50 protein-coding genes are annotated in these 57,441 nt (G+C 66.6%); 20 read left to right on the forward strand and 30 right to left on the reverse strand.

Going from position 1 to position 57,441, the window contains the following annotated elements; translation table 11 throughout:
• Positions 1 to 204, forward strand: a 204-nt coding sequence (locus CXY79_RS06295) for a transposase (RefSeq protein ID WP_146068096.1), incomplete at its 5' end; no start/stop codon positions are given.
• A gap of 105 nt (positions 205 to 309) precedes the next feature.
• On the opposite strand, the gene CXY79_RS06300 is transcribed toward CXY79_RS06295, so the two are convergent.
• The 8 genes from CXY79_RS06300 to manA form a co-directional block, all read right to left on the reverse strand.
• A complete protein-coding gene (locus CXY79_RS06300) occupies positions 310 to 1,374 on the reverse strand; it encodes an NAD(P)-dependent oxidoreductase (protein WP_104100296.1) in 1,065 nt (354 codons plus the stop codon).
• Positions 1,371 to 2,324: an MTAP family purine nucleoside phosphorylase gene (locus CXY79_RS06305; protein WP_233191311.1), complete on the reverse strand. Its 954-nt coding sequence runs from the start codon at positions 2,322 to 2,324 to the stop codon at positions 1,371 to 1,373. The genes CXY79_RS06300 and CXY79_RS06305 overlap by 4 nt, the downstream gene beginning before the upstream one ends.
• A 25-nt stretch (positions 2,325 to 2,349) precedes the next feature.
• Positions 2,350 to 3,807: a DUF5719 family protein gene (locus CXY79_RS06310; protein ID WP_104100297.1), complete on the reverse strand. Its 1,458-nt coding sequence runs from the start codon at positions 3,805 to 3,807 to the stop codon at positions 2,350 to 2,352.
• Entirely contained in the window at positions 3,797 to 6,910 is a 3,114-nt protein-coding gene (locus CXY79_RS06315; protein ID WP_104100298.1) for a glycosyltransferase, read from the reverse strand. Before CXY79_RS06315 ends, CXY79_RS06310 begins: the two co-directional genes overlap by 11 nt.
• Positions 6,911 to 7,054: 144 nt before the next feature.
• Positions 7,055 to 7,375 carry a WhiB family transcriptional regulator gene (locus CXY79_RS06320; protein ID WP_104100299.1) on the reverse strand — a complete coding sequence of 107 codons (321 nt, stop codon included), beginning with the start codon at positions 7,373 to 7,375 and terminating at the stop codon, positions 7,055 to 7,057.
• Positions 7,376 to 7,533: 158 nt separating this feature from the next.
• Positions 7,534 to 8,508, reverse strand: a complete 975-nt coding sequence (galE, locus tag CXY79_RS06325) for a UDP-glucose 4-epimerase GalE (RefSeq protein WP_104100300.1) — start codon at positions 8,506 to 8,508, stop codon at positions 7,534 to 7,536.
• Positions 8,509 to 8,821: 313 nt separating this feature from the next.
• A complete protein-coding gene (locus tag CXY79_RS06330; protein ID WP_134401200.1) occupies positions 8,822 to 9,778 on the reverse strand; it encodes a hypothetical protein in 957 nt (318 codons plus the stop codon).
• A 257-nt stretch (positions 9,779 to 10,035) separates the two neighbouring features.
• Positions 10,036 to 11,376 (reverse strand): mannose-6-phosphate isomerase, class I, encoded by a 1,341-nt coding sequence (gene manA / locus CXY79_RS06335; RefSeq protein ID WP_104100302.1) that lies wholly within the window; start codon positions 11,374 to 11,376, stop codon positions 10,036 to 10,038.
• 133 nt (positions 11,377 to 11,509) lie between these two features.
• Here manA and CXY79_RS06340 point away from each other — a divergent pair, with 133 nt between their 5' ends.
• Complete coding sequence (locus CXY79_RS06340) at positions 11,510 to 12,688, forward strand: acyl-CoA dehydrogenase family protein (protein WP_104100303.1); 1,179 nt, start codon at positions 11,510 to 11,512, stop codon at positions 12,686 to 12,688.
• Positions 12,689 to 12,938: 250 nt separating this feature from the next.
• Here the strand turns inward: CXY79_RS06340 and CXY79_RS06345 are convergent, their stop codons facing one another.
• Together CXY79_RS06345 and CXY79_RS06350 are read right to left on the reverse strand one after the other, a co-directional pair.
• Positions 12,939 to 13,244: a metal-sensitive transcriptional regulator gene (locus CXY79_RS06345; RefSeq protein WP_104100304.1), complete on the reverse strand. Its 306-nt coding sequence runs from the start codon at positions 13,242 to 13,244 to the stop codon at positions 12,939 to 12,941.
• Entirely contained in the window at positions 13,241 to 14,917 is a 1,677-nt protein-coding gene (locus CXY79_RS06350; protein WP_104100305.1) for an FAD-dependent oxidoreductase, read from the reverse strand. Before CXY79_RS06350 ends, CXY79_RS06345 begins: the two co-directional genes overlap by 4 nt.
• A gap of 80 nt (positions 14,918 to 14,997) precedes the next feature.
• Between CXY79_RS06350 and CXY79_RS06355 the strand changes: the two genes are divergently transcribed.
• Positions 14,998 to 16,302, forward strand: coding sequence for an O-antigen ligase (locus CXY79_RS06355; protein ID WP_104100306.1), 1,305 nt, complete (start codon positions 14,998 to 15,000; stop codon positions 16,300 to 16,302).
• Positions 16,303 to 16,321: 19 nt separating this feature from the next.
• Complete coding sequence (locus tag CXY79_RS06360) at positions 16,322 to 17,623, forward strand: O-antigen ligase (RefSeq protein ID WP_104100307.1); 1,302 nt, start codon at positions 16,322 to 16,324, stop codon at positions 17,621 to 17,623.
• 53 nt (positions 17,624 to 17,676) lie between these two features.
• Here the strand turns inward: CXY79_RS06360 and CXY79_RS06365 are convergent, their stop codons facing one another.
• Together CXY79_RS06365 and CXY79_RS06370 are read right to left on the reverse strand one after the other, a co-directional pair.
• Positions 17,677 to 18,879, reverse strand: coding sequence for a glycosyltransferase family 2 protein (locus tag CXY79_RS06365; RefSeq protein ID WP_199186730.1), 1,203 nt, complete (start codon positions 18,877 to 18,879; stop codon positions 17,677 to 17,679).
• A 60-nt stretch (positions 18,880 to 18,939) separates the two neighbouring features.
• Positions 18,940 to 20,202 (reverse strand): lipopolysaccharide biosynthesis protein, encoded by a 1,263-nt coding sequence (locus tag CXY79_RS06370; protein ID WP_146068097.1) that lies wholly within the window; start codon positions 20,200 to 20,202, stop codon positions 18,940 to 18,942.
• A 70-nt stretch (positions 20,203 to 20,272) separates the two neighbouring features.
• Between CXY79_RS06370 and CXY79_RS06375 the strand changes: the two genes are divergently transcribed.
• On the forward strand, positions 20,273 to 21,181 hold the full coding sequence (locus CXY79_RS06375) for a glycosyltransferase (RefSeq protein WP_104100368.1): 909 nt from the start codon (positions 20,273 to 20,275) through the stop codon (positions 21,179 to 21,181).
• Here CXY79_RS06375 and CXY79_RS06380 read toward each other — a convergent pair.
• Positions 21,178 to 23,211 carry a hypothetical protein gene (locus CXY79_RS06380; RefSeq protein ID WP_146068098.1) on the reverse strand — a complete coding sequence of 678 codons (2,034 nt, stop codon included), beginning with the start codon at positions 23,209 to 23,211 and terminating at the stop codon, positions 21,178 to 21,180. The two genes, CXY79_RS06375 and CXY79_RS06380, sit on opposite strands and share 4 nt — an antisense overlap.
• A gap of 98 nt (positions 23,212 to 23,309) precedes the next feature.
• Positions 23,310 to 24,344 (reverse strand): glycosyltransferase family 2 protein, encoded by a 1,035-nt coding sequence (locus CXY79_RS06385; protein WP_199186731.1) that lies wholly within the window; start codon positions 24,342 to 24,344, stop codon positions 23,310 to 23,312.
• A gap of 352 nt (positions 24,345 to 24,696) precedes the next feature.
• Between CXY79_RS06385 and CXY79_RS06390 the strand changes: the two genes are divergently transcribed.
• Genes CXY79_RS06390 through CXY79_RS06400 form a run of 3 tightly spaced genes read left to right on the forward strand, consistent with a single transcriptional unit; the run spans position 24,697 to position 26,288 of the window.
• The gene (locus tag CXY79_RS06390) at positions 24,697 to 25,416 is read left to right on the forward strand and encodes a glycosyltransferase family 2 protein (protein WP_104100311.1); all 720 of its coding nucleotides are present in this window, start codon (positions 24,697 to 24,699) and stop codon (positions 25,414 to 25,416) included.
• A gap of 9 nt (positions 25,417 to 25,425) precedes the next feature.
• Positions 25,426 to 25,812, forward strand: a complete 387-nt coding sequence (locus tag CXY79_RS06395; RefSeq protein ID WP_104100312.1) for a DUF2304 domain-containing protein — start codon at positions 25,426 to 25,428, stop codon at positions 25,810 to 25,812.
• 23 nt (positions 25,813 to 25,835) lie between these two features.
• Entirely contained in the window at positions 25,836 to 26,288 is a 453-nt protein-coding gene (locus tag CXY79_RS06400; RefSeq protein ID WP_104100313.1) for a GtrA family protein, read from the forward strand.
• Between the two features lie 10 nt (positions 26,289 to 26,298).
• Here the strand turns inward: CXY79_RS06400 and CXY79_RS06405 are convergent, their stop codons facing one another.
• Positions 26,299 to 27,246 (reverse strand): glycosyltransferase family 2 protein, encoded by a 948-nt coding sequence (locus tag CXY79_RS06405; RefSeq protein WP_104100314.1) that lies wholly within the window; start codon positions 27,244 to 27,246, stop codon positions 26,299 to 26,301.
• A 196-nt stretch (positions 27,247 to 27,442) separates the two neighbouring features.
• Here CXY79_RS06405 and CXY79_RS06410 point away from each other — a divergent pair, with 196 nt between their 5' ends.
• On the forward strand, positions 27,443 to 27,895 hold the full coding sequence (locus tag CXY79_RS06410; protein WP_233191313.1) for a GtrA family protein: 453 nt from the start codon (positions 27,443 to 27,445) through the stop codon (positions 27,893 to 27,895).
• Here the strand turns inward: CXY79_RS06410 and CXY79_RS06415 are convergent.
• The 3 genes from CXY79_RS06415 to CXY79_RS06425 form a co-directional block, all read right to left on the reverse strand.
• Positions 27,882 to 29,855 (reverse strand): hypothetical protein, encoded by a 1,974-nt coding sequence (locus CXY79_RS06415; protein WP_158250236.1) that lies wholly within the window; start codon positions 29,853 to 29,855, stop codon positions 27,882 to 27,884. The two genes, CXY79_RS06410 and CXY79_RS06415, sit on opposite strands and share 14 nt — an antisense overlap.
• A gap of 77 nt (positions 29,856 to 29,932) precedes the next feature.
• Entirely contained in the window at positions 29,933 to 31,957 is a 2,025-nt protein-coding gene (locus CXY79_RS06420; protein ID WP_146068100.1) for a hypothetical protein, read from the reverse strand.
• A 103-nt stretch (positions 31,958 to 32,060) separates the two neighbouring features.
• Positions 32,061 to 34,577, reverse strand: coding sequence for a glycosyltransferase (locus tag CXY79_RS06425; RefSeq protein WP_104100318.1), 2,517 nt, complete (start codon positions 34,575 to 34,577; stop codon positions 32,061 to 32,063).
• Between the two features lie 135 nt (positions 34,578 to 34,712).
• On the opposite strand from CXY79_RS06425, the gene CXY79_RS06430 reads away from it, so the two are divergent.
• The 4 genes from CXY79_RS06430 (at position 34,713) to CXY79_RS06445 (ending at position 39,080) form a co-directional block, all read left to right on the forward strand.
• A complete protein-coding gene (locus CXY79_RS06430) occupies positions 34,713 to 35,636 on the forward strand; it encodes an ABC transporter permease (protein WP_104100369.1) in 924 nt (307 codons plus the stop codon).
• A 23-nt stretch (positions 35,637 to 35,659) separates the two neighbouring features.
• Positions 35,660 to 36,919 carry an ABC transporter ATP-binding protein gene (locus CXY79_RS06435; RefSeq protein WP_104100319.1) on the forward strand — a complete coding sequence of 420 codons (1,260 nt, stop codon included), beginning with the start codon at positions 35,660 to 35,662 and terminating at the stop codon, positions 36,917 to 36,919.
• Between the two features lie 59 nt (positions 36,920 to 36,978).
• Positions 36,979 to 37,833, forward strand: a complete 855-nt coding sequence (locus tag CXY79_RS06440; RefSeq protein WP_104100320.1) for a glycosyltransferase family 2 protein — start codon at positions 36,979 to 36,981, stop codon at positions 37,831 to 37,833.
• Between the two features lie 68 nt (positions 37,834 to 37,901).
• Positions 37,902 to 39,080: a glycosyltransferase family 2 protein gene (locus CXY79_RS06445; RefSeq protein ID WP_255409025.1), complete on the forward strand. Its 1,179-nt coding sequence runs from the start codon at positions 37,902 to 37,904 to the stop codon at positions 39,078 to 39,080.
• Between the two features lie 85 nt (positions 39,081 to 39,165).
• Here the strand turns inward: CXY79_RS06445 and CXY79_RS06450 are convergent, their stop codons facing one another.
• Genes CXY79_RS06450 through CXY79_RS06460 form a run of 3 tightly spaced genes read right to left on the reverse strand, consistent with a single transcriptional unit; the run spans position 39,166 to position 41,609 of the window.
• Positions 39,166 to 40,095 (reverse strand): class I SAM-dependent methyltransferase, encoded by a 930-nt coding sequence (locus CXY79_RS06450; RefSeq protein ID WP_104100322.1) that lies wholly within the window; start codon positions 40,093 to 40,095, stop codon positions 39,166 to 39,168.
• Between the two features lie 39 nt (positions 40,096 to 40,134).
• On the reverse strand, positions 40,135 to 40,998 hold the full coding sequence (rfbA, locus tag CXY79_RS06455; protein ID WP_104100323.1) for a glucose-1-phosphate thymidylyltransferase RfbA: 864 nt from the start codon (positions 40,996 to 40,998) through the stop codon (positions 40,135 to 40,137).
• Between the two features lie 2 nt (positions 40,999 to 41,000).
• Positions 41,001 to 41,609, reverse strand: a complete 609-nt coding sequence (locus CXY79_RS06460) for a dTDP-4-dehydrorhamnose 3,5-epimerase family protein (RefSeq protein ID WP_104100324.1) — start codon at positions 41,607 to 41,609, stop codon at positions 41,001 to 41,003.
• Between the two features lie 72 nt (positions 41,610 to 41,681).
• Here CXY79_RS06460 and rfbB point away from each other — a divergent pair, with 72 nt between their 5' ends.
• From rfbB to CXY79_RS06475, 3 genes are read left to right on the forward strand one after another with little or no spacing between them, the layout of a single operon-like run.
• Positions 41,682 to 42,668: a dTDP-glucose 4,6-dehydratase gene (gene rfbB / locus CXY79_RS06465; protein ID WP_104100325.1), complete on the forward strand. Its 987-nt coding sequence runs from the start codon at positions 41,682 to 41,684 to the stop codon at positions 42,666 to 42,668.
• A complete protein-coding gene (gene rfbD / locus CXY79_RS06470) occupies positions 42,668 to 43,522 on the forward strand; it encodes a dTDP-4-dehydrorhamnose reductase (protein ID WP_104100326.1) in 855 nt (284 codons plus the stop codon). The genes rfbB and rfbD overlap by 1 nt, the downstream gene beginning before the upstream one ends.
• Positions 43,519 to 44,664 (forward strand): glycosyltransferase family 1 protein, encoded by a 1,146-nt coding sequence (locus CXY79_RS06475; protein WP_104100327.1) that lies wholly within the window; start codon positions 43,519 to 43,521, stop codon positions 44,662 to 44,664. The genes rfbD and CXY79_RS06475 overlap by 4 nt, the downstream gene beginning before the upstream one ends.
• 50 nt (positions 44,665 to 44,714) lie before the next feature.
• Here CXY79_RS06475 and CXY79_RS06480 read toward each other — a convergent pair whose 3' ends face one another.
• From CXY79_RS06480 to CXY79_RS06490, 3 genes are all read right to left on the reverse strand, one after another.
• Entirely contained in the window at positions 44,715 to 46,076 is a 1,362-nt protein-coding gene (locus CXY79_RS06480; RefSeq protein WP_369827946.1) for an LCP family protein, read from the reverse strand.
• Positions 46,073 to 46,540: a 5-(carboxyamino)imidazole ribonucleotide mutase gene (gene purE / locus CXY79_RS06485; protein ID WP_104100370.1), complete on the reverse strand. Its 468-nt coding sequence runs from the start codon at positions 46,538 to 46,540 to the stop codon at positions 46,073 to 46,075. Before purE ends, CXY79_RS06480 begins: the two co-directional genes overlap by 4 nt.
• An 87-nt stretch (positions 46,541 to 46,627) precedes the next feature.
• On the reverse strand, positions 46,628 to 47,764 hold the full coding sequence (locus CXY79_RS06490) for a 5-(carboxyamino)imidazole ribonucleotide synthase (protein WP_104100328.1): 1,137 nt from the start codon (positions 47,762 to 47,764) through the stop codon (positions 46,628 to 46,630).
• Positions 47,765 to 47,884: 120 nt separating this feature from the next.
• Here CXY79_RS06490 and CXY79_RS06495 point away from each other — a divergent pair, with 120 nt between their 5' ends.
• Entirely contained in the window at positions 47,885 to 48,376 is a 492-nt protein-coding gene (locus tag CXY79_RS06495; RefSeq protein ID WP_104100329.1) for a GtrA family protein, read from the forward strand.
• Here the strand turns inward: CXY79_RS06495 and CXY79_RS06500 are convergent.
• Both CXY79_RS06500 and CXY79_RS06505 read right to left on the reverse strand, forming a co-directional pair.
• A complete protein-coding gene (locus CXY79_RS06500; RefSeq protein WP_233191317.1) occupies positions 48,373 to 48,930 on the reverse strand; it encodes a PH domain-containing protein in 558 nt (185 codons plus the stop codon). The two genes, CXY79_RS06495 and CXY79_RS06500, sit on opposite strands and share 4 nt — an antisense overlap.
• 6 nt (positions 48,931 to 48,936) lie before the next feature.
• Positions 48,937 to 49,779, reverse strand: coding sequence for a biotin--[acetyl-CoA-carboxylase] ligase (locus tag CXY79_RS06505; protein ID WP_104100330.1), 843 nt, complete (start codon positions 49,777 to 49,779; stop codon positions 48,937 to 48,939).
• 185 nt (positions 49,780 to 49,964) lie between these two features.
• Here CXY79_RS06505 and CXY79_RS06510 point away from each other — a divergent pair, with 185 nt between their 5' ends.
• Positions 49,965 to 51,578 (forward strand): acyl-CoA carboxylase subunit beta, encoded by a 1,614-nt coding sequence (locus tag CXY79_RS06510; RefSeq protein ID WP_369827947.1) that lies wholly within the window; start codon positions 49,965 to 49,967, stop codon positions 51,576 to 51,578.
• Between the two features lie 9 nt (positions 51,579 to 51,587).
• Positions 51,588 to 51,881 (forward strand): acyl-CoA carboxylase epsilon subunit, encoded by a 294-nt coding sequence (locus tag CXY79_RS06515; protein ID WP_233191318.1) that lies wholly within the window; start codon positions 51,588 to 51,590, stop codon positions 51,879 to 51,881.
• Positions 51,882 to 52,287: 406 nt separating this feature from the next.
• Here CXY79_RS06515 and CXY79_RS06520 read toward each other — a convergent pair whose 3' ends face one another.
• The 4 genes from CXY79_RS06520 to CXY79_RS06535 all read right to left on the reverse strand — a co-directional run bounded on the left by CXY79_RS06520 (position 52,288) and on the right by CXY79_RS06535 (position 56,689).
• Positions 52,288 to 53,328 carry a hypothetical protein gene (locus tag CXY79_RS06520; RefSeq protein WP_104100331.1) on the reverse strand — a complete coding sequence of 347 codons (1,041 nt, stop codon included), beginning with the start codon at positions 53,326 to 53,328 and terminating at the stop codon, positions 52,288 to 52,290.
• A complete protein-coding gene (locus CXY79_RS06525; protein ID WP_146068101.1) occupies positions 53,325 to 54,623 on the reverse strand; it encodes a sensor histidine kinase in 1,299 nt (432 codons plus the stop codon). Before CXY79_RS06525 ends, CXY79_RS06520 begins: the two co-directional genes overlap by 4 nt.
• A complete protein-coding gene (locus CXY79_RS06530; protein ID WP_104100375.1) occupies positions 54,610 to 55,296 on the reverse strand; it encodes a response regulator transcription factor in 687 nt (228 codons plus the stop codon). The genes CXY79_RS06525 and CXY79_RS06530 overlap by 14 nt, the downstream gene beginning before the upstream one ends.
• Before the next feature lie 79 nt (positions 55,297 to 55,375).
• Complete coding sequence (locus tag CXY79_RS06535) at positions 55,376 to 56,689, reverse strand: class I SAM-dependent RNA methyltransferase (protein ID WP_104100333.1); 1,314 nt, start codon at positions 56,687 to 56,689, stop codon at positions 55,376 to 55,378.
• Positions 56,690 to 56,734: 45 nt separating this feature from the next.
• On the opposite strand from CXY79_RS06535, the gene CXY79_RS06540 reads away from it, so the two are divergent.
• Positions 56,735 to 57,388 carry a nucleoside triphosphate pyrophosphatase gene (locus tag CXY79_RS06540; protein WP_104100334.1) on the forward strand — a complete coding sequence of 218 codons (654 nt, stop codon included), beginning with the start codon at positions 56,735 to 56,737 and terminating at the stop codon, positions 57,386 to 57,388.
• The last annotated feature ends 53 nt before the right edge of the window (positions 57,389 to 57,441 follow it).

Raw genomic sequence — 57,441 nt, forward strand, 5'->3', positions numbered from 1 at the left:
CTCCAACGCTCCATCGTCAAGCACCGGGCCGCGATCCTTGCATCGATCGAGCACGGCCTCTCCAACGGCCGCATCGAATCCATGAACACCAAGATCCGACTACTCACCCGAATCGCCTTCGGCTTCAAATCACCCGACGCCCTCATCGCCCTCGCCATGCTCAGCCTCGGCGGCCACAAACCCGCACTCCCCGGCCGGGTTTAACCCACAGAAGCAGCAGGAGAGCCGAGATTTTGCCCATAAACCCTGTTTTCGGCCTCAAACCGACTCTTTTCGGCAAAATCTCCGTCGAATTGGTTCATACCGGGGCTACCGGGTGACTGCGGCGCGCAGGGGCGCGTTCGCGAAAGCGCGCATGCCCTCCTCGAATGAAATGCTGGGTGCCCAGTCCAGTTCGCGGCGGAGTCGCCCCGAGGAGGCAGTGATGTGGCGCACATCGCCGAGCCGGAATTGCCCGGTGACGACGGGGGTCGGTCCGTCGGTGGCCACGCTGAGGGCCGCGGCCATCTCGCCGATGGTGTGCACGACGCCGCTGCCCACGTTGAAGGGGCGGAAAGTGGACGGCTCGATGCCGGCGGTCCAGTCGAGCGCGGCGAGGTTGGCCGAGGCGACGTCGGCGACGTGCACGAAGTCGCGACGCTGGCCGCCGTCTTCGTAGACCCGTGGGGCCTCGCCGCGTTCCAGCGCCGAGCGGAACAACGAAGCGACACCCGCGTAGGGCGTGTTCTGCGGCATCCCCGGCCCGTAGACGTTGTGGTAACGGAGCGCCGCGGCCCGGCCTCCGGTGGCGCGCGCCCACGCCGACGCGAGGTATTCCTGTCCCAGCTTGGTGCTCGCGTAGACGTTGCGCGGGTCGAGCGGGTCGTCCTCGGAGATGAGCAGTGGCTCGAGGGCCTCACCGGTGGCCTCATCGACGGGGTCGAACACGCCTCGCAGCAGATCGGCCTCGCGGCGCGGTCCCGGACGCGTGAAACCCTCCGGGCCGCGGTAGCTTCCCTCCCCGTAGACCACCATCGAGGAGGCCAGCACGAACCGGTTGATCCCGGCCTCGGTCATCGCTGCGAGCAGAACGGCCGTGCCGACCTCGTTGCTGTGCACATAGTCGGGGGCGTCGGCGAAGTCCACGCCGAGGCCGACCTTCGCGGCCTGGTGACAGACGGCATCCGTGTCGCGGAGAGCGAGCGCGACGACGGATGCGTCGGTCACGTCGCCGACGATCACGTCAACACCGTTCGGCAGCACCGGGAGTCCACCGTGCACGTCACTGCGGAGGGAATCGAGCACCCGTACCTGCCAGCCGCGGGCGAGCGCGTCCCGGACGATCGCGCCGCCGATGAAACCGGCCCCACCCGTGACGAGCAGGCGCCGGGTCACGCGTCGGCTCCGGCCGGCGCGGCAGGGGCAGGTGCAGGACGACGATCGAGCACGACGCCGACCTGCTCGGGGGCGATCAGCTCGCGAGGGGAGAAATTCTCGGGCAGGGCACGCAGGATGCCGTCGATCGCGGCCAGGATCCGCGGCTGGGCGGCCCGGAGACGCGTGAAGACCAGGCTGGCGGAAACGGTATCCGGATCGGCCTCGACCTCGGCCTGAGGTGTGTCGGTCTGAGCGGTGTCGGTTTGAACGGTGGGCACCGGGGCCAGGCCTGCGTCGGCGTCGGTGACGAAGGAGAGATTGACCGTGCCCATGTTGAGTTCGGCGGCCAGGACGACCTCCGGGTACTGCGTCATGTTGACGGTGTGCGCGCCCGCGGCGCGGAACCAGAGCGATTCCGCCCGGGTGGAGAACCGCGGGCCCTGAATCACGACGCAGGTGCCGGTGGGTGCGAAGTTCTCCTCCAGCGTCGCGAGCGCGCCGATCGCGAGGCGGCGCAACTCCGGATCGAACGGGTCGGCCGCGGCCAGGTGCGCGACCGTGCCCTGGTCGTAGAAGGTGTCGGCACGGCCCGAGGTGCGGTCGATGAACTGGTCGGTCACCACCAGCATCCCCGGCGGGTATGCGGGGCTGACGCCGCCGACGGCCGACGAGGAGATGATGGCCTTCACGCCCAGCGACGCGAGCGCCCAGATGTTGGCCCGATAGTTGATCAGGTGCGGCGCCACCGAATGGTCGCCGCCGTGCCGGGCCAGGAAGGCGACCCGCCGGCCGGCCCGCAATCCGATGGAGATCGACGCCGAGGGAGGGCCATAGGGCGTGATGATGTCGACGGATGTCTCGGTGCCGGCGTCGAAGAGCCGGTACAGTCCGGACCCGCCGATGACGGCGACGCCCACGTCGGCGGTGCTGGTGGTGGTGCTAGTGGTGGTGCTGGTGGTCTCGATCACGGGATCTCCAGAGGTTGGAAGACGGTTAGCGGGGGTAGACCCGGATCGGGGCCGCCAGCGGCCCGGCCTGGCTCAGCGGGAATGCCGCGAGCAGCCCGTCGCCCGCGTAGGCCACCGAAGCCACGGTCGAGGTGCCGCCGGACACGAGGTAGCGCTGCGACTGCTCCAACGGCATCGTGGCCGAGCCGCCGGCCGGCACCGCCACTGTGCTGGATGTGCCATTGTCGGGGGTGGCCGTGTAGGTGGCGTCGACGGTGCCCATGTTGACCAGGTTGAGTTGCGGGGACGGGCCGTCGGCGGCGGCCACCAGGAACTCGTCGGCGAGGACGTCGGACGACGCGAACCAGGCGAAGTCGCGGCCTGCGGAACCCGCCGCGGAACTCTGCGCCGCGGCCACGATCGGCTCGCTGGCGGTCAGTTCCAGCGAGTAGGTACCGGGCACGAGCCCGGTCAGGGGCACCTCGGTGGCAACCCCCGGCTGGATGTCGACCTGGACCGAGGCCCCGGCCGCCTGGCCGGTCGCACCGGTCACACCGACCTGGACCGTCGCCGCCACCGTTCCGGGAACAAGCACCCGCACCGAGGTGACGTCGTCACTAAGGCCGCCGACCTCGTCGGGGGCATCCGATCCGGCCGCGTTGGAGACGATCACGCCGGCGATCGCCAGGGCTTCGGCGGGGCCGTTTGAGGGACCGAGGAGGTCGACGCCGCCGGGTTCCAGCCCGCGCACGATGCTCTGCTGCAGCGTGGCCGCCACCTGGCCGCCCTTGGATTGCACGTGCAGCACGGGTGAGCGGAGGTTGGGGGCTAGTCCGGCGAGGGAAACGACCCGCTGGGTGCCCGGCTGCACGAGGATTCCGGTGGAGCCGGGGGCATCCACCTGACCGGTCTCGCCGAACACGGCCAGGTCGACGGTGGCCACGACCGTGGTGGGGTTGCTGAGCAGCACGAGGCTGGTGCGGCCGATGTCGGTGGAACCGCCGACGAGCCAGCTATCACCGGCCGCCTCCCCGCAGCCCGCGACGGCCAGGCCACCGAGCGATTCGCCGCCCGCGATCTGGGACTGGCTGCCCGTGACCAGCGGTGCCGCCCCCGACCCGGGCGGGGTCGGAACGCGCAGCAACTGCGGTGCGCCGAACGATTCGGGGTTCGCGTTGTCCGGGGCCGCGATGGCTGTAACCTCCGGTTCGATCCACCCCGGCTCGCCCGACGCCGCATGGGCGCCGAAAACGGCTGCAGCGCTTCCGACGGAACTGGCTGCCTGTGCCTGGCTGGAATCCTCGGCCAGCACGAGGAGCGGCCCCGGGCAGACTCGTTGCTGCTCGCTCGGAGTCGGCGACACGATGATGGACGACGGCCCCTTCTCAAACATGGGCCAGGTGACGAGGGTTGCCGCGCCGACGGATGCGACGACGACGCCGAGACCGACCAATCCGGCCACCGCCCGCGCCCCGAGCAGGGCGATTCCGCGTTTACTGGGCATGGTCGTGCTCCTCCGAACGGGCGCCGATTTCCGTGTCAGGTCCGGAATCGGGTCCGGTACCGGAACCGACGTCCGGTGACGTTCCAGGGACGGCTTCAGTCGACGTGACCGGTGCGACTGTGTCGAAGGCTCCCGCCGCCGCGGGCGTGACGGCGCGCTCGGTGGAGGGCCGGAAGCCGGGCGCGGGCTTCCTACGGGCCGCCGCCTTGGCGATACGTTTGTTCTCCCTGGTGCGGGCCTTCGCCGTGTTGCGGATGGCGTCCCGGCTGGCCTGACGCACCGCCTCCGGCCCCGCACCAGTGGGGATCGACAGGAGCACGGTGGCCCCGACCACAAGCACTGCGATGACGAGGAACACCAGACCGAGGGTGCCGCCGGCGTTGGCCGGGATGGCGCCGTTGGCCGCGGTGGGGACCGGGGCATCCGTCACCTCGTACTGCCAGAGCCGGCCGAAGACCGTGTCTCCCACCGGCGCCAGGGCGGCGTTGCCGTCGAGGGCGGTCGTGGTGCGGCCGGCGGTCTCTTCTGCCGCGGGGGTGACCGGCGCCGTGTTTCCGGGACCGGCCGGTGCGACGGCGGCCGGTCGAAGCAGCACGAAACGGATGCCGAAGTCGGCCAGGCCGGCCGCGGCGTCGAGCCCGCTGCGCGAGGCGAGGTTTCCGGCCAAAGTGGCCAGCTCCTCCTCCCGCGGGCTGAGGGTCACGTCGGTGCTGCTGAGGGTGGACTGGGTGTTCAGGGTGGCGCCGGGACCGCGCACGATGGTCGCGAGGATGCCCCCGTCGGGTTGCGGCACGATCTGCAGGGTGCCGACCCGGGCATCCGTCTGCGCCTCGGCGCTGACGAACGCGGGCTGGGTGCGGTCGATGCCCTCGGCCACGACACTGGTGCCGAGGGGCAGGGCTGCGACCAGCGGCGCCACCACGATCACGAGCAGGGCGACCACGGTGACCGCCGGGGCGATGGCGAAGCGGCGCAGGCCGCGCAGGGCGAAGACGACCGCGCCGACCAGTCCGAGCCAGTACAGGCTGAGCCCGGCGCCGGCCCAGATGCCGACCGGCTGGCCGCCCACCGAGGAAAGGGAGAGCTGGCTGGCGGCGATGGCCGTGCCCGCACCGAGCAGGGCGGTCAGCAGCGCGAAGCTCGCGCCGCGGGCCCCAGGCAGGAAGAGGGCAAGGGCGCCGAGTACGGCCAGCGGGATCAGGAGCACCGGCACGAGCACGGACGCGTCGACACCGGGCAGCACGAGCGTCTCGAGCAGCGGGGTCCACCCGCCGAGCTCACCGGACGGGAAGCCGAGCAACAGCTGCCACACCGAGACGTCGGGGGCGGGCAGAGGCAGGCCCGGGTCCGCCAGCAGGGCCAGCCAGTTGCCGCGCAGTCCCTGATTCCAGATCAGAGGTGCCGCGAGGGCGAGCGCCGCCAGAGGGATGCCGATGAACCGCATACCGCTGCGCCCACTGAGCAGCATGGCGATCAGCCAGACCACCAGGAGCGCGGGCGCGAGCGACGGCGCCGCAGCCACGATGGCGGCGAACAGCAGGGCCGCGGAGCCGGACGCCGACCACGAGCGGGCGGCCATGAACCCGGCGAAGAACAGCCACGGCAGCAGCAGGTGCACGAGGATCGCAGCCGGACGCCCGGCAGCGAGGGCGCTGAGGAAGGTGGGCGACAGCATCCAGAGCACGGCGGCGATGGCGCGAATGGACGCGCGCTCGGAGAGGCGGGTCGCGGCAAGCCAGGCGCCGAGGGCGGCCAGCGGCAGGGCGAGGAAGTGGAGCAGGACGAGCGAGAAGGACGGCGCCCAGAAGGTGAGCGAGCCCAGCACCGCCAGCACCGTGGCGAATGGGTCGGCGCCGCCGACAAAGCCCAGGCCGATGTCGCGCCAGCCGTAGCCGATGCTCCCCCAGAGTTCGGCGGGGGTGTCCGACAGTGGCAGCAGCGCGCCGCCGGTGAGGGTGCGGGCGCCGATCAGAGGGCCCAGGACGATGAGGCCGGCCACCAGGGCGGCCAACACGGTCCACGCGCCGCCACCGGAGATGAAGCGGATTTCGGGCACCTCGCCGTTCACGCTGGTGAGGCTGGCCTCACGGCGGAGCGCCTGGCGGCGGCGCACCTCGACGGTGGGCACGCGCAGCGAGGCGATCGACGCCCAGCCCAGGGTGCGGGTGGCACCGAAGCGGCGCCGGGCAGCACTCACCCGCAGACCGCTGAAAGCCGCGGCGAACGCGGCGGAGTACTCACCCAGAATCGCCCCGGGTTCCTTCTGCAGCAACTGCCCGAACGAGCGCAGCACCGCGAGGGGAACCAGGGCCAGCCAGTGCAGAGGGATCATCCAGCGCGGGGAGTAGACAAGCCGGCGATGCAGCTGCGCGGCGCGCATGGCACGGAGGCGCTTGCGGCGCGCGCGGCCGCGGGAGGAGCCGCTGGTGCCGGCAACGCCGTCTCCGGCTGAGGCCACCTGAGCCGCGGCGACGCCGGAGACGCGGTAACCGGCCATCCGCACGCGCACACAGAAATCGAGGGAGTCGTCCGCGGACGGCAGGGCCGGGTCGAAGCCGCCGAGCTGCTGCCAGACGAGGTGGCGCACCAGCATGCCGCCGGCGCTCACAGCGAGCACGTCGCCCATTCCATCGTGCTGGCCCTGGTCGAGTTCGCTCTCCACCAGGGTGACGGTCGCACCGCCGGGCGTCAAGGACTGCCCGAATTCGTGGATGTAGTCGCCGGCGTCCCAGTCCATGACCTTGGGACCGGCCACGGCAACGGATGGCGCAATCTCCAGTTCGCCGAGCAGGGCCGTCAGGGCGTCGGGTTCCGGCGCACTGTCCTGGGCGAGGAGCCACAGCATTTCGCTATCGGACTCGGCGGGCGCGATGACCCTCTCGGCCGTGACGATGGCCTCGCCGAAGCTGAGTCCGGCATCCGCTGAGATGAAGTGAGTCGGTGCGTAGGCAGCCAGAAGCGCGGCCGTAGTGTCGGTCGATCCGCAGTCGACCGTGATCACGACGTCGGGTTGACGTGTCTGGCGACTCAGCGCCTCGAGAGTGCGGTCGAGGTGCTTGGCGCCGTTACGGGCAACGAGGATGGCGGTGACTCTGGCATGCATATGGAGAACAGCCTAGATTGGTTCGGGCCCGATGAGGAGCAATGGGAGGGGCGAGCCTGAAAAACACTGCTTCGCCTCCGGTGCCGCAGCCGGCGTCGGGTCCGGATTCGCATGCCGTGGGTCGTTTTAAGGCCCGTCTGAGGCCTAGCTGGCCCGCTTGCGCAGTTTGCGCCGTTCCCGCTCGGACAGGCCGCCCCAGATTCCGAACCGCTCGTCGTTGGCGAGCGCGTACTGCAGGCACTGGGTTTTCACCTCGCACGAGGAGCAGATCTTCTTGGCATCGCGGGTCGACCCTCCCTTTTCGGGGAAGAACGCCTCCGGATCGGTCTGCGCGCAGAGCGAGTCCGATTGCCACGACAGAAGATCGCCGTCGCCCGCTTCCTTGCGAACCCCGGGAACACCCAGACGAACCGGGTCAATGAACCAGTCCTCCGGTACCCCGGCACGAGACTCTGATAGCGCCATATCGTCATCCACCCCACTGCAAAATGTGCCCAAAATTACGCGTCAGCCCTAATTACAGCCGTGTAATTCCTTGCCGTCAAGTCGCTGATACTAAACCGTCAATATTTGTTGGAGGGTTTCGACTCGCCCAAGAGCGAAAATCGGTGAGATTTGATTGGTCACAACGCTGAGACGGATGCCGTCTGCCGCGATTCCCAGGCGCTTTGCACCATCTCCTCCAGGCTGTGGCGCATGGCCCAGTCCAGATCGCGGGCCGCGAGTTCGCCGGAGGCGACGATCCGGTCGGGGTCGCCCGCGCGGCGCGGACCGATCACGGGCGCGAAGTCGATGCCGGTGACGGCCGCCACAGTGGACATGATCTGCCCCACCGACACTCCGTCGCCGCTGCCGAGGTTGTAGACGGGCAGCACCGGCTCGCCGGCGTCCAGGTGCCGGGCCGCGGCCACGTGCGAGAGGGCCAGGTCTGCCACGTGGATGTAGTCCCGCACGCACGTTCCGTCGGCGGTGGCGTAGTCGTCGCCGTTGATGCTCGGGATGCGGCCCTCCATCAGCGCGTCGAAGACGAGGGGGAAGAGGTTGTGCGGGCTGGTGTCGCGCAGGTCGAGCGCTCCGGACCCGACCACGTTGAAGTAGCGCAGCGCCGTGTAGCGCAGTCCGGCGGCGACGGCCTGGTCGCGCAGCAACCATTCGCCGATCAGTTTGGACTCACCGTAGGGAGATTCGGGGTTCTTCGGGGTTTCCTCGGTGACCAGGTCGGTGTGCGGGGTGCCGTAGACGGCCGCGCTCGAGGAGAACACCATCCGTTTGACCTCGCACTCCTGCATGACCGCCAGCAGGGTGGCCATGGCCGTGACGTTCTGCTCGTAGGTGTGCAGCGGGCGCTGCACCGAGACCCCGGCGTACTTGTAACCCGCGACGTGCACGACGCCGGTCACGGTGTGCTCGGCGAAGGTGCGCATCAGCAGCTCGCGGTCGAGGAGGGTGCCGCGCACAAACGGCACGTCGGCAGGCACGAATTCAGCGTGCCCGCTGGAGAGGTCGTCGATGACGACCACCTCGATGCCCTCTTTCAGGAAAGCACGAACGATGTGGGAACCGATGTATCCGGCACCTCCGGTGACAAGCCACGCCATCTGAACCTCGCAAGATCTGACGGCAATCAAGCACTGCCGCTCTGCAAGCCTAGCCTCGGTGGCGGGGCTGTCGCTGGTCGATCAGCGCGGCAGGTCGTCGGGGCGGGTCGCCCGGACGCCCGGCGCAGCCTGCCGCTGCCCGGCGCGAGTTCCCGGAGGGTGGCGGACGCGGGGGCGGGCAGGGTCGGGCAACGGATGGGGCCGTGATCGCGACGCGCGCGGGTGCGCCAGGCGGCTCGACCGCGAGCTGATCGGGTGCTCGCCGCGGCGCAGGGGCGACACCTGATGCGGGGGCCGGGAACCGACCCGGGCCCTAGCCGAGACGGTGGCGCGCCCGCAGCATCCGCTCGTGGAACGGCGGAAACGCTGCCGACGGCTCGCGCTGGTAGTCGTACTCCAGCGCCGTGACCATCGCCCGCACACACAACCCCCACTGTTTGCGAAGGAGCGTGTAGCTGAACCTCAGGGTGCGCCCGTTCTGGCTTGCAACCAGCAGATCGCGTTCCCGGTCGACCTCGAAGGCGATCGGATCGTCATGCCAGTCCTTCCCCTCGATCTCGACGAAGGTCGACGGCCCGATCTGGCCATCGAGATGCCCGACCCCGCTGACGAACGGTTGCGGAACGAAGGGGATGCCCGCGGCCAGGGCCTTGAGTCGGAATTCCGTTTCCCCACCCGCGGCGGCGCGTCCGTCGACCTCGTCACGCCAGGACTGAACCCGCAGCGGCGCGCGGGCGAAGATCCAGCCCAGGTCGTCGCGGATAATCCCGACGCCGTTTTCCTGGGCGCTGTGCAACGCGGCATCCAGACACACGATTGCGGTGACCCGGTCGTGGTTGTGCAGAATGCGCACCAGGGCCTCGTGCACGCTGGTACGCCACACGCAGTCGCCCCGTCCGTCGATCGCGTCGTCGCTCCACGTCACGCGACACCGCACACCGTCGAGCACATCCAGCCGTGCGCGCATGTCCGTCGGGCGCCGCAACCCGCGCGCGGCGCTGGGGACGCTGACGTGGAGCCTGCCGGTGGTCGGGGTCCAGATCCCGTAGGACTTCAGGCAGCTCAATCCGGCCAGCCGGCCTCCGATCCGGAACGCCTCGACGGCCGACGGCGGCGCCGACGGAACCGAGTACCAGCCCTTGCGCACCCGCACGACCGTTCCCCGGTTGACCTCGCCGCGGAGGTGCCCATCGCTCCAGCCTCGGGCGCGGAGTGCGGCGCGTTTGACGAAGAGTCCGTGGTCGAGGATGTCCCTGGTGAGTGAGCGCATGGCCCGCAGCCTCGCAGCGGAGTCGAACCCGCGCCGCGGCATCCGTCACCTTGGGGATAACACGCCGCCCCCACCGGGTCGGGGGGCACCGTTTCCCGCCCGGACGCTACCGATCAGACCGCCCCAGCACCCCCGCGCTGCTGCGCGGAAGGGCGACCGCGAACGAATTCGACGGAGATTTTGCTCCGAACAGCGCACAAACCGGCAAATAGCGGGTTCGAGCGCAAAATCTCCGTCGAATTGGTGGGGAGCCAGGGCTAGGGGGTCGTGGCCAGGAAGACCTCGCCGACGCCGGCGAACGTGAGCGTGCCTTCGTCGGGCGTGATGTAGACGGACTCGCCGCGCTTGAGGGCGACGGATGCCCCCGCACCGGCCACCAGGAATCCCCCGGCCGTGCAGATGGCGATCGCGGGCCCCGTCAGCGTGAACTGCCGCATCGGCACTCCCGCGCGAGAAGCCGCAGCCGCACGAGCACCAGCACCCGCATCCCCGGGAGAAGCCGCAGCCGCAGGCGCGCCCGCACCCCCGGCTTCCGCCGCGATGTGCACGAGCACGAAGTCGTCCACGTCGGGTCGGTACTCCGAGACGCCCGGAGACGACAGCACGGGCGGAAGGTACGGCACGGGCAGCGGCGTGAATTCGAGCACCTCGAGCAGTTCGTCGACGTCGATGTGCTTGGGGCTCAGCCCGCCGCGCAGCACGTTGTCCGAGGCGGCCATCAGCTCCACACCGAGGCCGGACAGGTAGGCGTGGATGTTCCCGGCAGGCAGGTAGAGCACCTCGCCTCGGCGCAGCGACACCCGGTTCGTCAGCAGCGAGATCACGATGCCGGGATCCCCCGGGTAGGCACGGGCCAGGTCCCGCACGGTGGCGAGTTCGAGCGGGTAGTCGAGGATCGCGCCGCTCTCGGCCAGGTCGGCCGCGCTGACGGCGAGGGCAACCACCCGCTCGACCAGCCAGGCCACCTCGCCGGAATCGCCGCCGCGGCCGTCGCGCAACAACCAGTCGACGCAGTCGCGCAGTGCGTCGTCGCCGAGCAGGTGCCGCTCGAGCGCATCGAGCGCGCCGGGCTGCGGGTCGTCCGAGGCCACGTCGAGGGCGCGCAGCTCGCCCAGGATGCCGCGGATCTCGACCGGCTCGCGGAACCCACAGAGGGCCTCGAAGGTGTCGCTCAGGGCGAAAATCACCTCGGGCTTATGGAACGGGTCGCGGTAGTTGCGGTCCGCCGCATCCTGCGGAATACCGGCCGCGTTCTCCAGGCCGAAGCCGATCCGTGCCCGCTCCGCGGTCGGGTGCGCCTGCAGCGAGAGCGGTCCCGCGGCGGCGAGGATCTTCAGGAGATACGGCAACCGCGGAGCAGCGGGCGCGGCGAGCGCGGCGCCGAGGGCCTCCTCCGGGGCTGCGTGGATCCAGTCCAGGAGGGTGTGGTGGCCGCCGACCTGCTCGGGGTCGGTGATGACGCTCGGCGATCCCGGGTGTGCGCCCAGCCAGAGTTCGGCCTCAGCTGTGCCCGACGGATCGTAGCCGAGCAGACCCGCGATGGCGGTGGTCGAACCCCAGGCATAGTGCCGCGGCGTATTGGTGATGCCCACAAACATGGCGCTCTCCTGCACTCTTAGGTTTAGACCAAACTACCAACCGCTTGCGGCGTGCCGGTTCCGCGACCGTAGGCTGCGAACATCCGCCGACCGCCGCACGCCGGCCGTCGCCACCTTTGCAATGGAGCACCTGATGACCTTCGAGCTACTTCCCAGCGACTTCTACGGCTACGAGAATCTGCTGACCGATCAGGAGAAGACCGCGCTCGCCAATCTGCGCGCCTACCTCGAGTCCGACGTTCGGCCCATCGTGAACGGATGCTGGGAGCGCGCCGAGTTCCCGGCCGAGGTCATCCGGCCGCTGGCGGCGCTCGGGGCCTACTCCTTCGGCTGGCCTGAGACCCGGCCCTTCCAGAACTCCGCGGTGTTCCGCGGCTTCGTGGCCCTGGAGACGGCGCGCGTGGACGCATCCGTCGCCACGTTCGTCGGCGTGCAGAACGGCCTCGCCTGCGGAACCGTCTCGGCGACCGGCTCGCCGGAGCAACGCGACGAGTGGCTGCCGCGCCTGGCGAGCGGGGAGCTCGTGGGGGCATTCGGGCTGACCGAGCCGCTCTCCGGCTCGGACGCGGCGCAGGGACTGCGCACGACGGCCACCCGCACCGGCGACACTTGGCTTCTGAACGGCGCCAAGCGCTGGATCGGCAACGCCACCTTTTCCGACATCACCATCATCTGGGCGAAAGACACCGCCGACGGCATGGTCAAGGGCTTCATCGTGACCACCGACACCCCCGGCTACAGCGCCACCCGCATCGAGGGCAAGATCAGCCTGCGCTCGGTGCAGAACGCCGACATCGTGCTCGAGAACGTGGTCGTGCCCGAAAAGAACCGGCTGCAGAACGCGAACTCGTTCAAGGACACCGCCAAGGTTCTGCGCCTGACCCGAGCCGAGGTGGCCTGGGCGGCCGTGGGAACGTCGATCGGCGCCTACGAGGCGGCCGTCGCGTACGCGAAGGAGCGCACGCAGTTCGGCAAGGAGATCGGCGGCCACCAGCTGGTGCAGGACCTGCTGGTGAAGTCGCTGGGCAACATCACCGCCAGCCTGGGCATGGTCGTGCGGGTCTCGCAGATGCTCGACGAGGGCAGCCAGCGCGACGAGCACGCCGCCCTGGCCAAGCTCTTCACGACTGCCCGGATGCGCGAAACGGTGGCCTGGTGCCGCGAACTATTCGGCGGCAACGGCATCGTGCTCTCGTACGATGTGGCGCGCTTCTTCTCCGACGCCGAGGCCGTCTACTCCTATGAGGGCACCCGGGAGATGAACACCCTGATCGTGGGGCGCAGCATCACCGGCCAGGCGGCCTTCGTCTAGGCGAGTCAGGGGCCGCGCCCGCCCTAGCCGCGAGCCCCGAGCCCCGAGTCCCGAACCCCGAGCCCCGAACCGCGAGCCCCGAGCCCCGAACGAATTCGACGGAGATTTTGGCCAAACNAGCCCCGAGCCCCGAACGAATTCGACGGAGATTTTGGCCAAACTAGTCCCCAGAACCCCGAAAAAGCGCTTTCACGGGAGAATCTCCGTCGAATTGGTTCAACGCCGAGCGGGCCCGACTCGCGTCGGGAGGCTACGCCAGCGTCAGGAAGAGCTTCTCCAGCTCCTCGACCGTGAGGGAGTTCTCCCCCTGCGGGTTGTCGAGGCACTCGCGCATCGCCGTGGAGACGATGACGAAACCGGCCTTGTCGAGGGCGCTGGACACGGCGGCGAGCTGAGTGACGACATCCTTGCAGCTGCCGCCGGCCTCGACGGCGGTGATGACCGCCGCGAGCTGGCCCTGGGCCCGGCGCAACCGGTTGAGGATCTTCTTCTGGTTCTGTTCCCCAGCGACGTCGGCAGCAGCGACGTCGGCAGCGGTAGCGGTGATTTCGGTCATGCCGGAATCCTTTCAGACTTGGCGGCGATGACGGGCATCAGGCCGAGAGCGGTTTCGCCGGCGATCCAGGTGCGGTAGCCGCCGTCGAGGTTCTGCACGTCCAGCCCGTTCTGGCTCAAAATGCGTGCGGCCGTGTGCCCGCGCTGGCCCACCTGGCAGTGCACGATCACAGGTGCGTCGGGCAGCTCGGCCAGGCGGTCCCGCAGTTCGTCCACCGGAACGTTGATCGCGCCGGGAATGTTCCCGGCGGCGAACTCCGCCGCCGAGCGCACATCCACGAGCACCGCGCCCGCGGCCCGGGCGGCGGCCAGCTCGTGCCACTGCAGCGCACGCGTCGTTCCCGCGGCAAGGTTGTCGGCGACATAGCCGAGCTGGTTGATCGGGTCCTTCGCCGACGCGTACTGCGGCGCGTAAGCCAGCTCGAGGCGGGTGAGAGCGGATGCCGTCAGTCCGCCGGTCATCGCCGTCGCCAAGATGTCGATGCGCTTGTCGACGCCGCTGCCGCCGACGATCTGGGCGCCGAGGATGGCATCCGTCGCCGGGTCGACCAGGAGCTTCATCGACATGCCCTCGGCGCCGGGGTAGTAGGTGGCGTGCGACGCCGGGTGGGTGTGCACGACCCGGTGCGCGCGGCCGCGCTGCACGAGACGCTTCTCGCTCCAGCCGACCATGGCCGCCGTCAGGCCGAAGATGCCGAGGATGGCGGTTCCGAGCACCGGGGAGGCCGACGCGGGCTCGCCGGCGATGCTGTCGGCGGCCGCCCGGCCGTGCCGGTTTGCGAGGCCGGCCATGGTGATCAGGATGCCGCTGTCGTCGACGGCGTCGATCTTCTCGACGCCGTCGCCGACCGCGTAGATCGACGGGTCGTTGGTCTGCTGACTGCCATCGACGGCGATACCGCCGCTCGCGCCGATCGTGATGCCCGCCCGGGCGGCGAGCGAGGTGTCGGGGAGCACGCCGACGGAGTCGATGACGAGGTCGGCCGGAACGACGGATCCGTCGCTGAGCTTGACTCCCGCGTCGGCGGCGGCGACGACGGTCGTGTTCAGGCGTACGTCAACGCCCCGCAAGAGCAGCTCGTCGAAGATCGGCGCGGCCATCTCGGCGTCGAAGGGCCCGAAGACCTGGGAGCCGAACTCGACCAGGGTCACGTGCACGCCGCGGCGAACGAGGTTTTCGACGGCCTCCAAGCCGATGAACCCGGCGCCGATGACGACGGCGGAGGCCTGACCCGTGACGCCGGCCAGCAGAGCGGTGATGTGGTCGACGTCGTCGACCGTGCGCAGGGTGCGAGTGGCGAGGCCGGCCGGGGTGATCCCGGTTCGGGCCGTCGCTCCGGCAGCCAGGATGAGGCGGTCGTACGTCTCGGTGATCTCGGCGCCGGTCTGCGTTTGGCGCACGGAGACCGTCTTCGCCTCCCGGTCGATCGCCGTGACCTCGTGGTCGACGCGCACGTCGAGGCGGAAGCGGGCCCCGAGGGATGCCGGGGTCTGGAGTAAAAGATTGCTGCGGTCCGTGATCACGCCGCCCACGTAATAGGGAAGTCCGCAGTTTGCGAACGAGACATAGTGGCCGCGTTCAAATACAATGATGTCTGCCGTCTCGTCCAGCCGACGCAACCGCGTCGCCGCCGACATTCCGCCCGCAACTCCACCAACAATGATCGTTTTCATTCGAACCTCCGGAATAAGTATACCCCAGGGGGTATAGAAAATGATCGGTGACCGCCCCGGCACGCTCTAGCCTTAGACACATGCCCGCCGTCCAGAGCCGATTCGTCGTTCGCACCTTCGCGACGCTCGTCTTTTTCTCCGTCCTGGCCGGCCAGTTCTGGCGCAGCCTGTTCGGCTGGTGGGGCTACGGCGCGATCGCGCTGGTCATCGTCGTGAGCAGCGTCGTCGCCCTCGTCAAATTGAACCCGGACTGGATGTGGTCGCGGTTCCCGAAATCGCTCATCGCCTTCCTCGGTCTGGCCACCCTGTCGCTGGCCTGGTCGTTCTACCTCGGCGCCTCCCTGATCGGAGTCACCCTGCAGTGGGCAACCACGCTGGCCGCACTGTTCCTCGCCCTGTGCCTGAGTTGGGCAGAGCTGCTGCGCACGCTCGCCGCCGCACTGCGCTGGATCCTCGCCCTGTCCCTCGCCTTCGAGCTCATCGTCGCCCTGTTCGTGCGGCAGGCCGTGCTCCCCTTCTGGGTCGACTACGGCACCCGCAACGTGCCGGAGTCGTACTACTGGACCCGCGGTATCCTGCTGCAGGGCGGGCCAATCGAGGGCATCGTCGCCAACCGCAATTTGCTCGGGTTCGTGGCACTGATCGCCGTGATCGTCTTCGCCGTTCAGCTCGCCGCCGGCACCGTGAGCCGCAACTGGGGTCTGGCGTGGCTGGGCCTCGGGGTGTTCGTGCTGCTGCTGACCCGGTCCGCGACCGTGACGCTTGCTGCTGCCGCCGTCGCCGCAGCGCTGCTTTTCGCCCTCTGGGCCCGCCGCCGGCTCCCCGAGGGGCGCCGGCCGGTGTACCTGGTGGCCGGGGCATCCGTGGTCGTCGGCGGTGTCGGCCTGGTGGCCCTCACGCCGCAGCTCCTCGCCCTGCTCGGCAAATCCGCCGACCTCACCGGCCGCCTCGACATCTGGCGCAGCGTGGCCGGGCTGGCCGCCGAGCGCCCGGTGTTCGGCTGGGGGTGGGTGAGCTACTGGGCCCCCTGGGTCGAACCCTTCGAGGGTCTCGCCGTGCGCCGCGGCGTCGTCTACCTTCAGGCGCACAACGCCTGGCTCGACGTCTGGCTTCAGCTGGGCGTCCTCGGGCTGATCATCTTCGCCGCCGCCGTTTTCTCCACGCTGTGGCGCTGCTGGTTCCTCGCGGTCGACCGGCCCAGGCGCGCCCTCGCCGACACGGAACCCTACGCGGCCTCCGCCCTGCTCCCGCTGCTGCTCCTGGTAGCCCTGATCGCCCAGAGCCTGGCCGAAAGCCGCATCCTGATCGAGTCCGGCTGGCTGCTGCTGGTCGTGCTCGCCGTGATCACGAAGCGACAGCAGGCAACCAATCAACGGATGCCTTAGGCGGTAGCGTGGGAACGTCATGACCTACCGCGCGTATCCCCCCGCCGTGCCGGACCAGTTCACACGGCTGTTCGCCTCCCCCAAGTTCGCCTCCTCGCTGGCGCTGGTCATCATCGGCTTCGCCTTTTCGACCACTGCCCTGCGCGCCGTGATCGGCCCGCCCGGCGTCGTCGGCATTCTCGTGGGCCTCGTCGTGCTGGCCGCGTTCTCGCTCACCGCCCGCTGGGCCGGCGTCGACTGGCACGGGCTCCTGCCGATCTCGATCATGGTCTTCGTGGGCTGGTGTGCCCTGTCGGTGCTGTGGTCCAGCTACCCGCTGCACACCCTCAGCGCCTCGCTCTACCAGCTCGCCTTCACCTTTTTGGCCATCTACATCGCCCTGGCCCGCGACACCATCCAGGTCGTGCGCGCCACCGGCGACGTGCTGCGGGTGCTGCTCGGAGTGTCCCTGGCTCTGGAGGTGCTCTCCGGCCTGCTGCTCGACACGCCCTTCGTCTTCCTCGGCATCCAGGGCAACATCGACTCTTTCGGGCCCGTGCAGGGCCTCTTCGGCTCCCGCAACGTGTTTGGGTTGGTCTCGCTGATCGCGGCGGTCACTTTCGCGGTCGAGCTGCGGTCCCGGTCGGTGCGGCGCGGGCTCGGCATCGGCTCCATCGCCCTGGCCGTGTTCGGCCTGCTACTCACCCGCTCCCCCGTCATCCTCGTGGTGGCCCTGTTCGTGGGCCTCGCCGCGCTGGCGCTGATCTGGCTGCGCGCCACGCCCGCCGCGAACCGGTGGCTGCTGCAGATCGGGCTGCTCGGCGGCACCGTCGTGGCCGGCATCATCGCGATTGCGGCCCGCGCGCGCATCACCGACCAGCTGAACGCGGGCAGCGAGTTCGAGGCCCGCACCACACTCTGGGGCGAAATCTGGCGTCTGGCCATGCTGAACCCGCTCGAGGGCTGGGGCTGGGCCGGTCTCTGGCCCATCGACGTCACGCCCTACGGCTGGCTCAGCTTCGTCACCGGGCGCCCGCAGGCCTCCGCGCTGAACGCGTTCCTCGACGTCTACTTCCAGGTCGGCCTGGTCGGCCTCCTGTCGTTCCTCGCGCTCGTGACGCTCGCCTTCTGGCGGTCGTGGTTGCTCGCCTCGGATAAGCGCTCGATGGTCTATGTCTGGTCGCCGCTGGTGCTGGTGACCCTGCTGGTCACCTCGGCGGCCGAAAGCACTGTTCTGGTCGACTTCGGCTGGCTGCTGCTGCTGATCTGCGCCGTGAAGGCCGCGCAGGGCAAGAGCTGGCGCAGCCTGTTGCAGCCCACCCCGCACCGGCACCCGGAGTAGAGGTCGCTGGGAGCCGACCCGAGCGAGGGCCGAGCGCGCACCGACAACGAAATCTAGGCCCGTCGGATGTCGACCGAGAGGATGCCGAGGAACATTCCCGACATCGCCGTCTGGAAGCCCAGCATCATGAACAGTGCCGCCGGCACCGCCAGGCGCATCGTGTCAACCGGGTCCTGAGGGCCGAAGCCCGATGCGCCCCACGTGGCCAGCTGAACGATCGCGACACCCAGGCCGGCCATGAAGAGAGTGAGCCCGACGACCGCTCCGCTTTCCAGGCTCGCTCGCTCGGCGAACCGCTCGAACGCCTGACTCCGCGGGAGATGGAACCCCTCGCGCCGGCCGTAGAGCTTGGTCAGCAGGGCGAACAACACCGCCTGGTACCCGACGACCGTCAGTGCGGCCAGATACACCTGGCTGGAGACGTCCAGCCCGACCCGGCCGATCTCCAGTGGCCCGAACACCAGGGCGACGGTAGCGAGCAGACCGACTGCGAACGCCACCGACCCCGGGATCAGGAACAGCCAGCGGGGGTTGAACAACAGCAGGAACCGCAGGTGACGCCATCCGTCGTGCCAGCTCCGCAGGTGCGGCGGACGGCTCCGGCCATCTCTGGACAGGGTGGTCGGTACTTCGCTGACGCGTAACCCGTCGAGGGTGGATTTCACGACGATTTCGCTGGCGAATTCCATGCCGGTGGTGATCAGGCCGAGGCCGAGGATCGATTCGCGGTTGAAGCCGCGCAGGCCGCAGTGGAAGTCGCGGATCTCGGAGCGGAACAGCATCCGCCCGATCGTCGACAGAACCGGGTTTCCGAGGTATTTGTGCAGGGGCGGCATGGCCCCGGGTTCGATCCCGCCGCGGAACCGGTTTCCCATCACGAGTTCATCGCCGGCCCGGAGCCTTGCCACAAAGGGATCCAGGGTGCTGAAGTCATAGCTGTCATCCGCGTCGCCCATGATGACATAGGTACCCCGTGCGCCGACGATCCCCCCCATCAGTGCGTTGCCGTATCCCTTCGCCGCAACGGGTACGACCCGGGCGCCGTGGTCGAGGGCAATCTGCTGGGATCCGTCGGTGCTGCCATTGTCGGCGATGACGACCTCGCCCACAATCCCCGCGCCGGAGAGGTAGGCCTGGGCCTTGTCGATGCAGATGGCAAGGGTCTCCGCCTCATTGAGGCAAGGCATGACGATCGAGAGTTCGATCGCGACGACTGCGGATTCGACAGCGGATTCGACAGCGGTGGAGTCGGTCATGATGTCCTTTTGCGAGGGAGAACTGTGGAGATGGTGTGAAACGGGTGAAGCGATTGCAGCCTAACGGAGCGTGACCGCCACCGACTGCGGCCACCGAGACCGGGACCGTCGGAACGAGGCCATAACCACGCAGCAGGTGGTCACCGAATATCCCGCGATCACGCCGGCCGCGGCGGCGCCCGACCCGCTCCAGGCGGGAGTGCCGACGAGCATGACGACCAGTCCTGTCACCAGCCCGGCGATGGAGGCGACCGTCGCCACCATGGTTCGACCCGTCGTGAGCAGGAAGGCGGTGGCAACGAGGCCGATCGAGAACGCGAACACGCCGATCAGGAGGAGCGCCATGATCGGCCCCGCGGCTCGGTAGCCGGCTCCGAAGACGATGCTCACGATGAGGGGGCTGGCCAGCGCGACGGCCCCGAACACGATCCCCAGACCGACGAACATCACCCCGAAGACGCCCAGATAGTTTTTCAGTGCTGCCGCCGGGTCGACAGCCGCCCATTCTGAGAACCGCGGAATCAGAACCTGGGTCACCGCCTGGCTCAGCATCGACGCCGGTGTGGCAAGCGCCATCGCCGCCGCGAACAGCCCGGCCTGGGCCGGGGATTCGACGATGAACACGTAGACCATCGCGAACTGGATCAAGCCGTTCGAGGCCAGGAGCCCGAGCGAGTTCCAGGAGATGAGCTTCCAGATGGTGGCCGGTGCGGTGACGGCCTCCTGGTTCAGGGCATCGTGCCCGCGATGCGCGCCGCGCAGGGAATGCAAGCCGAACAGGGCGTACCCGATGGCGAGCGGCCAGAGCAGGGCCCACGGCAGTTGCGCGGCCAGGACCACGATCAGTAGAACCATGGTCAGTGCGGAGGAGATGACATCCCACACGGCTGCCGAGGTGATTCGCCCCAGACCGACCTCGATGCCGCGCGCGAGAATGTAGCCGGAATACGCGACGATCAGGGCGGCGATCGCGGCCGCATCCGCCGGGTCCGCCCCCAGCGCGAAGATGCTGACCGGGATGCCGATCGCGAGAATGACCAGGCAGGAAATCCAGAAGGATCGCTGAATCAGGCGCAGGGCGTGCACCGGGGAGTATCCGAGCGCCCGGGCATGGGAAAGGAAATGGGAGGCCGCGTTGCCCGCCCCGGTCGGCCAGAGCAGGGAGAGGATGAGCGACAGCGCGATCCACGCTGACACCTCTGCCAGCTCGCTCGGCCCCATAAACCGACCGATGAGCACCGTGTACGCAAAACGGGACAGCCCCTGAGCCAGGACGCCTAATGTGGAGAGAGCCGCCTGGGACATGAGCGAAGATGGTTTCACTCGTGAATGCTATCCGGCCATCACGGTGATCCGCCCACTCCGGCCCTCGTCGGCCACGAAGGAGATCCCGGTGACACTCGACATCATGATGCCGTTCTACGGTCGTGTCGACCATTTTCAGGCTGCGGTGCGCAGCGTGCTCGCGCAGGTCGACCCGGACTGGCGGCTCGTGGTGATCGACGACCACGACCCCGACGAAACGGCCGGCCGGTGGCTGCGGGGGCTGGCAGACCCCAGAATCATCTACCGCCGTAATCCGATCAATCTAGGCATCAACGCGAACTTCCAGGCATCCATCGACCTGGCCGAGAACGAGTGGCTGACAATCTTCGGCTGCGACGACGTGATGCTCCCCGACTATGTCGGCCGGATCACCCAGCTGATCCAGGAGCATCCGACGGTGGCCTTCATCCACCCCGGCACACGCGTCATCGACGAGCACGGGCAGGTCAGCACACCCCTCATCGACCGGGTCAAGTCCCTGTACCGGCCCCGGTTCCACGGTTCACTCGAACTCGCCGGGGAGCCGCTCGCGGTGAGCATCACCCGAGGGAACTGGATGAACTTCCCGGCGATCGCCTGGAACCGCTCCGCGGTCACGGCGGTCGGCTTCCGGCCGGATTTCAGCATTGTGCAGGATCTCGGGCTTGCCCTCGACCTCGCCGTGCGTGGCGGGAGCCTACTGCTCGACGACCAGGTCGTCTTCGAGTACCGTCGCCACGCGTCCAGCGTCTCGTCCTGGCGGGCGGCCGACGGAAGCCGCTTCGCCGAGGAACAGGGCTTCTTCCGCGGCCTCGCGGTCGAGTTCAACGGCCACGGCTGGCTTCGTGCGGCGCGAGCCGCACGCCTGCACCTGTCGTCCCGAGTGAACGCACTGACCCGAATCCCGGACGCCGTGAGGGCCCGGCGCAGCGACGGCATCCGGATTCTGCTGCGTCACGCCCTCGGACTCACCGTCGCCGCGACGCCCAGAGACTAGGGCGTAACCACCCGGTAGATCGAGAGGCTGGACTTCGGCAGGTCAAAGGTGCGAACCGGGGACAGGCAGTCCAGATCGAGGCGTTTGTCGTCGGCGAGCACGTAGCCGACCTCAGCCTGGGCGAAGGTGGAACAGGCATCGAAGCTCACGCTGATCTGATCGGCGGCGGGATTGGCAACGACCGGTTCGCCCGGCCCGGCCACCCAGCTCACGCCCGCCAGCCGGTTCCATTGCAGCGTGTACACACCGGCTGGATCGATGGCGCCCCACATTCCGGCAGAGGGCGCGCCCTGAAAACCGTTGTAGGCCCGCACCCCGGACTCGAGCAGCATGGCTGTGGTCAGCCCGCCGCCGACGCCAACCCAGGTTTTTGGAGCCGCCTCGTCCAGGGCGACGACAGCCTGGGACACGTCAGTTTCCCGCAGGTCGAAAACGCCGCGGTAGATCGGATTGGTCAGGCCGGAGCCGGCAACGGTCACGATCAGAAACGCGGTCGCGGCGAGTTGTGGCCGGCGCCGAGCGACGAAGTAGATAGCCGCGGCCGACAGCAGCGCCCAGAGCCACCACAGCTGCACCGGCTCCAGCATGCCTGGCAGCCGTCGCCAGGCCAGGGCGCCGATTGCAAGCTGGGAGAGCAGGAAGGCGATCGCAGCGGCTCCGGCCAGCCACTTGCCGGCCCGCGCCCGCTTCTGGTCGAGGTAGGCGATGACGTAGGCGACCAGGGCGATGGAGGCCAGCCCCATCCCGAGTCGTACCCGATTCGGCGTGGTCTTGTCGAGCAGCAGCAGCCGAGCGATCGCATCCCAGCCGGGCAGGTAGAGATACGCCAACAGCACCGACACGGATGTGGCGAGGCCGATCATCGCCCAGGGAAGGGTTTTGTGCATCCTCGCCTCCCTGGCGATGATCCAGACGACGACAGGAATCAGGAAGATGCCCAGATAGAAGAACGTCGCGGCCTCGGACGAATTGCCACCGAGAAAACCAGCCCGCTGCTCATTCAAGGCCTGGGTGAACGAGGAGCCAACGGCGGAGGCGAAACTCAACGGCCCGTTCCCGCCTGTAGGGGTTGACCGGTTCCCCGGATACGCGGTGCCCAGAAAAGCCTGAACCGTTGACAGTTTGGTGGCCAGCCACACCACCGCCACGACGGATGCCGCCGCGCCACCGACGAGGACCGGGACAACGCGTGCCAGCGTCGCCCGCCACCTCGCGCCCCGGCGCAGTTGTTCGATCATCAGGGCAATCCCGAAGAACAAGACCACAACGGCGGCCGGCACGATGAACGGAACGTAGATTCCCATCGCCATCACGACGGTTAGGTAGGCCACGAGGGCGGAGAAGTTCCAGCGGGACCGTCGCGATGGGCTCCGGAATGCCCAGACCAGAGCCGTCATGGTGACAAGCGCCCAAACGGCCGGCCAGAGTGTGGTCGAGAGGTACCACCATTGGAACAACGGGCTGAAGAAGAATCCGACCGCAAGCAGCGCCGACACCCCGGGTCGGCGCGGGATGACGGTGAGCAGGAATGCGTACGCTGCGGCTGCGAGAGCAAGCCCGGGCAGCCACCACTTGAAAGCTATGGCGTGGTCGACGTCCATCAGCATGAAGCCCCAGAGGTGAGGCCTGAAGGCGACGGACCAGTCCACCCTGGGGAGGTCCTGCGGCAGGGTCGCGTCCATGCCGCCCGGAAAGGTCCCGTTGGTGAGCGGCAGGCCCTGCTCGACCTGGGCGATGGCCCATACCGTCTGCACGTTCCATTCGTCGGAGCGGGTGGCCTGCGGGTGGCCGGCGATCAGGTCCGGGTCGGCGCCGTACGACACCTGGCTGAAGAATACGCCGGATGACGAACCGTTGATTCCGAGCGTGACGAGCACGATGCCGAGGATCAGCAGCAGTGCGGGGAATGCGAGCAGGATTCGTAGTCGCGGCAGGCCGTAGGGACCTGGGTCGATTGCGCGACGATAAGCGTCCCGCCCTGCACGGTATCTGGAGCCCCAACCGACGGCACGCATTCGAGTGTTGTTCACCACGAACCTTTCAAATCCCTGTGCGGGACTCCCCCACGTCGAAGCCCGACCCCTGCCACGGCGCGGACTTGCTTTCTCAAAATAAAGGATCACAAACGCTAGAGCGGCTGAACCAAATCCCGCAGAACGTCTTGGGGCCCCAGACCGAACCGCGCGTATCCACCGGTGCGCCACTGACGGAGAACCGGGAGCACGCGGCGGAGCCGGGCGCTCGGCAGGGCGCTGCGGGCGCGCTCGTGCGCGGCCTTCGCCGTGATCAGTCGAAGGTACGAGTCGACCGGAACCGGCATCAGGCCCAGTGCGCGTTCATCCAGCGCCTCGGCCCGGGCCAGCAGACGCGAGTTGCGTAGCGTGCGCGGCGTCCGCAGCCTGGACAGTCGGCCGGCGGCATCCAGACTGGTTACGCCGATCTGGTTGCCGCCGTGTTGCCGGTAGTCGACCAGGGCGTCGTCTAGGAAATCCATGGTCCCCGTCGCCGCGGCGACGATCGCCAGCCATTCGTCGTGCACCCACGCTGCCGGGAATGGACGGGCCCGCCCGACGAGTTCACGGCGCAGCATCACGGTGGCGCCGGTGACAATGTTGCGGCGCAGCAGGATGTCGAAGGCGTGTCCCGCGTGCACTGCGGCCCGGTCCGCGGCGGAGACCCCCAGGGTGGCGAGCAGGGTGCGGCCTATCGGCCGGCCGGTCTCATCGACGAGTCGGGCATCCGTATGGAGCAGTTGCAGGCCGGGGCGAGCCTGGAACTCGGCGGCCAGCAGGGCCAGCCGTTCCGGGGGCCACACGTCGTCCTGGTCGCTGAGCGCGATCAGCTCGCCCGTGCAGACAGCGAGCGCCTGCTCGAAGTTCGCGGTGACGCCCAGCGGCGCCGGGTTGCGGATGACGTGCAGGGTCACGGGCTGCCCCGGATGTTCGCCCTGCCACGCTGCGACAATGCGGTCCACCGCCGCCGGGGTGCCGTCAGTGGAGCCGTCGTCGGAAACGACGATCTCACTCGCTTGGAGCGTCTGGTCAAGGATGCTGCGCAGCTGCTCCTCGATGAACTCAGAGCCGTTGTAGGTGCAGAGCGCCACGGACACGCGCGGCATGGATGCCGCGGGCCCACTCGAACCGGAACCGGTTGAATGAGTCATCAGCGACGCTCACGATCGAGGGCGTGCAGGACGCTGGAGGCCGGAAGCTGCTGTGTAAACACGTTGTGTTCGCTGCCCCCGATCAGGGCGCTGCTGGTCTCGGCGATATGGGTCCCGTTAAGGGACGGCACAGAGTTCGAGAGTTCTATGACTTCGGTGGCTGTCATGCGTGGGGCGAGTCCTGTCATTGCTAGTCTCCCGCCATCGTACAGAGTGCGCTGACCTGGGGTGAGCGCGAAGTGTCTGCTGGGATCGGCGATTTCCGCAACAGATGTGCCGCACTGTGCATCGCAAATATGGTTGCGAAGACCTTCGAACCGTCTGTCTTCACCACCTCGGTAGACTCACTGTTATGCCGCTTCTTCTCGACACACTCGTTGTGATGCCCGCTTTCAATGAGGAGGAAGCCGTCGCTGCGGTCATCAAGGAGGTGCTGTCAACTCTTCCAGGTGTGCGCTGCCTCGTCGTTAACGATGGATCGACCGACCGAACCGCGCAGGTTGCCCGGGAGGCAGGGGCAACTGTTCTCACTCTTCCCTTCAATCTCGGCGTCGGCGGTGCGATGCGTCTCGGCTTCCAATACGCGGTGGAGAACGGGTTCGAACGCGTTGTTCAGATAGACGCGGATGGACAGCACAACCCGAGCAACGTCCCAAACCTTCTCGCCCAGCTCGAAAACGCTGACATCGTCATCGGGGCACGGTTCGCTGGCACCGGCGACTACGATGTCACGGGGCCGCGAAAATGGGCGATGAAGATTCTCGCCACAATCATCAGTCGCATCGCGAGGACACGCCTGACGGATGTCACATCCGGTTTCAAGGCCGCTGGCCCACGTGCTGTGCGCCTTTTCGCCGTCAATTACCCGGCCGAGTACCTCGGTGACACGATCGAATCCCTTGTCCTGGCATCACGCGGTGGGTGCACGGTCGTGCAAGTGCCCGTCGCGATGCGCCCTCGAGCCGGCGGCGTTCCGTCCCAGAATCCCATGAAGTCCGCGGTTTACCTGGGACGAGCGGCGATGGCGCTTGTCATAGCGCTTTGGCGCACTCCAATTTCCGTGAGAGGTTAAGGCGCGCCAATGAATCCTGTCTCCTACGCATTCGCGATCGCCGCAGCCGCGATCGCCTTGCTCGCCATCATCGAGATGCTGCGGCGCCAAAGATTTCGCGAGCGGCACGCATTCTGGTGGCTGCTTGCAGCCATCCTGTCCCTCGTCGTCAGCATTTTTCCCAGCACCTTGGAGTGGGCATCTTCAGTCGTAGGTGTCGAAGTTCCCAGCAACCTCGCCTTCTTCATCAGCATCGTCATCCTGTTCTTCGTGACCGTCCAACATAGTTCAGAGCTCACAACGCTTGAGGAGAAAACCCGTGTCCTCGCGGAACACGTCGCCCTGGTGGAACAACGTCTCTCGGTCCTGACCGACAGTGTTGAACGATCCTCGCAGCCGTCAGAATCGATAAAATGATTGGGGAAGTGTAGGGGGTGGGAATGCTCGATTTCGACGCCGGAAAAAGCCTGGAGGGGAGTAATCGATCCCCTGTCCCCTCCCGATTGCAATTGTTCGTCAATCACAGCGCCATGCGCTATCTGGTGATCGGCGGCGCTAGCTTCTTAATCGATTTCGGATTGCTGGCATTGTTCTTTCAGGCGTTCGCTTGGCCGCTCTGGCTGGCGACGGGTGCTGCATTCCTGATTAGCTTCGTCTTTAACTACTTACTGCAGCGCGCATTCTCGTTTAGTTCACAGGCAACGCACGCGACCGCCCTCAGCAAGTATCTTTTTCTGCTCGCTTTTAACACTGCGGCAACCATCGGCATCGTTTGGCTGATAGATATGACCGGCTGGGGCTGGGGCGCAGGAAAGGTCGTTGCAACAATCATTACGACTGGCTGGAACTATTTTGTCTACCGATATTGGGTTTTCGCTATCCCAAAAGCCTAGCTAGCGGCCCTCAACTACCCTTGTGCCATCCGGGGGCGCTGTAGGCCAGGTAGGTCAGTCGGGCGAGTTCCCGTCGGGATTTTGTGATTCCGTCCAGGATCATTCCGACGAATCCGATGAACGCTCCCACAATCACCAGAGTTGAGGCGAGAAGGGCTGTGGGAAGACGCGGCACGAGTCCTGTGTCGAAGAACTCGAGGAGCACAGGCGCACCGAGAACAACGGCGCCGACAATCACGAGGCCTGCCAGCACACCGTGGAAGACGAGCGGACGTTCATGCCTGGTCAGGTTGACGATCAAGCCGAGGATCTTGAACCCGTCCCTGAAGGTATTCAATTTGCTTTCACTGCCCTCCGGGCGATCACGAAAGCCAACTTTCACCTCGGTCTGGGGAACGCGGAGGCTCATCGAGTGAACCGTAAGTTCGGTCTCGATTTCGAACTCGTGCGACACGGCAGGAAACGACTTGACGAAACGGCGCGAGAATACACGGTAGCCACTGAGCATGTCGGTGACCCTGAGGCCGAAGATCGCGCTGACCAAGGCGTTGAAGGCCCGGTTGCCGGCGGAGTGACCTGGCCGGTAAGCCGATGTCGACGACTCTTCGCGCACTCCTAGGATCTGGTCATAGGGGCCATTAAGAAGTTGCTCGACCATGCCGGGTGCGGCCGTTACGTCGTAGGTATCGTCTCCGTCGATCAGCAGGTAGACGTCGGCTTCGATATCAGCAAAAGCCCGTCGCACGACGTTTCCCTTGCCCTTGATGTCCTCGTGGCGAACAATCGCACCGGCTTTCAGCGCCAGCTCCACTGTTCGGTCCGTGCTGACGTTGTCATAGACATAGACCTCGGCGTCAGGCAACGCCAGAAACAGGTCGGTGACCACCTTGGTGATTGCCGCTTCCTCGTTGTGGCACGGGACGATGACGGCAATTTTCACATCGGTGAACAAATTCATCCCTTGCACTCACGATCACTAGATACGTCGAGACCACCTTGGACCGACTTAGACTTACCCCCCGCTAAGGGTACAGAGTATCCGGTTACGGGATTTACCGAGACCGACCGAGAGCAGGGCATCCCCCACCTGGATATGCTGTTTTTCAGGCTTTGCTGGCATTCCACGAGTCTGAGCCATAGCAAGGAGCTTTCCAGTGACGTCTCGGCAGTTGATGGACCACGCCAAAAGAGGAAGCGCCTTCCTGGTCATCGGCGGGGCCGCCTTTCTTATCGATGCGGGCGTCTTCAACGCTCTCGTCTACTGGGGAGAGCGGGGCCCGATGTTCGAGTGGCCTCTCACCGCGAAAATCATCGCCATCGTGGCCGCGTCCGTTGCGACCTACGTCGGAAACCATCTGTGGACCTTCCGAGACCGAAAGACGAAGACCTCAGCCAGAAACATACTCGCCTTCATCGCAATCAACGGTGTGGCGATTCTGGTACAGCTGGGTTGTCTGGCCTTCTCGCGGTATGTTCTCGGCCTGGCAGATCCGGTCTCCGACAACATCTCCGGGACCATCGTGGGCCAGATTCTTGCCACCGTCTTACGGTACTTCTCCTACAACGTTTGGGTGTTCCCGAAGAATCCGGATCTCAGCCCGGCGTGACCCGGTAGATGAAGTGCTGGGATGGCCCCTCAGTGAAGTCGTCGATAAGGACCGCGCATTCCTGATCGAGGGGCACGTCAGTCAATACGTAATCCACGTGCTTCTGACCGAACGAGCTGCAGGAATCGAAGGTAATCCGTATCTGGTCACGCACAGGAGTAGAAACCGAAGGTTCCCCGACCCCTGGCTCCCACCCGACATTGGCGAGGCGGTTCCAAACACCCTCGTACTTCCCCGAAGGATCGATCTCGTCCCACATCTCTTCCGGCGGATAAGTCTGGACCCCATTCATGGCTTCCACACCCGCCTGCACAAGCACGGCCGTCGGAACAACACTGCCGATGCCGACCCAGGTCCCAGGCTCCCTCAAATCTATCTCCTGCACCGCTGTTCCGACCGCTGTCTCATTCAGTCTGAAGACGCCAACGTAAAGCGGGTTGACTCCGAGTCCGATGATTGACGCTGCGAGCAGGAACGCCGCTGACCCCGCTAATAACCGCGCTCTCGTAAAGAGAACCACACAAATCATCAGCAGCAAGGTCGCGATCTTCCAGGATGGTGACAATGCGATGGTATCCGGGGCCGCAGTCCTCAGATAAGCCCAAGGCACGACCACACTCAGTATCACGGCACCGGAAGCCACCCAGCTGACGCTCCACGGCAGGATTCTGACGCGGGCACTTTGTAGGCGCTCTGAAGTAACGACAATGGCGACGATCCCCAGGATCGCCAGACCGAGACGCATACGTGATGCGCTGCTGCGATCCAGAAACATGACATGAGCGAGGCTGTCCCACCCAGGCAAGAACATGAAGGCGAGGATAACCATCGTGCAGGTCACAATCGACACTGCCAGCCAATCGACAACCCGGCTCTCGCTCCATTGTTGCGTGATCAACCAGACGAGAGGAATCACCATAAACAAGGCGATCATGAGCACTGACGAAGCTTCAGACTGGTTAGCGCCCAGACCGTTCACTCCCTGATTAAGGAGGGCTTGGTCGAATGGCCCGCCCATGAGCCCTATCAGCCCCTCAAAGCCGACGGTCCCCGTCTTCTCGAATCTTTGGCCTGGATAGACCGTTCCAAGGAGCGCTTGGATGGTCTCGATCCTTGTCACGATCCAAATGGACAAAACCGCCCCGGCACCGAGACCGGCGGCAATCAAAGGCAGCAGCCGCAACAGGACAGTCTGGAACGATACAGACTGGCTTCTGGCCTCAGAAAGACTGAATCCGATTAGGAAGAAAACGACAACCAGAGCGGCAGGCACAATAAACGGGGCGTAGATCGACATTGCCGTAGCGACGGCCACGTATGCTATCGCCGCTGCCCACCCGACGCGAACCCACAGGGCTGGGTGCCTGAGCATCCACACGGTTCCCGTCATGCCCAGGAACGCGAGCGCGACCGGCCAGATGGTCGTGGGTAGGAACCACCACTGGATGACCGGGGTCAGAAAGAGCGCCCCGCTGAGCAGCGCAGCCGACAGCGGGTGCTTGGGCAGCAGGCTGACCGCGAAGGAGTAACAGGCCCCGACCATCACGAATGCCGGAAGCCACCACCTGACCGCCATACCCTGGTCAAACGGAAGGGCAAGGAGTCCCAGCAGGTGCGGGCGGAAGATAGAGGACCAGTCCATGGTGGGCAGGTCGTTCTGAACGGTAGCGTCCATTCCCCCCGGAAGGGTCTGATTGAAGACGCCGAAGCCCTGCTGGTACTGAGACGCGACCCAACTGGACTGAACGAGCCACTCATCGCTTCGAATCGGTCGCGGCTCCCCCAAGAGCAAGGACGGATCCTGACCGGTGCCGAAATAGGACCAGTACACGCCCGTCGACGAACCGGAAACAGCAAAAGCGACCAGCAGGATGAAGGCGATAAGCAGAAGTGCGGGAAACCACAGCGAAACGAAGAGGCTGGGCAACCCGAACCGGGTCGGTTGAATGAGCCGGGACACCGCCGCCACTGCGGAGACCGTAAGGCGACGCCCTCGCGAGGGCACGACTCCGGACCGAGGTCTCATGTTCAGAGCTCTCACGGCACAATCACGTCGTAACAGGCGAGCAGGGTGTTCCCGCCCTGCCCCACATTGATTCCGAACGCACACACGCTGTGCTTTCCGGGTGCCAGATCAAAACGCTGGTCAATCCCATGGTTATCACCATAACCGGCAAAGATCCGACCAACATCCGGGCGGGCCTTATCCGCCTTGATCGACTGACCCCTGCCATCAATGTAGACGTGCACATCGAGAGGCGAAGCAGTCTCCGGATCAATGGTCCAGCCACGCAACTGCACCCCACCCGGGACCACCGCCACATCCGTGCCTCCGAACGGGCTGCCGGCAGGGACCGTCACGTCGTAGCAGCCGAGCAACGTGTTCCCGCCCTGGCCCACGTTGATGCCGAACGCACATACGCTGTGCTTTCCGGGTGCCAGATCAAAACGCTGATCAATGCCGTGATTATCGCCATAACCGGCAAAGATTCGACCGACATCCGGACGGGCCTTATCAGCCTTGATCGACTGACCTTTGCCGTCGATATAGACGTGCACATCGAGGGCCGAAGCAGTCTCCGGGTCGATGGTCCAGCCACGCAACTGCACCCCACCCGGGAGCACCGCCACATCCGTGCCGCCGAACGGGCTGCCGGCAGGGACCGTCACGTCATAGCAGCCGAGCAGCGTGTTCCCGCCCTGGCCCACATTGATCCCGAACGCACACACGCTGTGCTTCCCGGGTGTCAGATCAAAACGCTGGTCAATCCCGTGATTGTCACCGTAACCAGGATAGGTTCGACCGACATCCGGACGGGCCTTATCCGCCTTGATCGACTGACCTCTGCCGTCGATATAGACGTGCACATCGAGCGGGGCCGCAGTCTCCGGGTCGATGGTCCAGCCACGCAACTGCACTCCACCGGGGGCGACCGCCACCGCCGTGTCGCCGAACGGGCTGGCCTGGATGACCTGGACCGTCCGGCAGCCGAAGGAAGTATTCGAGCCGACGCCGACATTGATGGCATAGACGCAGATTTCGTGCGTGCCCGCATCAAGCGGAACCGTCCGTCCGATTCCGTGGTTGTCGCCGAAACCGGGGTACGCAGCTCCGACGTCAGGACGGGGTAAGTCGGCCGGGAACGAGGCCAGGCCGCGCCCATCGGAGTAGACGTCGATCCGAACGGCACCCGTCGTATCGCGGTCGATGGCCCAGCCGCCGAGAGTGACCGCTCCGAAGACGGGCGTGGCGTCAAAGCCGCCGAACGGGCTTCTGCTTTCCGTGGGCGAACCGAACCAATCACTGAAGAAGATCCAGAAGTTGCGATTGCCGTACGAGGAGCAGGCGTTTCCGGTGCCACCCAGGTTCGCCAGCGCGGCCGCGTTGGGCTGATACGGAGTGTAGTTGTAGAGGTTCGCGGTCGCCTGATTCCGAATTCTGACGTTCGAGCTGCCACAGGCAGCATTGGGGTGGAACCCCACAGGAATCGTGCCGATCCGGTACTGCCGGTCGGGGGCGATCGTGTACTGACGGAACTGCCATGCCGCTTTGTAGACCTGGTTGTAGAAGCCGTAGAAGGCAGCGTCACAATCGCTCGTGTCGGGGCATCCGTAGCCCATGGCTTTTCGGTACGTGCCGTCCGTCGGACTCTTGGAGGTGACAAGCCCCGTTTCTTTCTGCAGCAGGACCAGGAGCGTTTGGGGGTTGATGCCGCACGCCTGGGCAGTCTTGAAGATGATGCTGCTGGCCAGTTCGTTGGCAACACCGACATACGCCTTGCAGTGGCCGGGGGCGACCGCTGCCCGGCTGAAGGTCGAGATCCGGTAGTCCTTCAGACAGGTGTAGCCCGACGAGCACGAGGAGACTTTGCCGTTCAGGAACGTCTGGATCTGGGCTTCGGTCATCGAACCCGCGTCGAAAAACCTCTGATCCGAGATGATGTATCCCGGGTCGAACTCCGACCCGGTCAACGCCTCCGCCCGCTGGGGCACCGCGACCAGGACTGCACCGACCAGCAGGAGGACGAGAGCAACCGCGCAGGCACGGAACGCAACATACAATTTCACGGTTTCCCCCTCATGGCCGACCACAGACGGAGAGACCGCTCACATCGTACGATGCGAACGGTCTCTCACCGGGCCGACACGACCCTGAAGCCGATTCTCAGCCGCGGAGCCTGGTTTCGCGCTTGCGGTCCAAACGGGCTCGGAACCGTTCGATGACTGCTGTCGCCCCACCCTGACGGAAGTAATAGGCCACTCGATCCGCGTCTCGTCGAAGCCCCGTGTGCGGGCTTCGGCGTGCCGTGTCTGTCGACTTGGGCTTCGGCACCGGCCCGGAGCCGCTGTGCACCGGTTCAATCACCTTGTCGGCCGCGTGAACCGGCTGGCGACAGAATTCCACGAGGGGAGCCATGGCGCGTTCCCAGACGAAATCCTGACGCACGCGCTGCACGTTCGCGCGCGCTCTGGCGATTGCGCTCGGGTCGTACAGGTACGTGAGCAGGGCGGCGACCAAGGCGCTCTGGTCGCGCTCCGGGACTGATGCCCCGAGGCCTTCCTTCTCCACGAGGTCTCCGAAAGAGTCACCCTCCGTGGTCACGATCGGGAGGCCGGACCACAGGTAATCGAGGATGCGGGTGCGGAAGGAGAAGGTCGTCTCGACGTGCTGGAAGTGAGTCGATACACCGATGTCTGCGTCGAGCAGATAGTTCTGTCGATCTTCGAACGCGACCCAGGCCTCGTTGAAGAACACGTTCTTGTTCGTCATCCCGAGTTCCTTCGAGAGCAGCCGCGCCTCCGCGACGGCCTCCATCTCGGGCACGTCCGGGTTAGGGTGCTTGACCCCCAGGAAGAAGAGTCGCACGTCCGGGTGTTCCACGGCGATCTCAGCCACAGCACGGATCAGCGTTCCCGGATCGAACCAGTTGTAGATTCCGCCACCCCAGACGATCACCTTGTCGTCGATGCCGATGCCGGGCGTCACGCCGCGGATCGCCGACCGGGACTTCACGGGGTCCGTGCTGGAGATACCGAAGGGCGCCACCGCGATCAGGGAATCAAGTTCGCTGTCCCGTGAGTAGGTCAGTGCGTTGATCCGGCCGAGACCGGCCAGCTGACCGAGCCAGAAGTGGCGCTGTCGTTCGCTGGCGCACAGGAAGAAGTCGCCGATGAGAAGCTGGTGGTTCAACGCATCTGTCGCGTCGTTCACTTGCTTGTTCCACAGTTCGAGGACCTTGCCGCGCCCCTGTTCCAGTTGCTCGAGGTGCAGCGGATCGTAGATGTCGACAACGAGAACCTTCGTCGAGCGTTCCAGAGCAGGGAAGAGCGCGAGCGCATGTCCCTGAACGATGATCACATCCGCCCACTTCTCGTGTTCGATAACGGAACTGGGGCGGTGGTGCGAGATGACTCCGACCTCGAAGGCATCGTCGAGGGAGTCGGCGCGGGTCATGCTGAGCAGGCGCACGTCATGTTCTTCGGACAGGAGCTTGGCGATGTGCCAGGCACGGATCGCCGGGCCGGCCATCTTCTCTCCGACGGAGTCCCCGGTGACGACCAGGATGCGTCGGCGGGCGACCGTGGAGAGCACGTTGAGGCTGCCGACAATTTTCTCGTAGCCGCGGAGGTAGGACTCGATCGGGTACGCTGGTTCGTCGACGTTGCCAAACAGATAGGTCAGTTCCCGGTCCGACCGGACGCGGGTGCTCTGCACACGCTCCCGGGTTGCACTCATCTGCGGTAGGAACTCGACGAGCTGGTCGATCGCGAAGATGCCGGCCATCGTGGACTTGGGCACGGTCATCAGCGGATCGCTATCGTCGCCGGGGACCCTCAGATCGAGCGAAGCCGAGTCGAGTTTGCCGCGGCCGATAGCCCGGCGCACGGCCAGCAGGAGAGCGCCGGGGAACACCCGTGCCAGGGATTCGTCGTCGAGGTTCTTGTACAGCGTGTACAGGGCGTTGCGCTCGAGCAGGTACTCCTCGCGGAAGTTGCCGAACTTGTTCATCGACGCGTGGTGCTTGTGGAAGGCCAGGGATTTGGGCTGAAACCGGAACCGGTAGCCGAGCAGGTTGAGCCGCCAGCCCAGGTCGACGTCATCGTAGAACATGAAGTAGTCGTCGTCGAACCCATCCAGCTCCTCGAAGACGTGAGCCCGGATGAACATCGCGGCGCCCGTGCCGAAGAGCACGTCCTTCTCCTCGTCCCAGGCTCCGCGGTCGGTTTCGCCGGCGTGAGGCTTGTAGCCCATGCCATACCAGGTGACGGCGGCGTCCAGGAAATCGACCTTGTCGCCGTCCCAGTCGAGGACTTTGCTGGCGACAGCGCCGATGTCCTCACCGGTCGCGAAGGTGTTGACGGCTTCCCTAATCCATTCAGCATCCGGTCGTGCGTCGTTGTTGAGGAAGGCGATGAATTCGCCCGTCGCATGCGAGACTCCGAGGTTGCATCCGCCCGTGAAACCGAGGTTGGCCTTGGAATCGATGACCGTCACACCTGGTCTCAACTTCGCCAGACGCTCGAGGCTGTCGTCACCCGAACCGTTCTCCACGACGATGATTTCGAGGAGCTCCGCCGGCCAGTTGAGTTCCTGAAGCCCGCGAACGCACTCGATGGTGTCGTCCGATCCTCGAAAGTTCACGAGGACAACGGAAACCAGACCTGATCGTCTCTTTTTCAAAAATTCACCTTTGCTCGGACAGTTCTTCGGCGTGGAAAGCCTACCAAGCGTTCTCCGGGGTTGGGTTTGGCGACGCCGTCGCGGGGTGCCACCTGGTCCGGCGACCAGACAGTGCAGTTATGATTTGGTGTGATCATGACTGCTTCGAAAGACTCGCCCGACGCGCGAACCGCCAGATTTCGGCGACTGGCCTCCGTCCCACTCGACACGATTGGATCGCGCTCCCGCCCGCTGGCCGGCGCCTGGACGTCCATTCGTGAGATCGGCGACCAGAAGGAGATGCTCGGGCTGCTCGTTCGCAGAGATCTCAAGGCGCGATACAAAGACAGTGCCCTGGGTTTCCTGTGGTCGTTGATCAGGCCCATCACCCAGCTCATCATCTATTACGTCGTCGTCGGCAAATTCCTCGGGGCCGCGCGCGGGATCCCCGACTTCGCCATTTATATATTCACCGGGTTGACCGCGTACACCCTCTTCAGCGAGATCGTCGCCTCGTCGACGGCGTCGATCATCGGCAACGCCGGCCTCATCAAGAAGATCTACCTGCCGCGGGAGATCTTCCCCTTGGCCAGCGTCGGTTCCGCCAGCTTCAATTTCCTGATTCAGCTCGCGATTCTGGTTGTGGCCGCCGTTGTCGTGGGCAGTCAACCGCTCAGCCTGGACCTGCTGTACTTCTTCCCGTCGGTCATGGTGCTCCTGGTGTACGCAACGGCCCTCGGGCTGCTCATGTCCGCTCTCAACGTCTACCTCCGGGATGTGCAGTACCTCATTGAGGTCGCGCTGATGGTGCTCATGTGGGCCTCCCCGATCGTCTACACATGGTCCATGGTTCGCGACATCCTCGGCAACGGGATCCTGCTCAACATCTACACGAGCAACCCGATCACACTGTCGGTGCTGGGCTTCCAGCAGGCCTTCTGGACGGCCGGAGAGGGAACGCCCTTCCCCGACAACCTGCTGCTGCGGCTCGCGGTGACGCTCGTCGTCGGCGTGGTCCTCTTATTCGTATCCCAGCGGGTGTTTTCCCGCCTCCAGGGCAACTTCGCCCAGGAACTCTAACGAGAAAAAGAATCGACGTCATTATGAATTCTCCCCTTCTCGAAACAAGCTCCGACGCGCCGACACCTGCACCGGTCGTCATCTCCGCGAAAGATGTGTCCAAGAGGTTCGTCGTTCGCAAGGACAATGCGCTCAAGGAGCGCCTCGTCACGATGGGCAAGCTCGGCCGCCAGCACCGCCAGGAGTTCTGGGCCCTGCGCGACATCGACATCACCATCGAAGCCGGGACGACAGTGGGTCTGATCGGTCACAACGGGTCCGGCAAGAGCACGCTACTCAAAGTCATCGGCGGAATCATCCAGCCGACCACCGGAACCGTGTCCCGACGCGGCAGGATGGCCGCGCTTCTCGAGCTCGGAGCGGGGTTCCACCCTGACCTCACTGGACGCGAGAACGTCTTCCTCAACGCCTCCATCCTCGGCCTGACCCGGAAGGAGACGGAAGATCGTTTCGACGACATCCTGAGCTTCTCCGGGATCGGCGACTTCATCGATACCCAGGTGAAGTTCTACTCGTCCGGCATGTACGTGCGGCTCGCCTTCTCGGTCGCCGTTCACACCGAACCGGATGTTCTGCTCGTCGACGAGGTCCTCGCGGTGGGCGACGAGGCGTTCCAGCGCAAATGCCTGGACAAGATCCGTTCCTTCCAGGAGGAAGGCCGCACGATCATCCTCGTTAGCCACTCCCTGGGCCAGGTGACCGAGCTGTGCGACCGTGCGATCCTACTCAATCGCGGTGAGATCGAATTCGACGGCAACGCCCACCAGGCCGTGACGGCCTTCCGCAACATCCTCGAAGAACGGCGGGTAGAAGAAGCGGCCGCCGCCTCTCCCGACGTCGTCGTTCACGAGGGTCATGTCCTGGGAGCGACCGTGCACGCGGTCGGCAAGGCAATCGGCGACCCCGTGCTGCCCGGCGACGACCTGCGGATCGTGATGACGTTCGACCACGATGACAAACTCAATGATTGGATCGGGGCCCTGCAGATTGACAACGCCTCCGGCCAGGTCGTGTACGGCACGAAGAACTCCCTGATGGACGTGCGGCTGCCCCCTCTGTCGGGTCCGGTCTCGCTCGAGTACATCATCCACAACGTGACCTTCGGGTCGGGCAAGTACTTCGTGAATGCGTCCCTGCTCGACAGCGCCCTCCGGCACGTGCACGACATGCCCCAGGCGTGCACCTTCAACGTTCCCTTCTACCCGCTCGCGACCGGCACGGTGCACGCCGAGCCGACGTTGCGGGTCCTGGATGCCGCCGCACACCAGGCTTCGGCTGTCTGATCTCCCGCAGGATGACCGATGTCACGCACATCCAGAGTCGACCGGACAGGAGTCAGAACATGACTGACTCCGTGGTGATTGTCACGGTCACGCACAATTCCAGCGCCGTCCTCCCCCGATTCCTGGCCACCGCCCGCGGCGCAACGCTCGCGGTGACGCCAATCGTCGTGGTCGACAACGCCTCCCAGGACGTCGACGAAGCCAAGGCGGTGTCAGAGGCCGGACAGGCCCTGTTCCTCGGCCTCGAATCGAACCGAGGCTACGGCGACGGAATCGCGCAGGGAATTGCGTCGCACGCAACATCGGCCGACTTCATCCTGATTTCCAACCCGGACGTCGAATTCGCCGCGGGTTCACTCGACATTCTTCTGGAAGCGGCGCGGAACAACCCCCAGGCCGGTTCGCTGGGCCCGCGGATTGTCGATCCGGCGGGCGCCACTTATCCCTCGGCCCGCCCGGTTCCCTCACTCAGCACCGGCATCGGGCACGCCCTGTTCTCCCGTATCTGGCCGGCGAATCCGTGGACGCGGTCATACCGCCCGATCCCCGTGGCGGCCAGTCCCGATATCGTGCCGGCGGGATGGCTGTCTGGCGCATGCCTCCTCGTGCGACGACGCGCCTACGACTCCGTGGGCGGTTTCGACACCTCCTACTTCATGTACTTCGAAGATGTCGATCTCGGTGACCGGCTGGGCAAGAACGGGTGGACGAACCTGTACGTGCCAGAGGCGGTCGTCGTGCACACGGGAGCACACTCCACCTCGCAGAGCCGCGACGCGATGGAGCGGAAGCACCACGAGAGCGCTTATCAGTTCCTGTCCCGCAAGTACTCTGCCTGGTACTTCTCACCGGTGCGCGGCATCCTGCGCCTGGGTCTCCACCTGCGCGGCCGGTGGCATCTTCCCGGCCGATAGTGTGGAGGGAACGTTTAGCCGCCGTACAGACTGGAGATCCACCACCAATGAGGCTCGTAATGACCCTGATGGTCCGAGACGAAGCGGACATAATCGGGCCGATGTTGTCGCACCACCTCGACCAAGGCATCGACAAAATTATCGTCACCGATAACGGCTCCGTCGACGGAACCTTGGAGATCCTGCGCGGCTTCTCGGACCGTGGCCTGATCGACCTGCGCGAAGACCCGGTCCACCGCAAACAACAGCATTCCGTGGTCACGGCCATGGCTCGTGACGCCTTCCTGCTGTACGGGGCGGATTGGGTGCTGAATGCCGACGCGGACGAATTCTGGATGCCCGTGGACCGTTCCTCATCGCTCCGCGAGGCGCTCGAGCTCCACCCGAAAAGCCTGCAGAGCTTTGTCGTGCCCGTCGTGGACATGATCGGGCCTCCCGCTGCGATTGGATCCGGTCTGCAGCGGTTGGTCTACCGGGACCTCCGGACCAACGCCGCCCTGAACAAGATCGGCCTGCACGCCCATTCCACCCCGGACACGGTTCACATCGGCGTGCCTGACATCGAGATCGCCCAGGGGAATCATTTCGTCAGCCTCGAGGGGCGCGGCGTGGAACCCGCGAACGCTCTAATCGAGGTCCTGCACTTTCCCTGGCGTTCCTGGGACCAGTTCGAACGCAAGGTCCGCAGCGCCGGGCTTGGCTATGAGAACAACCCCGACCTAAATCCGAGCCCGAATCACCACGGGATGCAGGAGTACCGGCGCTACAAACTCGGCAGCCTCCAGTCGTTCTACGTTCTGCGGCACCCGACCCCGGAGGAATTCGCGGTGGGACTGGGCGACGGGACCTTCGTGCCAGAGGAGACCGTAGCCGGCAGTCGGGAATCCCCTGTCCCCGACGTCGCACTTGACCCCGATCTGCTGGCCGCGGCGCGGCGGATGGGACCGGTGATCGCCGGAACCGAAACGGAATTCAAGCGGTTGCTCGCCGCGGAGAAGGTAGAGTCGCGATTCTTCGCGACCTCCTACCATGAGACCGCGGTGCATGCCCGAACGCTGGAAGAGAAACTGGGCTCGCTGAAAGAGTCACGGCGGGCCCTGGAAGAGACGCTGGGCGTCACGCAAGAGCAACACCGAGCGCACGTCACCCGCCTCGAAAGCGAACTGGCAAAAATCCGACAGCGACGCGTCGTTCGGTGGGCCGAACGCGTCGGCGCGCTGCGTCACCGTCATCGACACCCGCGGTAGCATTTCCGCTCCCGACCGCTGGATGGCGCTCTGTCGGCCCGGTCAGCCGGTCCGCGCGGTCGGCCCCGTCAGCCGGTCGGCGGGGTCACCGGGCGCGTTCCAGGACCGCCGCCCTGTCGGTTTGGAAGCGCACCTGGAACGGAGCCGCACCGGTGCCGTCGGCAACCCACCGGGCCAGGATCGACTGCTCCTCGGCACGGTCGATGTCGTCGAGGATGACCCAGGCGTCCGGTGTTAGCCGGTCCGTGAGGAGGGGCAGCGCGGGGTACCGTATTTCCGCGCCCAGGTGCGCGGGTGGGCCATCGACGAACAGCAGAGACACCGGTCCGATGTCGGCCAGCGCCTCGGAGGGGAACCACAACCGGGAGCGCGCCTCGAAAGGCTGCAGGACCAGGTCGTGCACCCGGATCTCCACCCACCCGTCGAGCCCGAGTTCTTCCAGTTTCAGCCGGGTTGAGTCGGCGTAGTTCTGGTCGTGTTCGAGGGAGATGAGGCGCCCCTCGCCGCGCTTCTTTAGCGCGAGCGCGATCCACGCCGTCGACGTTCCGCTGCCGCACTCCACCACCGTGTCGATGCGCGGCGCAGCCAGAATTCGCGAGACGAGGACCAGGAGCGTTTCCGGTGTTGCCGCCCAGCCGCCGGGGGCCGGCATACTCCCCGTGACCGGAAGGAGGGCGTGGAGCGACAGCAGGGCCGAGACATCTCTCTGGATGTCCCGCCGCAGCATGTCCAGCGGCTCACCAGGTGCGTACGACAGCCCGGTCGGCGGCACGACCTGCGTGGGTGCCGGCGCCTGCACTGGCGTGGGCAAGGATTCCCGCATCAGCTGAAGGGCGTTGTGGCCGGACTTCGCCAGGACGACCGAGACGCCAGTGGAGACCAGGAGCAGTGCGCCCAGCAGCCACGAGGCATCCTCCCAGACCAGCGCCGCCACGACGCTCAGAGCGAGAACGACACCAATGGCGCCCGCACACAGTAGAAGAGTTCGTCTGCCCAGCGCCGGCCATGTTGTCATACCTCTAGGAGTACCACACGACCGGCCTGCCGGACGTGCTTACTCGCCGAGCAGGCTCAGAAGGTAACGGCCGTAGCCGCTCTTGACCAGGGGCCCGGCGATCTTCGCCAGGTGCGCATCCGTGATCCAGCCGGCGCGCCAGGCGATTTCCTCGATGCAGCCGACCTTGAAGCCCTGGCGATCCTCAATCACGCGCACGTACTCGGACGCCTGCATCATCGACTCGAACGTCCCCGTGTCCAGCCACGCCGTTCCTCGGTCGAGGACCTGCACGTGCAGATTCCCTAGTTCGAGATAGCGCTCGTTGATGGTGCTGATTTCCAGCTCGCCACGGGCGCTGGGCTCGATGGTCTTGGCGATGGCCACAACGGAGTTGTCGTAGAAGTAGAGCCCGGGAACGGCGTAATTGCTCTTGGGCTTCTCCGGCTTCTCTTCGATCGACAGGGCGGTAAAGTCATCGTCGAACTCGACCACGCCATACGACGTCGGGTTGCTGACGTGGTAGGCGAAGATGCGCGCACCCTGTAGGGCGTGGTTACCGCGGAGGGCGGAACCGAGGCCGGCCCCATGGAAGATGTTGTCGCCGAGCACGAGTGCGACGCTCTCGTCTCCGATAAAGTTTTCGCCGATGATGAAGGCCTGGGCCAGACCGTCAGGGGAAGGCTGAACGGCGTACTCGATGCTGACGCCGAGATCTGAACCGTCTCCGAGCAGGGCGCGGAACTGATCGTTGTACTCCGGCGTCGTGATGATCAGGATTTCGTTGATCCCGGCCATCATCAGCGTCGACAGGGGATAGTAAATCATCGGCTTGTCGTAGATGGGCATCAGCTGCTTGGAGATGCCCTTCGTGATCGGCCAGAGCCGTGAACCCGAACCGCCGGCAAGGATGATTCCGCGCATTGTTACTTTCCTTCGTTCAGGGAGGTGTAGAAGGCCCGGGCGTCAGCCCAGGTGGGCAGCAGGCCACCGGCAGCGGCTTCGGTCAGGCTCGGGGCATCCGTGTCCTTCGGGGACAGGAGCAGCTCGCCGGCCTCGGGCGGGAAGACCAGGCCGATGTCCGAGTCGAGCGGGTTGATGCCGTGCTCGCGTCCCGGGTTGAAGGGCGCGGTGACAAGGTAGCTGACCGTGGCGTTGTCGGTGAGTGCCACGAAGCAGTGACCGAGACCCTCGGCAATATAAATTGCGCGCCGGTCGGTGTCGTCGAGCAGAACGCTGTCCCACTGCCCGAAGGTCGGGGACCCCACGCGGATGTCGATGACGAAGTCGAGCACTGCGCCATGGGTCGCCGTGACGTACTTCGCCTGGCTCGGCGGGATGTCGGCGAAATGGATGCCGCGCACGGAACCGCGCTTGGACACCGACGTGTTGGCCTGGGCGATGTCGAGGCGGTGCCCGATCGTCTCCTCGAGACGGTCGAAGCGGTACCACTCGAGGAAAACTCCCCGGTCGTCTCCGAACTGCTTCGGAGTGATTTCATAGGAATCGGGGATGGAGAGTTCGCGAATCTTCACCGCGTAAGCCTACCAAGCGCGTTCCGATAGAATCGCAACGGCACTTTCATCAAACGGAACGGTTACCTCCATATGAAGATCCTCGTCACCGGCGGAGCCGGTTTCATCGGCTCGAACTTTGTTCGGCGCACCCTCGAAGACGCTTACCCGGGCCTCGAAGGAGCCGAGGTCGTTGTGCTCGACGCCCTCACCTACTCGGGCAACCTCGAGAACCTGGCCCCCGTCGCCGGGTCGCCGCGTTACTCGTTCGTGCACGGCGACATCCGTGACGCCGCACTGCTCGACGAGCTCTTCCCCTCTCTCGACGCCGTGGTGCACTTCGCCGCCGAGTCCCACGTGGACCGCTCGGTGCGCGACGCGTCGATCTTCGTCGAGACGAACGTGCTCGGCACGCAGCAGCTGCTCGACGCGGCGCTCCGCCACGACCTGGCCCGGTTCGTGCACGTCTCCACCGACGAGGTCTACGGCTCCATCGCCGAGGGATCGTGGAACGAGGAGCGCGCGCTGGAGCCGAACTCCCCCTACTCCGCGTCGAAGGCCGGCAGCGACCTGCTCGCGCGCAGCTACCACCGCACGCACGGTCTGAATATCTCGATCACGCGCTGCTCGAACAACTACGGGCCGTACCACTTCCCGGAGAAGGTCATCCCGCTGTTCGTCACCAACCTGATCGACGGCTTGCACGTTCCCCTCTATGGCGAGGGAAACAACATCCGTGACTGGCTGCACGTGGACGACCACACTCGCGCCATCGCGATGGTGCTCGTCGGCGGCCGCGCCGGTGAGATCTACAACATCGGCGGCGGCACCGAGCTGACCAACAAGGAGCTCACGCAGATGCTGCTCGACTCCACCGGCAAGGACTGGTCCTACGTCGACCGCGTCGCCGACCGCCTCGGCCACGACCTGCGCTACTCCGTGGATATCTCGAAGATCCAGGCCGAACTCGGCTACGCGCCCCTGGTTCCGTTCGAGCAGGGGCTCGCGGACGTCGTGCAGTGGTACCGCGACAACCGCACCTGGTGGGAGCCGCTCAAGGCCCGTGCGGCATTGAGCTGATGACCCGCTATCTGATCACCGGCGCGGCCGGGATGCTCGGACGCGACCTGCAGGCCGCGCTCGCCGGCCGCGACGTCACAGCGTTCGACCGCACCGAGCTGGACATCACCGACCGGGCCGCGGTTCTGGCTCAGGTCGTCGGCTACGACGTCATCATCAACGCCGCCGCATACACGCAGGTGGACGACGCCGAGACGCATGAGGATGCCGCGTACGCGATCAACGCGACCGGCCCCCACAACCTGGCGCTGGCCGCATCCGCCACCGGGGCGAAGCTCGTGCAGATCTCCACCGACTACGTGTTCGACGGCAGCGCCACCGCACCCTACGCGGAGGACACCGAGATCGACCCGATCTCCGCCTACGGCCGCACCAAGGCCGCCGGCGAGGCGTTCGTTCTGCAGGAACACCCGGCGGGCAGCTACATCGTGCGCACGGCCTGGCTCTACGGCCAACACGGCCCGAACTTCCCCAAGACCATGCTGAAGCTGGCTGCAGCCCGCGACACCCTCAGCGTCGTCGACGACCAGGTCGGTCAGCCAACCTGGACCGCCGACCTGGCCGCGCAGATCGTCACCCTGCTCGATTCCGACGCGCCCGCCGGCATCTACCACGGGACCAGCTCCGGCGTGACGAGCTGGTTCGGCTTCGCCCAGGCCGTCTTCGCCACGGCCGGCCTTGACCCTGAACGGGTCACTCCGACCGACAGTTCGCAGTTCGTGCGCCCGGCCCCCCGGCCCTCGTATTCGGTGCTCGGCCACGATGCCTGGGCTACCGCCGGGCTGTCCCCCATTCGCGACTGGCGCGAGGCTCTGGCCGCGGCGGCCGAGCAGGGGATCTTCGCGGACCAATGACCACACTGAGAGTCGTCCTGGACCAGATGATTGCACCGGTCCCGGGTGGCATCGGGCGTTACACCGAAGAGCTGACCCGGGCCCTGATCGCGGCGGCGCCGGCCGGTTGCGACGTCGAAGGAATCGTGTCGTCGTCGTCGGCCGAGCACTACGCCAGGGTCGAAACGTCCCTGCCGGGTCTGGCCAGTCTGCACAAGACCACGTTGCCGCGGCGCGAGCTCACGGCGGCCTGGCAACTGGGCATCGCCAACAGTTCCGGGTCGGGCATGATCCATGCCCCCTCCCTGCTGGCGCCCCTGCGAAAGCACAGCATCGTCAACGACGGCACCCAGGTGACCGTCACCATTCACGACGTGCTGGCCTGGACGCATCCGGAGGCGCTCACTCCGGCGACCGTCGCCTGGACGAAGGTCATGGTCAAACGCGCCCGCAAACACGCGGATGCGATCGTGGTCCCCAGCCACGCCGTGGCCCACCAGCTCGCGAACATCGTCGACCTCGGCGATCGCGTGCGGGTGATCGGCGGCGGAATCGGAAGCGGCCTCCGCCTTCCGTCGAACTCCTCCGCGACGGAGATCATCGCGGAACGCCTGGCGTTGCCGAACGAGTACATCGTCACCGTCGGCACGCTCGAGCCGCGGAAGGCCATCACGGCGCTGATCACCGCCCTGGGCCTGACGGGAGCGCCGGATCTCCCGCTGATCGTTCTGGGACCGGCCGCCTGGGGTGAACTCGACGTGGCATCCGTCGCCGACGAGGCCGGCCTCCCCTGGGGCCGGGTGCGCGCCCTGAACGGGCTGACCGACGAAGAGTTGGCCGTGGTCATCTCCCGGGCGGCAGTGTTCGTCTACCCCAGCCGGGAAGAAGGCTTCGCCGGGCCGATGATCCAGGCGTTTTACCTGGGCACCCCGGTCGTGCATTCGGACGCCCCGGCCCTGGTCGAGGCCGCCGGCGACGCGGGGCTAGTCGTCGAGCGTGAGGATGCATCCGGGTACCCCGAGCGACTGGCTGCGGCCGTCACCCAGGTGCTGAGCGACACCACTCTCGCAAACCGGCTGCGCATCTTCGGTAGCGATCGAGCCCAGGCCTTCACCTGGCGCGATTCCGCCGAGCGCATCTGGCTGCTGCACGCGGACCTGTAACAGCACCACCGAGTCCGGGGCCGTTCGACCGAACCCGAACCCAACCGACCCTACGGAGCCGGTTCCGCCGTGGGCGGCGGAACCAGGGCGGCTTCGATCAGGCTGCGGATGACGTCGTAATCGGGATCCTCCGGGTCGACGTCGTTTTCCGGCACCAACTCGACGGACTGGATCGGCAGCGCCTTCGTCTTCGACGCCAGGTGCGTGAAATAGCCGAGCATGCCCTGAGGGATGTCGGTCTTCACGACCTGGCTGCCGGCCGATGCAACCGCCTGGAACTTCGTCAGCACGTTGGCGGGGCTCGCCTGCTGCAGGATCGCCTCCTGCACCTGCCGCTGCCGCACCATCCGGTCGTAGTCGCTCGTGTCATGGCGTGAGCGTGCGTACCAGAGGGCGTGGTACCCGTCCATGTGCTGCCTGCCGGGCTCGAACCAGAAGGCAACCTCGGTGAAGGTCTCGTCGGTATGCACGGGGACACGGTGGTCGACGTTGATGTCGACTCCGCCGAGCGCGTCGACGAGGTCGGAGAATCCCTGCATGTCGATCAATGCGTAGTACTGGATCGTCAGCCCGGTCACGCCCTGGGCCGCGTCGCGCATACCTTCGATGCCCGGTTCGCTGCCGCTGCCGACAGCATCCGGGTACATCTCCGGGCTCTTCACCTCCACCTCGGTGTAGATCGAGTTCAGCATGCACGCGGAGACCTCACAGCCGTCGATCGATCCGTACCCTTCCGGGTACAGGTCGGCGAGTGGCCCCGCAGAGAACGGCACGTCCTCCAGGTTGCGCGGCAAGCCGATCATGCTGGCCTGGCCGGTCTCCGCATCGATGCTGACCACGGAGATGCTGTCGGGGCGTAGACCCTCACGGTCGGGGCCGGCGTCGCCGCCGAGCAGCAGGATGTTGTAGCGGCCGTCGGAGGGCGGCTCCGTCGGGCCTGCCACGAAGACCGAGGAGAGGAACCCGCTGGCCGTCGTGGCCACGTACGCGCCGTACCCGGCCGTGCCGACCACGCCCACCATCAGCACCGTCGCGAGCCCGGCGATGATCGGGCGGGCCTTGGGGGTGGCGCGCACGAGGCGCACGAGGCGCAGCGTGTCCAGGGACAGGATCAGCCAGACCACACCGGAGAAGGCCAGCAGCAGGGCGGCCGCCCACAGGCCGATCGAGTTGGTGAACACGGTCAGAGCGACGGCAGGCCAGAGAGTGTAGACGACCCCCACGACCACCGCGAGGGCGAGCAGCGTGAGCGTCATGCCGAGGCCGAACCGGCCGAGCCGACGGTTGCCGGCCAGCACCTGCGCGGAGCCGGGCAGCACGAAGTTGAGCACGACGAGCCACCAGGCCCGTTTGGTCATGATCGGGGCGGACCCGAGATCCGGATGCCGGATCGGCGTGCGTGCACTGATCATAGTTTTGCTTGGAGGTCCAGGTTCTTCTGCTCGACTTGTGCGGCGAGCATCTCCCGATAGCCGAGCAGCTTGACCCGCAGGGAGTCGTCGGCGATGGCGAGGACCTTGACGGCGATCAGGCCGGCGTTGCGTGCTCCGCCGATGGAGACGGTGGCCACGGGCACCCCGGCCGGCATCTGCACGATCGACAGGAGCGAGTCCAGGCCGTCGAGCCGACCCAGCGGAACGGGCACGCCCACCACCGGCAGGGTGGTCACGGCCGCGAGCATGCCGGGCAGGTGGGCGGCGCCGCCGGCGCCGGCGATGATCACCCGGATGCCGCGCGCATGGGCGCTCTGGCCGTAGGCGATCATCTTCTCCGGGGTGCGGTGCGCGGAAACGACCTGCACCTCGAAGGGAACGTCGAAGTCGCGCAGGAGTTGCGCCGCGTCGCTCATCACCGGCCAGTCGGAATCGGAGCCCATCACGACGCCGACCAGCGGCACCAGGGCGGTTTCGCGCGGGGCGGTCTCGAGCTCAGAGTTGTCTGTCACGCAGTCGATCCTATTTGGTCAGTCCTGAAAAACTGCCGCTGCGGCCCGCGCCTGGTACGCGACGAGGTCCAAATCGTCCCCACCGACGGTCACGTGGCCGACCTTGCGCCCCGGCCGGGGGTCCTTGCCGTAGGTGTGCACCTTGGCGGCCGGGTAGGCCTCGAACGCGGTCGGGTAGCGCGCGGACAGGGGCTCCGACGCCGGCCCGCCGAGGATGTTGACCATGACCGTCCACGGGTCCCTGACGTCGGTCGCCCCGAGGGGAAGGTCGAGCACGGCGCGCAGGTGCTGCTCGAACTGGCTCGTCGTCGACCCCTCGATCGACCAGTGGCCGCTGTTGTGTGGGCGCATCGCCAACTCGTTGACCAGGATGCGCTCATCCGTCGTCTCGAACAGTTCGACGGCCAGCATGCCGGTGGCGCCGATGCCCTCGGCGATGCGCACGGCGATGTCGGCGGCGGCCCGGGCCAGCCTGCCCTCGGACTGAGGTGCGGGCGCGATGACCTCGGCACAGACGCCGCCCTGCTGCACGGTCTCCACCACGGGCCAGAGCGCGATCTGGCCGGACGGGCGTCGCGCGACCAACTGGGCGAGCTCGCGACGGAACTCGACCAGCTCCTCCACCAGGAGGGCGCCGTCGTTGCCGTCTTCGGCGAGCGCGGCGAACCAGTCGTCGGCCTCATGCTCGTGGGTGACCAGCCGAACGCCCTTGCCGTCGTAGCCGCCGCGGGCCGTCTTGACGACCCCGCGACTGTTGTGGGCGGCCAGGAACGCGCCCAACTCGGCGGCGTTCTCGACCCGCGCCCAGTCGGGCACGGGCAGACCCAGCTCGCTCAGGCGCTGACGCATCAACAGCTTGTCCTGGGCGAAGAGCAGCGCGTCGGGGCCCGGGTGCACGGCCACGCCCCTGGCCACAAGCTCGCGCAGGATCCCCTGCGGCACGTGCTCGTGGTCGAACGTGACGACGTCGACGGTGTCGGCGAAGGCCAGCACCACGTCTCGGTCGCGGTAGTCGCCCACCTGCACCGCGGCCAGGTCGGCCGACATGCCCTCGTTCTCGGCCAGCACCCGGATCCGGATGCCCAGGTTGACGGCCGCCGGAATCATCATCCTGGCCAACTGGCCGCCGCCGATAACGCCCACAGTCGTGTTCATCGCTCCACCAATTCCTTGGTACCGGTCATTGCCGGTACGGGTTCTCTCAGGCTGCAGGCTGGACCTCGCCGTAGACTCGGGTTCTCGACTTCTATCTTTGCCCATCATTCGGAGGGATGCATGCCGAGTACACAGCGCCGATCAGCACGGCTTCTGGCCTTCGTCCACCAACTCGGCAAGTTCGGGGCTGTCGGCCTCGTCGGTTTCGTCGTGGACTTCACGGTCTTCAACCTGCTGCGCACCACGGTTTTCGACCCCGCCTTGGTGGAGTCCGGACCGATCTATGCCAAGGTCGTGTCGACCACGCTGGCCATCATTGTGAACTGGATCGGCAACCGCTTCTGGACCTTCGGGGCCAACCGCCAGTCGCGCACGTTGCGCGAGGCGGCCGAGTTCTTCGCGGTCAGTCTCGTCGGCATGGCCATCGGCCTCGCCTGCCTCTGGGTCAGCCGCTACGGGCTCGGCTACACCAGCCTGCTCGCCGACAACATCTCGTCGAACGTGATCGGGCTGGGGCTGGGCTCGGCCTTCCGTTTCGTGCTCTACCGGCACTGGGTGTTCTCCCCGCGGCGCGCGGCGACGGCCGACTCGGAGCGGGCGCTGGCTGCCTAGCGGGAGCCCCAGCGCGCGGTCTCGTCGGCGAGTGCTGACTGTTCCTGGCGGCGCAAGCCCATCAAGGTATGCGAGGACTCCATCAGGTCGTGCAACACCTGTTGCACCAGGGTGGCGTTGGGCACGTCTTTCAAGACGAGCGGATGCTCCAGCCCGGCGTTGATCAGAACGTCACCCGAGTGGGCCAGCGACTGCAGCCAGTTCTGGCGCACCGTCACGTCGTAGCCGCGGCTGTGCAGCAATTCCTGGCGGGTGCGCACGAAGAATCCGTGCCGGAAGATGATGCGCCGGGTGGTGATCGTGTAGCGGTTGTTCAGCCACGACATCAGCGGCAGTAGCCAGAGCAGCAGCACGAGGGCGGCCGCGGCAGCCAGCAGCGCGATATTCTGCCACGGCTCCGGCAGGGAACCGTAGAAGTACCCGGTGGCCGCGGAAATGGCCAGCAGCGCCAGGGTGGGCCAGAACAGGATTCGGGCGTGCGGCCGGAGCCCGGCCACGACCGACTCGGCCGGGGGAAGCACCTCCGCCGCCGCGAAGCCCGCTGTCTTTGTCATAATCTATTAATACCGCAGGTGGGTGACATCCCCGGCGGCGACAGCCTGCAATTCGCCGCTCGCCTGGTCTTCGACGATGAGCCGGCCGCTCCGGTCGAGCGCAATAGCGGTGCCGACCAGGTCGGTGCCACCGGGCAGTTCCACCCGCACGACCCCGCCGAGCGTGCCGCACGCTTCGGTCACCGCGCGCAACAGCCCGCTTTGGACCGGGTCGCCCTCCGCGTCGAGGAAGGCCCGGGTGAGCTGCCGCAGTTCGGTGAGGTAGCGGGCGAGCACGGCATCCGGATCGGGGGCCGAACCGGTCACCAGCAGCAGCGACGTCGAGGTGAGCGTGGGCAGGTCGTGCTCGTCGAGGGACACGTTCAGGCCGGCGCCGATAACCAGCCCCTGCGCGCCGGGCAGCAGCTCCGAGAGGATGCCCGACACCTTGTAACCGTCGATCAGCACGTCGTTGGGCCATTTCAGGGTGACCTCGTGTCGGGGCGCCTCCTCGCCGGGTTCGTCCACCCGGGCTGCCAGGCTCGCCTCGACGACCGCGCGCACGGCCCGGGTCATCGCGGCTCCGGCGAGCAGGGGGAACCAGCCGAAGTGGTCGATCGGGAGCGGGGCGGCCGAGGCTCTCGGGCGGAGCAGCACCGAGATGGCGAGCGACTTTCCGGTGGGGGCGAGCCAGGTGCGACCCAGTCGGCCGCGACCGCGGGTCTGGTTGTCGGTGACGACCGTCGACAGGTCGGGCCAGGCTGCGGCATCCTCGCCCGCAGTGTGGGCGACGAGCACGTCGTTCGTCGACCCGGTCTCGGGTAGGTACTCGAAACGCGGCACGACCTCGCGGCTGAGCGGAAACTCCATCTGATTCTCTCTCCCTGTGGCTAACTCCTGTAATTCTGGCGAATACGAGCGCAAATGGCACAATTCACGCCCGAATCCGCCAATCCTCAGGAGTTGGCCACAGGAAGGCAGACGCACCCGACCAGCAAACCGGCCGGTTTTTGTAGACAATCGTCAACGATCGGGAGCAGGGGCTGGCCGGTAGAGTGAACCGCGTGACTGAGAACTCGCCCCTTGCGGGCCCCGACCTGTACACGACGGCTGGAAAGCTCGCCGACCTCAAGCTGCGCTATCACGAAGCCGTGACCGCCAGCGGCGAGGCCGCGATCGAGAAACAGCACGCCAAAGGCAAGATGACCGCGCGGGAACGCATCGACCTGCTGCTCGACCAGGGCTCCTTCGTCGAGATCGACGAGTTCGTGCGGCACCGCACGCACGCATTCGGCATGGAGAAGAAGCGGCCCTACGGCGACGCGGTCGTCACGGGCACCGGCACCATCCACGGCCGCCAGGTCTGCGTCTACTCGCAGGACTTCACCATCTTCGGCGGCTCGCTCGGCGAGGTTGCCGGCGAGAAGATCATCAAGGTGATGGACCTTGCCCTCAAGACCGGGGTGCCCATCATCGGCATCCTCGACTCCGGCGGAGCGCGCATCCAGGAGGGCGTCGTCGCCCTCGGCAAGTACGGCGAGATCTTCCGCCGGAACACGGCCGCGTCCGGCGTCATCCCGCAGATCTCGATCATCTGCGGCCCCGCCGCCGGCGGCGCCGTCTACTCCCCTGCCCTGACCGACTTCGTGATCATGGTCGACAAGACGAGCCAGATGTTCGTCACCGGCCCCGACGTGATCAAGACCGTCACGGGCGAAGACGTCGGCATGGAAGAGCTCGGCGGCGCGCTCACGCACAACACGATCTCCGGTGTGGCGCACTACCTGGCCAGCGACGAGCCCGACGCCCTCGACTACGCCCGCACCCTGCTCAGCTTCCTGCCGGACAATAACCTGGCCGACCTGCCCGTCTTCGACAGCGACATCGAGCTCGAGACGACGGATGGCGACCGGAACTTGAACACGATCATCCCCGATTCCGCGCACCAGCCCTATGACGTGAAGACCGTGATCGAGCACATCGTCGACCACGGCGACTTCCTCGAGACGCAGCCGTTGTTCGCCCCGAACATCGTCGTCGGCTTCGCCCGCGTCGAGGGACGATCGATCGGCATCGTCGCCAACCAGCCCAACGCCATGGCCGGCACGCTCAACATTCCGGCCGGCGAGAAGGCCGCCCGGTTTGTGCGTTTCTGCGACGCGTTCTCGATTCCTATCCTCACCCTGGTCGACGTGCCGGGCTTCCTTCCCGGCACCGACCAGGAGTGGACCGGAATCATCCGCCGCGGCGCCAAGCTGCTCTACGCCTACGCGGAGGCGACCGTGCCTCTGGTCACCGTCATCCTGCGCAAGGCCTACGGCGGCGCGTACATCGTGATGGGCTCCAAGCAGCTCGGCGCGGACATCAACCTGGCCTGGCCGACCGCGGAGATCGCCGTGATGGGCGGCCAAGGCGCCGTGAACATCCTGTACCGTGCCGAGATCAAGAAGGCCGAAGCAGCCGAGGAGGATGTTGCCGCCGTGCGCACCCGGCTGGCCAACGAGTACACCTACAACGTGGCGAGTCCGTTCCTGGCGGCCGAGCGCGGCGAACTGGACGGCATCATCGAGCCGGCCACGACCCGCGTCGCGGTGACCAAGGCCCTGCGCGCCCTGCGCACCAAGCGAGCGAGTCTGCCGCCCAAGAAGCACGGGAACATTCCGCTGTAGGCGGGTGCTATGACCGATTCATCGAATGTTACGAGCGCCCCGAGCGCCCCGAGCTCAGCCGAGGAGACCGAGTCTGCGTCGCCCGAGGTTCCCCCGGTGCCCGGGCTGCGTTTCCTGACCCGCGGCGTCTCCCCCACCGAGGCGGCCGCCGTGTCGGCCGTGCTGCACGGCCTGGTGCGCGAGGAGGGCGACAACCTGCGCCAGGCGCCGGTGCGCGGCCAGAGCGCGTGGCAGCGCAGCCAGCGCAGTGTCCGGGTGGCTCTGACCCCCGGCGCAGGCCGCTGGCGCGGATTCTCGGCCTGACCCTTCGGTTCCCAACCGTCGGGGGCTCCCGGTCCCCCTAAATGCCGACTTTTTTTACCGAACCGGTTCGACCAGTATTGGCATTGCTCGGTGATGCTCTTAAGAGTTCACGACTAAAGCCCGTCGACTAGGGTAAGCAGTCGGGTTTTGGGGGCGCGTCAGGGTGACATTCGGGTTGTCGCCCTGGCACGAAAGTCGAAAGGGATCAACCACGGTTGGTCCCTTTCGCATTTGCCGGCGTGGCCCGGGCGTGGCCCCGGCGTGGCCCGGGTGTAACCCCGTCTCGAACGAATTCGACGGAGATTTTGAGGAAAACGGCCCCAAACACTCCGAAAAAGTGGTTGCAGACGAAAATCTCCGTCGAATTGGTGTGCGCTCGGCGCACGGTGCTCCGCGTGCTGACCAGCTAGCCCGGGCCGGAGGACGTCAGGACCGGGTTACGCGGGATCTCCAGCCACAGGTGCACCTCAGGCTCCGGTGACTCCTGGCCGAGGGCGATCAGCTTCGCGTCTGCGCTGCTGAGACCCACCACGGTGACCGCGGTCGCGGACCCGTCGCCGGCGGTCCGGGCGATGATCGTGTCCGCCAGGGTGGAGTCGATCGCGGTCGCCAGAGTGTTGAGCACCGATTCCAGCTCCGCGCCGCGGATGTCGTCGATACTGCCCTCGTCGAGCAGGGTGACGATGGCGCCGCGGCGACGCGCGGCCATGATCGCGTCACGCACGGCGTCATTGAGCAGCTTCCGTCCGCGGATCTCGTCCCGCACAGCCGCCTCCAGGTAGCGGGACTCCTGACGCTGCTCGTCGTTCAGCACCCCGCCCTGGTCGATGATCCGGCGCAGCATCGGGGCCGCAAGCCGGATGGTCTGGGCGAGCCGAACCTGGCGCTCGTAGAGGTGCGCGTCCTGGGCGGCCTGCCACTCGGTGGCTTCCTGCTCGGCCAGGGCGTACTGCCGGGCGTCGCGGCCTGCCTTGGCCAGCGCCCGCGCCAGGATGACCGCGACCGCGACCCAGACCACACTGCCGATGACGCCCATGGAGCCCAGGGCCGCCGGGCCAGCCCAGAAAATCGTGTGCACGACCAGCGTCGCGGCGCCGACCCAGGCCAGGCCTGGGCGCCGGCGGGTGGCGGTAATGGTCATCAGGGTGCCCACGGCCGCGACATTCCAGGTGGCGTAGCCGTTGTCGACGGAGCCGTCGAGCTGGCTCCCCACGAGCAGCGGCAGCATCGCACAAACAGCGACGTTGAAGAACGCCAGCCACACCGGCATCCGCATCGGGCTCGTCGGCCAGAGGCTGAGCACGGTCGCCACACCGTAGACGAGCAGCGCCAGGATCGCCGGCACCGGGCTGCGCGGTTGGCCCAGCGAGTAGAAGCCGAGCACGATGTGGTAGGCGGAGAACATTGCGGCCAGGGAGAGCACGAGTCCGCGCGGAACGGTGATCACTCGGAACGTCCTTCCTGGGCCGGCGGCCATTCGATGGTGATCGTCGTTCCGCGGCCCACCCCGGCGCGCACGCGCACGGATCCGCCGGCGCTGGCCACCCGGTCCTGGATCGAGATGCGCAGTCCGAGCCGTTCCGCCGGCACAAGCTTCGGGTCGAAGCCCACGCCGGTGTCGGCGATCGTGATGGTGCAGCCCCCCCGGGCGTTCCCGCTCATCGTGAGGGCGCGGTCGGGCTCGAAGCTCGGCGTGCCGGCATGCTGGACGCTGTTCACCATGGCTTGCATGCTGGCGGCGAGGATCGCCTCGCTCGCGTGGACCGGGAGGCGCAACCCGTCGATCTCGCACTCGTCGACGGTGAACGGCACCGGCAGCCGGTCGGCGGCGGCCCGGATCTGCGCACTGAGCTCGCTGAAGGCAACCGTGCTGTCGTCACCGGCGGGCACGATGGCGGCGTCGTTGAGCCGGGTGAGGGCATCAGAGGCCATGCCGGAGGCCAGCTCGGCCGCCTTCGGGCTGCCGGCCGCGGCCGCGGCGAGGAACGTGGCCAGCACGCTGTCGTGCACGATCGAGTCGACCTGCACGCGCTCGACCTCCGTCGCGTGCTGCCGCACGGCGTTCCCATACTGGTGCAGCGCGTTGGTCTGCGCGTTGTCGACCGCGAGGGCCGTCTGCCGCAGCATGAAGATGATGATCAGGATGACCTGGCCGAGGATTATCGCGTAGACCGTGTCCAGAGACGACAGAAGAACATCGGCGTCGCCGCCGGACGGTGTCGACCGCACCACGCCGTAGACGATCGGCACGACCACCGTGTAGATGACGGCCCAGAACACCGGGAAGGCCAGAGCGGCGCAGGCCGTTGCGATGGTGCACATGTACCAGAGCCACGGTTTGCCGTCGAGCACGGCCGCGGGGTCACGCATCAGCATGGGCCAGGCCAGCAGCGCCGCCAGATAGAGCATCGCCACGGTTCCGGCGGATGCCCGCACCCCGACCTTGGTCACGGCGGCCACCACGACCGCCGCCAGCGACAGACCGAGCAGCAGCGGCGCGAGCAAACCCATAACCGGCACCCGCACCGGGGCCTGCGCGAGCATGATCGGCATCGCCTGGAGGGCGAAGACCACGCCGACGCCGGCGACGGAACGCGAGGCCACGACTTCGATCCGGGTGCGGCTGATCGGGTTGCGCGGCTGTTTGGGCCCCACGATCGGGTCGGAATCGAGCAGCTCGGCGTCCGAGTGCGCCGCGGTGGAGCCCAGAGGGCCGGAGCCCGCGGGCTTACCCGCGGGCATCTCCGCCATCCGGGTCGAGGCCCGGCAGGATTCCGTCTTCGACGGCGCGCCGGAGCAGGTCCACCTTGGTGGGTGCCGGACGGCCGACCTCCACGTATTTCACCCGGATCCGGTCGAGGTACTCACGGGCGGTCGAGTGCGCGATGCCAAGCTGCATCGCCACCATTTTGAGGGGGAGCCCCGACGCGTAGAGGTGCAGCACGTCACGTTCGCGCCGGCCGAGCTGGGCCTTGGCGAAGTCGCGGTCGGCGTCGATGGCCGTGGCCCACTCGAGGTTGTTGAGAACGTCGCCGCGGGCCACGGATGCGACGGCCGCCATGACCGTGGTGGTGGGGGACGATTTGGGGATGACGCCGGCCGCGCCCGCGGCAAGCGCCTCGCGCACCAGGGCGACCCGATCGGCGATGCTGTGCACGAGGACCGACGCGCCCGTGCTTTGGGCACGGTGCACATTGTCGGTGACGCGGGATCCATCGCCCAGCGACAGATCCAACACGATGACGTCTACGGCACGGCCGTCGATGCCGTTCACGAGCTCCTGCACGGTGGGCGCGGTGAAGACGACCTCGTAGCCGACGTTCTCACAGGCCGCCTTGATGCCCAGGCGCACCGACTCGTGATCGTCGGCGATGCCCACCCGCACGGGATGGCCGAGTTCGAGGGCGCCGGGAATTCCCGGGGCCGAGGGGAGAGGTGTTGCTGGCTGGTTCACGGTTCCTACATCCTCACGTTGTCGTACAGGTCAACGATAGCTACCGGGACAGGAGCGCGACGGCTTCGACATGGTGGGTATTGGGGAACAGGTCGAAGGCACGCAGCCGGCGCAGGATGTACCCGTGACCGGCGAGGAGGGCGATGTCGCGGGCCAGGGCGACGGGGTCACAGGCCACGTAGACGATCTGGGCCGGTTCCACGGCGCCGAGCAGGTCGATGACCTCCTTGCCGGCGCCGGAGCGTGGCGGGTCGAGGATCACCGTGGCGGCCGACTGGCGAGCCTTCTCGGCGGAGCTCGAATCGCGCACGAGCGCGTTCAGGAACCGGTCGACGCGGGAGGTCTGCACGCTGGCCCCCACCCACTCGGCGAGGTTCTCAGCCGCGAAGTCCGTGGCCTGCGGGTCGCTCTCGACGCTGGTCATGCGCACCGTGCTGCCGAACCGGTCGCCCACGGCGGCGGCGAGCAGGCCGACCCCGCCGTAGAGGTCCAGGTTCGCGGCCCGGGGGTCGAAGGCGTCCGCGTCGATGATGTCCTGCACCGCGCAGTAGAGGGTCTCGGCGGCGCTGGTGTGCACCTGCCAGAACCCAGCGGCGTCGAGGCGGAACTCGCGCTCGCCCACAACCTCGCGGATCAGCGTTTTCGGGGTGTGCCGGCGTCGGCCCTTGTCATCCTGCTCCGCCACCAGGATCTGCACGGTGCCCAGGCTCGGGGCGACGATGTCGACGGATGCGGCGCCGGGAAACATTTTGTCCAGCGGTGCGGCCGCCTCGAGCAGGCGGTCGGCCAGCGGCAGGTCGCCGACCGGGATCACCCGGTGCGAGCGGGCGGCATAAGGGCCGACAGAGCCGTCCTCGTCCACGTGCAGGCGCACGCGCGTGCGCCAGCCGGTGCCGTCGGCGGCGTCGCCGGGCGAGGCGTTGGGGCCGACCGGGACCGGCTCGACCATGACCTCGGACTCGATACCGGCCATCCGTTTCAAGGCGTCAGCCAAAACCTGGCGCTTCAGCTCGCGCTGGAAACCGAGCTCGATGTGGCCGAACTCGGCGCCGCCGGCGCGGTCGACGGGGTCGCGGTCGAGGGCGGCAGCGGCCCAAATGTGCGGCTGACGCTCCGGTGCCGGGGTGAGCACTTCGACGGTCTCCGCCCGCCAGAAGCTTTTGTGGCTGGCCGAGGTCAGCCGGGCGCGCACGCGCTCCCCCGGCAGTGTGTCACTCACGAAGACCACGCGGCCCTCGTGCCGGGCGATGAAGATGCCGCCGTGGGCTACGTTGGTGACGTCAAGTTCGAGTTCCGTGCCCACTTCTGCGGAGTGCCCGTTCGAATCTGCCTGAATGTCATTGCTGGAGCCCATCCTTCGATGATCCCACACCGCGTGCACCCCCACCGAAGGAAACCCATGCGCTTGTACCTGGCGTCCACGTCTCCGGCCCGGCTTATGCTGCTGCGCACCGCGGGGATCGAACCTGTCACAGTTGCGCCCGACGTCGACGAGGACGTGGTCGCCGCCGACGCGGCCCGGTCGGGCGGCGGACCGCTGACTCCCCACCGGGTCGTGGAGCTGCTGGCGCGGGCCAAGGCGGAGGCCGTGTCCCGCGTGTTGACCGACAGCGGCGACATCACCGACGGCCTCGTGCTCGGCGGCGACTCGGTCTTCGTGATCGACGACGTCATCTACGGCAAGCCGCACACCGCCGAGAAGGCGCGCGAACGCTGGCACCTGCAGCGCGGCCGAACCGGGCAGCTGTATTCGGGCCATTGGCTGATCGACCACTCGGCCGGCGTGGCCGGGCGCGGTGTCGGCGCCGTCGCCGTCGCGGACGTCACCTTCGCCGACGACATCGAGGATGCGGAGCTGGACGCCTATATCGCCACCGGCGAGCCTCTGCTCGTGGCCGGGGCCTTCACCATCGACAGCCTAGGGGCGCCGTTCATCACCCACATCAGCGGGGATCCGTCCACCGTCGTCGGGCTCTCGCTGCCGACGCTGCGCCGGCTGGTGACCGGTCTCGGGCACGCGTGGCCGAGCCTGTGGAACCGCACCGACAACTGACAGATTGCTGGTTTTCGAGGTTGTTTGTAGGCATCCGCACCTTTCTCCGGCCT

Origin of the sequence: Cryobacterium sp. M96 (assembly GCF_002929845.1) — a bacterium.
GTDB lineage: Bacteria > Actinomycetota > Actinomycetes > Actinomycetales > Microbacteriaceae > Cryobacterium > Cryobacterium sandaracinum.

Excerpts from the sequence above, each read along its gene's own strand:
- CXY79_RS06430 (WP_104100369.1), top strand. The coding sequence starts at position 34,713 with ATGACTGCTTCGAAAGACTCGCCCGACGCGCGAACCGCCAGATTTCGG.
- CXY79_RS06350 (WP_104100305.1), bottom strand. The coding sequence starts at position 14,917 with ATGAAAACGATCATTGTTGGTGGAGTTGCGGGCGGAATGTCGGCGGCG.
- CXY79_RS06315 (WP_104100298.1), bottom strand. The coding sequence starts at position 6,910 with ATGCATGCCAGAGTCACCGCCATCCTCGTTGCCCGTAACGGCGCCAAG.
- CXY79_RS06310 (WP_104100297.1), bottom strand. The coding sequence starts at position 3,807 with ATGCCCAGTAAACGCGGAATCGCCCTGCTCGGGGCGCGGGCGGTGGCC.
- CXY79_RS06535 (WP_104100333.1), bottom strand. The coding sequence starts at position 56,689 with ATGGGCTCCAGCAATGACATTCAGGCAGATTCGAACGGGCACTCCGCA.
- CXY79_RS06360 (WP_104100307.1), top strand. The coding sequence starts at position 16,322 with ATGACCTACCGCGCGTATCCCCCCGCCGTGCCGGACCAGTTCACACGG.
- CXY79_RS06345 (WP_104100304.1), bottom strand. The coding sequence starts at position 13,244 with ATGACCGAAATCACCGCTACCGCTGCCGACGTCGCTGCTGCCGACGTC.
- CXY79_RS06320 (WP_104100299.1), bottom strand. The coding sequence starts at position 7,375 with ATGGCGCTATCAGAGTCTCGTGCCGGGGTACCGGAGGACTGGTTCATT.
- CXY79_RS06480 (WP_369827946.1), bottom strand. The coding sequence starts at position 46,076 with ATGATCAGTGCACGCACGCCGATCCGGCATCCGGATCTCGGGTCCGCC.
- CXY79_RS06490 (WP_104100328.1), bottom strand. The coding sequence starts at position 47,764 with ATGAACACGACTGTGGGCGTTATCGGCGGCGGCCAGTTGGCCAGGATG.
- CXY79_RS06540 (WP_104100334.1), top strand. The coding sequence starts at position 56,735 with ATGCGCTTGTACCTGGCGTCCACGTCTCCGGCCCGGCTTATGCTGCTG.
- CXY79_RS06385 (WP_199186731.1), bottom strand. The coding sequence starts at position 24,344 with ATGACTCATTCAACCGGTTCCGGTTCGAGTGGGCCCGCGGCATCCATG.
- CXY79_RS06515 (WP_233191318.1), top strand. The coding sequence starts at position 51,588 with ATGACCGATTCATCGAATGTTACGAGCGCCCCGAGCGCCCCGAGCTCA.
- CXY79_RS06400 (WP_104100313.1), top strand. The coding sequence starts at position 25,836 with ATGCTCGATTTCGACGCCGGAAAAAGCCTGGAGGGGAGTAATCGATCC.
- galE (WP_104100300.1), bottom strand. The coding sequence starts at position 8,508 with ATGGCGTGGCTTGTCACCGGAGGTGCCGGATACATCGGTTCCCACATC.
- CXY79_RS06390 (WP_104100311.1), top strand. The coding sequence starts at position 24,697 with ATGCCGCTTCTTCTCGACACACTCGTTGTGATGCCCGCTTTCAATGAG.
- CXY79_RS06405 (WP_104100314.1), bottom strand. The coding sequence starts at position 27,246 with ATGAATTTGTTCACCGATGTGAAAATTGCCGTCATCGTCCCGTGCCAC.
- CXY79_RS06495 (WP_104100329.1), top strand. The coding sequence starts at position 47,885 with ATGCCGAGTACACAGCGCCGATCAGCACGGCTTCTGGCCTTCGTCCAC.
- CXY79_RS06505 (WP_104100330.1), bottom strand. The coding sequence starts at position 49,779 with ATGGAGTTTCCGCTCAGCCGCGAGGTCGTGCCGCGTTTCGAGTACCTA.
- CXY79_RS06435 (WP_104100319.1), top strand. The coding sequence starts at position 35,660 with ATGAATTCTCCCCTTCTCGAAACAAGCTCCGACGCGCCGACACCTGCA.
- manA (WP_104100302.1), bottom strand. The coding sequence starts at position 11,376 with ATGTTTGTGGGCATCACCAATACGCCGCGGCACTATGCCTGGGGTTCG.
- CXY79_RS06355 (WP_104100306.1), top strand. The coding sequence starts at position 14,998 with ATGCCCGCCGTCCAGAGCCGATTCGTCGTTCGCACCTTCGCGACGCTC.
- rfbD (WP_104100326.1), top strand. The coding sequence starts at position 42,668 with ATGACCCGCTATCTGATCACCGGCGCGGCCGGGATGCTCGGACGCGAC.
- rfbB (WP_104100325.1), top strand. The coding sequence starts at position 41,682 with ATGAAGATCCTCGTCACCGGCGGAGCCGGTTTCATCGGCTCGAACTTT.
- CXY79_RS06450 (WP_104100322.1), bottom strand. The coding sequence starts at position 40,095 with ATGACAACATGGCCGGCGCTGGGCAGACGAACTCTTCTACTGTGTGCG.
- CXY79_RS06500 (WP_233191317.1), bottom strand. The coding sequence starts at position 48,930 with ATGACAAAGACAGCGGGCTTCGCGGCGGCGGAGGTGCTTCCCCCGGCC.
- CXY79_RS06330 (WP_134401200.1), bottom strand. The coding sequence starts at position 9,778 with ATGCGCTCACTCACCAGGGACATCCTCGACCACGGACTCTTCGTCAAA.
- CXY79_RS06365 (WP_199186730.1), bottom strand. The coding sequence starts at position 18,879 with ATGACCGACTCCACCGCTGTCGAATCCGCTGTCGAATCCGCAGTCGTC.
- CXY79_RS06395 (WP_104100312.1), top strand. The coding sequence starts at position 25,426 with ATGAATCCTGTCTCCTACGCATTCGCGATCGCCGCAGCCGCGATCGCC.
- CXY79_RS06475 (WP_104100327.1), top strand. The coding sequence starts at position 43,519 with ATGACCACACTGAGAGTCGTCCTGGACCAGATGATTGCACCGGTCCCG.
- purE (WP_104100370.1), bottom strand. The coding sequence starts at position 46,540 with ATGGGCTCCGATTCCGACTGGCCGGTGATGAGCGACGCGGCGCAACTC.
- CXY79_RS06525 (WP_146068101.1), bottom strand. The coding sequence starts at position 54,623 with ATGCCCGCGGGTAAGCCCGCGGGCTCCGGCCCTCTGGGCTCCACCGCG.
- CXY79_RS06440 (WP_104100320.1), top strand. The coding sequence starts at position 36,979 with ATGACTGACTCCGTGGTGATTGTCACGGTCACGCACAATTCCAGCGCC.
- CXY79_RS06445 (WP_255409025.1), top strand. The coding sequence starts at position 37,902 with ATGGTCCGAGACGAAGCGGACATAATCGGGCCGATGTTGTCGCACCAC.
- CXY79_RS06340 (WP_104100303.1), top strand. The coding sequence starts at position 11,510 with ATGACCTTCGAGCTACTTCCCAGCGACTTCTACGGCTACGAGAATCTG.
- rfbA (WP_104100323.1), bottom strand. The coding sequence starts at position 40,998 with ATGCGCGGAATCATCCTTGCCGGCGGTTCGGGTTCACGGCTCTGGCCG.